At 37.3% G+C, this 53210-nt stretch carries 50 protein-coding genes, 1 tRNA gene and 2 riboswitches (1 of these 53 cut by a window edge); of the genes, 43 read left to right on the top strand and 8 right to left on the bottom strand.

From position 1 onward, the window contains the following. The first annotated feature begins 528 nt into the window (after positions 1 to 528). The 17 genes from DWZ63_RS11935 to DWZ63_RS11860 all read left to right on the top strand — a co-directional run bounded on the left by DWZ63_RS11935 (position 529) and on the right by DWZ63_RS11860 (position 16422). Complete coding sequence (locus DWZ63_RS11935; protein WP_118500016.1) at positions 529 to 3168, top strand: valine--tRNA ligase; 2640 nt, start codon at positions 529 to 531, stop codon at positions 3166 to 3168. Between the two features lie 199 nt (positions 3169 to 3367). Next, positions 3368 to 4771, top strand: coding sequence for a FapA family protein (locus tag DWZ63_RS11930; RefSeq protein ID WP_118500015.1), 1404 nt, complete (start codon positions 3368 to 3370; stop codon positions 4769 to 4771). A 143-nt stretch (positions 4772 to 4914) separates the two neighbouring features. Then, positions 4915 to 5094 (top strand): hypothetical protein, encoded by a 180-nt coding sequence (locus DWZ63_RS11925; protein ID WP_022013315.1) that lies wholly within the window; start codon positions 4915 to 4917, stop codon positions 5092 to 5094. Beyond that, positions 5094 to 6524 (top strand): tetratricopeptide repeat protein, encoded by a 1431-nt coding sequence (locus DWZ63_RS11920; RefSeq protein WP_182431514.1) that lies wholly within the window; start codon positions 5094 to 5096, stop codon positions 6522 to 6524. Before DWZ63_RS11925 ends, DWZ63_RS11920 begins: the two co-directional genes overlap by 1 nt. Before the next feature lie 254 nt (positions 6525 to 6778). Next, entirely contained in the window at positions 6779 to 7117 is a 339-nt protein-coding gene (gene spoIIAA / locus DWZ63_RS11915; protein WP_022013317.1) for an anti-sigma F factor antagonist, read from the top strand. Continuing rightward, positions 7101 to 7511 carry an anti-sigma F factor gene (spoIIAB, locus tag DWZ63_RS11910; protein ID WP_022013318.1) on the top strand — a complete coding sequence of 137 codons (411 nt, stop codon included), beginning with the start codon at positions 7101 to 7103 and terminating at the stop codon, positions 7509 to 7511. The genes spoIIAA and spoIIAB overlap by 17 nt, the downstream gene beginning before the upstream one ends. 1 nt (position 7512) lies before the next feature. Beyond that, positions 7513 to 8247, top strand: a complete 735-nt coding sequence (locus tag DWZ63_RS11905; protein ID WP_022013319.1) for a SigF/SigG family RNA polymerase sporulation sigma factor — start codon at positions 7513 to 7515, stop codon at positions 8245 to 8247. A gap of 230 nt (positions 8248 to 8477) precedes the next feature. Beyond that, a complete protein-coding gene (locus DWZ63_RS16145; RefSeq protein WP_022013320.1) occupies positions 8478 to 8600 on the top strand; it encodes a hypothetical protein in 123 nt (40 codons plus the stop codon). A 96-nt stretch (positions 8601 to 8696) separates the two neighbouring features. Next, a complete protein-coding gene (locus tag DWZ63_RS11900; protein WP_055944271.1) occupies positions 8697 to 9329 on the top strand; it encodes a stage V sporulation protein AA in 633 nt (210 codons plus the stop codon). A gap of 10 nt (positions 9330 to 9339) precedes the next feature. After that, complete coding sequence (locus DWZ63_RS11895) at positions 9340 to 9762, top strand: stage V sporulation protein AB (protein WP_022013322.1); 423 nt, start codon at positions 9340 to 9342, stop codon at positions 9760 to 9762. 172 nt (positions 9763 to 9934) lie between these two features. Further along, on the top strand, positions 9935 to 10432 hold the full coding sequence (locus DWZ63_RS11890; RefSeq protein WP_118500021.1) for a SpoVA/SpoVAEb family sporulation membrane protein: 498 nt from the start codon (positions 9935 to 9937) through the stop codon (positions 10430 to 10432). 226 nt (positions 10433 to 10658) lie between these two features. Then, on the top strand, positions 10659 to 12368 hold the full coding sequence (locus tag DWZ63_RS11885) for an AAA family ATPase (protein WP_118500013.1): 1710 nt from the start codon (positions 10659 to 10661) through the stop codon (positions 12366 to 12368). A gap of 330 nt (positions 12369 to 12698) precedes the next feature. Continuing rightward, a complete protein-coding gene (locus DWZ63_RS11880; RefSeq protein ID WP_055944267.1) occupies positions 12699 to 13502 on the top strand; it encodes a DUF975 family protein in 804 nt (267 codons plus the stop codon). A 90-nt stretch (positions 13503 to 13592) separates the two neighbouring features. Further along, positions 13593 to 13663: transfer RNA gene (locus tag DWZ63_RS11875), tRNA-Trp, on the top strand. 93 nt (positions 13664 to 13756) lie between these two features. After that, a complete protein-coding gene (locus DWZ63_RS11870; protein WP_055944263.1) occupies positions 13757 to 14086 on the top strand; it encodes a hypothetical protein in 330 nt (109 codons plus the stop codon). 124 nt (positions 14087 to 14210) lie between these two features. Further along, a complete protein-coding gene (locus DWZ63_RS11865; RefSeq protein WP_055944261.1) occupies positions 14211 to 14444 on the top strand; it encodes a hypothetical protein in 234 nt (77 codons plus the stop codon). 154 nt (positions 14445 to 14598) lie between these two features. After that, the gene (locus tag DWZ63_RS11860) at positions 14599 to 16422 is read left to right on the top strand and encodes a B12-binding domain-containing radical SAM protein (RefSeq protein ID WP_055944258.1); all 1824 of its coding nucleotides are present in this window, start codon (positions 14599 to 14601) and stop codon (positions 16420 to 16422) included. A 39-nt stretch (positions 16423 to 16461) separates the two neighbouring features. On the opposite strand, the gene DWZ63_RS11855 is transcribed toward DWZ63_RS11860, so the two are convergent. Then, positions 16462 to 17073 carry a hypothetical protein gene (locus tag DWZ63_RS11855; RefSeq protein ID WP_118500012.1) on the bottom strand — a complete coding sequence of 204 codons (612 nt, stop codon included), beginning with the start codon at positions 17071 to 17073 and terminating at the stop codon, positions 16462 to 16464. 623 nt (positions 17074 to 17696) lie between these two features. On the opposite strand from DWZ63_RS11855, the gene DWZ63_RS11850 reads away from it, so the two are divergent. From DWZ63_RS11850 to DWZ63_RS11820, 7 genes are all read left to right on the top strand, one after another. Next, on the top strand, positions 17697 to 19160 hold the full coding sequence (locus DWZ63_RS11850; RefSeq protein WP_118500011.1) for a VanW family protein: 1464 nt from the start codon (positions 17697 to 17699) through the stop codon (positions 19158 to 19160). Between the two features lie 22 nt (positions 19161 to 19182). Continuing rightward, a complete protein-coding gene (locus DWZ63_RS11845) occupies positions 19183 to 20163 on the top strand; it encodes an AIR synthase family protein (RefSeq protein ID WP_118500010.1) in 981 nt (326 codons plus the stop codon). Positions 20164 to 20233: 70 nt separating this feature from the next. Then, positions 20234 to 20731: an Lrp/AsnC family transcriptional regulator gene (locus tag DWZ63_RS11840; protein WP_118500009.1), complete on the top strand. Its 498-nt coding sequence runs from the start codon at positions 20234 to 20236 to the stop codon at positions 20729 to 20731. Next, positions 20728 to 21885, top strand: coding sequence for an aminotransferase class I/II-fold pyridoxal phosphate-dependent enzyme (locus DWZ63_RS11835; protein ID WP_118500008.1), 1158 nt, complete (start codon positions 20728 to 20730; stop codon positions 21883 to 21885). The genes DWZ63_RS11840 and DWZ63_RS11835 overlap by 4 nt, the downstream gene beginning before the upstream one ends. 90 nt (positions 21886 to 21975) lie before the next feature. Then, the gene (trmL, locus tag DWZ63_RS11830) at positions 21976 to 22479 is read left to right on the top strand and encodes a tRNA (uridine(34)/cytosine(34)/5-carboxymethylaminomethyluridine(34)-2'-O)-methyltransferase TrmL (protein WP_055944243.1); all 504 of its coding nucleotides are present in this window, start codon (positions 21976 to 21978) and stop codon (positions 22477 to 22479) included. 348 nt (positions 22480 to 22827) lie between these two features. Next, positions 22828 to 23817, top strand: coding sequence for a 6-phosphofructokinase (pfkA, locus tag DWZ63_RS11825; protein WP_022015458.1), 990 nt, complete (start codon positions 22828 to 22830; stop codon positions 23815 to 23817). A 63-nt stretch (positions 23818 to 23880) separates the two neighbouring features. After that, positions 23881 to 24019, top strand: a riboswitch (THF riboswitch). A 187-nt stretch (positions 24020 to 24206) separates the two neighbouring features. Next, positions 24207 to 24743 carry a folate family ECF transporter S component gene (locus tag DWZ63_RS11820; protein ID WP_055944241.1) on the top strand — a complete coding sequence of 179 codons (537 nt, stop codon included), beginning with the start codon at positions 24207 to 24209 and terminating at the stop codon, positions 24741 to 24743. Between the two features lie 152 nt (positions 24744 to 24895). Here DWZ63_RS11820 and DWZ63_RS11815 read toward each other — a convergent pair whose 3' ends face one another. The 3 genes from DWZ63_RS11815 to DWZ63_RS11805 all read right to left on the bottom strand — a co-directional run bounded on the left by DWZ63_RS11815 (position 24896) and on the right by DWZ63_RS11805 (position 29528). Continuing rightward, a complete protein-coding gene (locus DWZ63_RS11815; RefSeq protein ID WP_055944238.1) occupies positions 24896 to 26317 on the bottom strand; it encodes a HAMP domain-containing sensor histidine kinase in 1422 nt (473 codons plus the stop codon). 107 nt (positions 26318 to 26424) lie between these two features. Continuing rightward, entirely contained in the window at positions 26425 to 27135 is a 711-nt protein-coding gene (locus DWZ63_RS11810) for a response regulator transcription factor (RefSeq protein WP_055944235.1), read from the bottom strand. A 14-nt stretch (positions 27136 to 27149) separates the two neighbouring features. Further along, on the bottom strand, positions 27150 to 29528 hold the full coding sequence (locus DWZ63_RS11805; protein ID WP_118500007.1) for an endonuclease MutS2: 2379 nt from the start codon (positions 29526 to 29528) through the stop codon (positions 27150 to 27152). A gap of 215 nt (positions 29529 to 29743) precedes the next feature. Here DWZ63_RS11805 and DWZ63_RS11800 point away from each other — a divergent pair, with 215 nt between their 5' ends. Next, entirely contained in the window at positions 29744 to 31024 is a 1281-nt protein-coding gene (locus tag DWZ63_RS11800; RefSeq protein ID WP_118500006.1) for a S1C family serine protease, read from the top strand. A gap of 129 nt (positions 31025 to 31153) precedes the next feature. Here the strand turns inward: DWZ63_RS11800 and DWZ63_RS11795 are convergent, their stop codons facing one another. Then, positions 31154 to 33043, bottom strand: a complete 1890-nt coding sequence (locus DWZ63_RS11795; RefSeq protein WP_118500005.1) for a hypothetical protein — start codon at positions 33041 to 33043, stop codon at positions 31154 to 31156. 439 nt (positions 33044 to 33482) lie between these two features. Between DWZ63_RS11795 and DWZ63_RS11790 the strand changes: the two genes are divergently transcribed. From DWZ63_RS11790 to DWZ63_RS11710, 17 genes are all read left to right on the top strand, one after another. Beyond that, positions 33483 to 34016 carry a YcxB family protein gene (locus tag DWZ63_RS11790; RefSeq protein ID WP_022015451.1) on the top strand — a complete coding sequence of 178 codons (534 nt, stop codon included), beginning with the start codon at positions 33483 to 33485 and terminating at the stop codon, positions 34014 to 34016. Next, positions 34009 to 34440, top strand: a complete 432-nt coding sequence (tsaE, locus tag DWZ63_RS11785) for a tRNA (adenosine(37)-N6)-threonylcarbamoyltransferase complex ATPase subunit type 1 TsaE (protein ID WP_118500004.1) — start codon at positions 34009 to 34011, stop codon at positions 34438 to 34440. Before DWZ63_RS11790 ends, tsaE begins: the two co-directional genes overlap by 8 nt. A gap of 49 nt (positions 34441 to 34489) precedes the next feature. Beyond that, a complete protein-coding gene (gene tsaB, locus DWZ63_RS11780) occupies positions 34490 to 35200 on the top strand; it encodes a tRNA (adenosine(37)-N6)-threonylcarbamoyltransferase complex dimerization subunit type 1 TsaB (RefSeq protein ID WP_118500003.1) in 711 nt (236 codons plus the stop codon). A 2-nt stretch (positions 35201 to 35202) separates the two neighbouring features. Further along, positions 35203 to 35682: a ribosomal protein S18-alanine N-acetyltransferase gene (rimI, locus tag DWZ63_RS11775; protein ID WP_118500002.1), complete on the top strand. Its 480-nt coding sequence runs from the start codon at positions 35203 to 35205 to the stop codon at positions 35680 to 35682. Between the two features lie 71 nt (positions 35683 to 35753). After that, complete coding sequence (locus DWZ63_RS11770) at positions 35754 to 35966, top strand: hypothetical protein (RefSeq protein ID WP_243020610.1); 213 nt, start codon at positions 35754 to 35756, stop codon at positions 35964 to 35966. Between the two features lie 101 nt (positions 35967 to 36067). Continuing rightward, a complete protein-coding gene (locus tag DWZ63_RS11765; protein ID WP_118500001.1) occupies positions 36068 to 36982 on the top strand; it encodes a ribonuclease Z in 915 nt (304 codons plus the stop codon). Between the two features lie 177 nt (positions 36983 to 37159). Continuing rightward, positions 37160 to 37783, top strand: a complete 624-nt coding sequence (locus DWZ63_RS11760; RefSeq protein WP_022015446.1) for a DUF6715 family protein — start codon at positions 37160 to 37162, stop codon at positions 37781 to 37783. Continuing rightward, on the top strand, positions 37784 to 38806 hold the full coding sequence (gene tsaD, locus DWZ63_RS11755; RefSeq protein ID WP_118500000.1) for a tRNA (adenosine(37)-N6)-threonylcarbamoyltransferase complex transferase subunit TsaD: 1023 nt from the start codon (positions 37784 to 37786) through the stop codon (positions 38804 to 38806). A gap of 185 nt (positions 38807 to 38991) precedes the next feature. Further along, entirely contained in the window at positions 38992 to 40554 is a 1563-nt protein-coding gene (gene rny, locus DWZ63_RS11750) for a ribonuclease Y (RefSeq protein ID WP_055944212.1), read from the top strand. A gap of 75 nt (positions 40555 to 40629) precedes the next feature. Then, entirely contained in the window at positions 40630 to 42105 is a 1476-nt protein-coding gene (locus DWZ63_RS11745) for an ASKHA domain-containing protein (RefSeq protein WP_182431513.1), read from the top strand. A gap of 125 nt (positions 42106 to 42230) precedes the next feature. Continuing rightward, positions 42231 to 43022, top strand: a complete 792-nt coding sequence (gene proC / locus DWZ63_RS11740) for a pyrroline-5-carboxylate reductase (protein WP_118499998.1) — start codon at positions 42231 to 42233, stop codon at positions 43020 to 43022. Positions 43023 to 43087: 65 nt separating this feature from the next. Continuing rightward, entirely contained in the window at positions 43088 to 43762 is a 675-nt protein-coding gene (locus tag DWZ63_RS11735) for a M23 family metallopeptidase (protein ID WP_243020608.1), read from the top strand. 134 nt (positions 43763 to 43896) lie between these two features. Then, positions 43897 to 44718, top strand: coding sequence for a GTP pyrophosphokinase family protein (locus DWZ63_RS11730; RefSeq protein ID WP_022015440.1), 822 nt, complete (start codon positions 43897 to 43899; stop codon positions 44716 to 44718). A gap of 3 nt (positions 44719 to 44721) precedes the next feature. Further along, positions 44722 to 45285: a hypothetical protein gene (locus tag DWZ63_RS11725; protein ID WP_118499997.1), complete on the top strand. Its 564-nt coding sequence runs from the start codon at positions 44722 to 44724 to the stop codon at positions 45283 to 45285. 16 nt (positions 45286 to 45301) lie between these two features. Then, positions 45302 to 46336 carry an RluA family pseudouridine synthase gene (locus DWZ63_RS11720; RefSeq protein ID WP_118499996.1) on the top strand — a complete coding sequence of 345 codons (1035 nt, stop codon included), beginning with the start codon at positions 45302 to 45304 and terminating at the stop codon, positions 46334 to 46336. Positions 46337 to 46367: 31 nt separating this feature from the next. Next, the gene (locus DWZ63_RS11715; RefSeq protein ID WP_118499995.1) at positions 46368 to 46904 is read left to right on the top strand and encodes a Holliday junction resolvase RecU; all 537 of its coding nucleotides are present in this window, start codon (positions 46368 to 46370) and stop codon (positions 46902 to 46904) included. A gap of 8 nt (positions 46905 to 46912) precedes the next feature. Further along, positions 46913 to 47269, top strand: coding sequence for an Hpt domain-containing protein (locus DWZ63_RS11710; protein WP_118499994.1), 357 nt, complete (start codon positions 46913 to 46915; stop codon positions 47267 to 47269). A 199-nt stretch (positions 47270 to 47468) separates the two neighbouring features. On the opposite strand, the gene nrdD is transcribed toward DWZ63_RS11710, so the two are convergent. Together nrdD and DWZ63_RS11700 are read right to left on the bottom strand one after the other, a co-directional pair. Beyond that, positions 47469 to 49631 carry an anaerobic ribonucleoside-triphosphate reductase gene (nrdD, locus tag DWZ63_RS11705; RefSeq protein ID WP_118499993.1) on the bottom strand — a complete coding sequence of 721 codons (2163 nt, stop codon included), beginning with the start codon at positions 49629 to 49631 and terminating at the stop codon, positions 47469 to 47471. Between the two features lie 85 nt (positions 49632 to 49716). Beyond that, the gene (locus tag DWZ63_RS11700) at positions 49717 to 50613 is read right to left on the bottom strand and encodes a hypothetical protein (RefSeq protein ID WP_118499992.1); all 897 of its coding nucleotides are present in this window, start codon (positions 50611 to 50613) and stop codon (positions 49717 to 49719) included. Positions 50614 to 50847: 234 nt separating this feature from the next. Next, positions 50848 to 50945: riboswitch (TPP riboswitch) on the top strand. 292 nt (positions 50946 to 51237) lie between these two features. Between DWZ63_RS11700 and thiC the strand changes: the two genes are divergently transcribed. Further along, positions 51238 to 52545: a phosphomethylpyrimidine synthase ThiC gene (gene thiC, locus DWZ63_RS11695; RefSeq protein ID WP_022015433.1), complete on the top strand. Its 1308-nt coding sequence runs from the start codon at positions 51238 to 51240 to the stop codon at positions 52543 to 52545. A 149-nt stretch (positions 52546 to 52694) separates the two neighbouring features. On the opposite strand, the gene DWZ63_RS11690 is transcribed toward thiC, so the two are convergent. After that, positions 52695 to 53210, bottom strand: partial view of an HAD family phosphatase gene (locus DWZ63_RS11690; protein ID WP_118499991.1) — the 3' portion only. 141 nt of this gene lie beyond the right edge of the window; only the last 516 of its 657 coding nucleotides appear in the window; the start codon falls outside the window, past its right edge; its stop codon occupies positions 52695 to 52697.

The raw sequence follows: 53210 nt of genomic DNA, 5'->3' as shown, positions 1-53210 counted from the left end.
CAAGTCATATAGGGGTGGAAATTAGTTTTGCAAATGAGGACTGTTACTTATGTATTGAAAACAATTTTTTTCTCTTGACATACCACCACGCAATTTAGTATCATGTTGAAAGATAAAGACTAGGAAAAAGAGGAGTACACATCGTAGTCCATCAGAGAGAACGGTTCACTGGCTGAAAGACTGTTCAGGCATGAAAATGTGGAATGTAGCTTTGGAGTTGTGGATATGAAAGCCGTTTTTTTGACAAGTTGTGGATATGATTGTGTGAGACAGTGGTGCACGATTATATGAGAAAAAGACAGCGGTTTAAAGTCAGAGAAAAACGGTCATTAGTTTTCATCGGGTCATTCCGTTAAAGATGCAGAGATATATTTAAACAAAGATAAGCTGCATTTATTATACTATGTATTATGTGCAGTGATGATGGTTTAAACATTAAAAAAGGTGGTACCGCGTGTATTGATTATTCGCCCTTTATCCGTATTTATACGGGTAGAGGGTCTTTTATTTTAGAAAGGAAAAATTATCATGGCAAAAGAATTAGAGAAAAACTATAACCCTGCCGACATTGAGAAAAGAACTTATGATAAGTGGCTTGAGAAAAAATATTTTCATGCAGAAGTAAACAGGGACAAGAAACCGTTTACTATCGTTATGCCGCCACCTAATATCACGGGACAGCTCCACATGGGACACGCCCTTGACAATACTTTGCAGGATATTCTCATCCGTTTTAAGCGTATGCAGGGATATGAAGCACTCTGGGTTCCTGGAACCGACCATGCTTCTATCGCAACTGAGGCAAAGGTTGTTGAAAAACTTGCTAAAGATGGAATTAAAAAAGAGGACATTGGACGAGAGAAGTTCCTTGAGCATGTATGGGACTGGAAGAAGCAGTACGGTGGTCGTATTGTTGAACAGCTTAAGAAGATTGGTTCTTCATGTGACTGGGACAGAGAGCGTTTTACGATGGACGAGGGATGTTCTAAGGCAGTTAAGGAAGTTTTCGTAAAACTTTACAATAAAGGGCTTATTTACCGTGGTGAGAGAATAATCAACTGGTGTCCTCATTGCCTTACATCTATATCAGATGCGGAGGTTGAGTATGAGGATCAGGCAGGACATTTCTGGCATCTTCGTTACAAGACAACGGACGGAACAGGCTATATAGACCTTGCAACAACAAGACCTGAGACACTTCTCGGAGATACGGCTGTAGCAGTAAATCCAAAAGATGACAGATACAAGGATATGATAGGAAAGATGCTCGACCTTCCTATTGTACACCGTCAGATTCCTATTATTGCAGACGAATATGTAGATATGGAATTTGGTACGGGTGTTGTTAAGATTACACCGGCACATGACCCTAACGACTTTGAAGTTGGACTTCGCCACAATCTTGAAGTTATAAATGTACTTACTGATGATGCAAAGATAGTTGCAGATTATCCTAAATATGCAGGAATGGACAGATATGAAGCGAGAAAAGCAATCGTAGCAGACCTTGAAGCAGAGGGAGCACTTCTTAAAGTAGAAGACCATGAGCATAATGTAGGAACCTGCTACCGCTGTCATACAACAGTAGAGCCAAGAGTCTCAAAACAGTGGTTCGTTGCAATGGAAAAACTTGCAAAACCTGCTATCGAAGCCGTAAAAAAAGGTGATACAAAGTTTGTTCCACCTCATTTTGATAAGACATATTACCATTGGTTAGAAGGAATAAGAGACTGGTGTATTTCCCGTCAGCTCTGGTGGGGACACAGAATTCCCGCATTTTACTGTGATGACTGTGGAGAACTTGTTGTTACTAAGGAAGATGGCTGCACTTGTCCAAAATGCGGCAAACCTATGCGTCAGGACCCTGATACACTTGATACATGGTTTTCATCAGCACTCTGGCCTTTCAGCACACTTGGCTGGCCTGAAAAGACAGAGGAGATGGACTATTTCTATCCTACAAGCACTCTTGTAACAGGATATGACATTATATTCTTCTGGGTTATCCGTATGATGTTCTCAGGACTTGAGCATACGGGAAAAGTACCGTTTGATACAGTTCTTATCCATGGACTTGTAAGAGACAGTCAGGGAAGAAAGATGAGTAAATCGCTCGGAAACGGAATTGACCCGCTTGAAGTTATAGATAAATACGGTGCGGATGCACTCCGCTTTACACTTGTCACAAACAACGCTCCGGGAAATGATATGCGTTTCTACTGGGAGAGAGTTGAGGCAAGCCGTAACTTTGCAAATAAGGTATGGAACGCTTCAAGATTTATCATGATGCATCTTGGAGACAACGAGATTACAACACCTGAGTATGACACTCTCAAAGTTGAGGACAAGTGGATATTGTCAGCGGTAAACACACTTGCAAAAGAAGTTACTGAGAATATGGAAAAATATGAACTTGGTGTAGCCGTTCAGAAGATAAATGACTTCGTATGGACAGAGTTCTGTGACTGGTATATTGAGTTTGTTAAGCCTAGACTTTTTGCAAAGGATGAGGATAAAGAGTCAGCCAACGCTGCATTCTGGACTCTTAAGACTGTACTTATTAACTCACTTAAATTACTTCATCCATATATGCCGTTTATCACGGAAGAAATATTCTGCACACTCCAGTCAGAGGAAGAGTCTATCATGATTTCAAACTGGCCTGAGTTTAAGGATGAGTGGGACAATAAAGCTGCTGAGAACAAAGCAGAGCTTATGAAAGCACTTACAAGAGGAATAAGAAACAGAAGAAGTGAGATGAATGTAGCACCATCAAGAAAAGCTAAGGTATATATCGTGGCAGATGATGATGCGACAAAAGAGACACTCACATCACTTGTATCTTCATATCAGCACCTTATCTCTGCGTCAGAAGTACATGTACAGTCTGACAAGACAGGCATCGAGGACAATGCAGTATCAGTAGTTATAGATAAAGCAACAATCTATATGCCACTTGCAGACCTTGTTGACCTCGCAAAAGAAAAAGAGCGTCTTGAAAAAGAAAAGAAACGCCTTGAGGGAGAGCTTAAGAGAGTAAACGGAATGCTTAACAATGAGAAATTTATGAGTAAGGCACCGGAAGCGAAGATAAACGAGGAAAAATCAAAACTTGAGAAATATCAGGCAATGATGAGCAAAGTAGAAGAGGAACTTGCTGCATTATAATAATGTGATGTAAGTATCAAAAGAAAAGCCACTATAAGATTGCAGCTTATAGGGGCTTTTTCTGACAAAAAATACTTGTCAGTGCTGCCATGAACAGCGATTCCATACTTGCATTTATAAGGCAACTAATATATAATTTTATTATAGTAGCGGTATTATAGCAAATTATCGTTGTTATTAAGGAAGGGAGGAGGGTATCATGGAAGATAAAGCAAACGCAGAGGTTCTTGGCGGAGGAGAGGTTACATTTTCAGATGACGGATCTGAGGCGTACCTTTGTATCATTACGACAGATAAGACAAAATCAGACTATACGGTTGAAAATCTTGTAAAGAGACTTAAAAATGCAGGCATAGTAAATGGTATTGACAAAGCAGAGTTACAGAAGATAATAGATGAAAGGATTTACAATGTACCTGTCAAGGTTGCTGAGGGAAAAAAGGCAGTTGACGGGATTGACGGCTGGTATGAGTTTTTATTTCAGACTGAGATAGATACGAAACCTAAGATTTTAGAAGATGGTTCTGTGGACTATTCTGAGTATGGAAATGTGCCTACTGTTGAAGAAGGTCAGAAAGTTGTTATATATCATCCGGCAATACCTTCTGAAGATGGTGTTTCCGTAAGAGGAGAGACAATCATTGCTAAAAAAGGTAAAGAACTTGCAAGACTAAATGGCAGAGGATTTATTTATGACAATGAAAAAAAGGAGTACTATGCAAAGTACGATGGAAAGATAACATATCGTGATGACAGACTTCAGATAGAGTCTGAGCTGATTGTAGAGGGCGATGTGTCTTTTACAACAGGAGATGTTATATTTCAAAATGACATTCATGTTCGTGGAAATGTTCTTACGGGAGTTAAAGTTGTATCTGAACGGGGAAACATTATCGTAGACGGTTATGTCGAGTCAGCGGTACTTAAGGCGAAAAAAGACATAGTGCTTAAAAACGGAATGCAGGGCAACGGCAAGGGATACCTTGAGGCAGGGGGGAATGTTACCGGAAAGTTTTTTGAGCAGGTGCAGATAAAAGCTGCCAATGATATAAATGCAAATGCCATTATGAATTCAGATATTGAGTGCGGTCAGGATGTCATTGTCTCAGGAAAGTATGGAATAATAATAGGCGGAAAGGTATCTGCAACCAGATACATTCATGCTACTATTATCGGAAATATGTCTGAGGTAAAGACTACGATAAGTGCAGGTGTTGACGGTGATCTTTTTGCAAAACTGACAAAGTGTGAACAGGATATGTCGGTGGTGAGTGGAGAACTTGCTAAGATTACAAATGTACTTGGTCAGATACAGATTCTTATGGAAAAGTCCGATAGAAAGGATCTTGGGGATAAGAAGATGGCACTTATGCGTACAAAGATAGAAAAAGATACGAAGTTAAGTGAACTGACAAAAAAGAAACAGGATATTGTCGAGAAGATGGGAAAAGCAAATCTTGCAAAGGTTACGATTGAAAAAGTCATTTATCCGGGAAATGTTATTGTTATAAATGGTGTGAGAGCAGTCGTGACTGAGGAAGAACACCATGTTGAGTATGCAAGGCGGGGGGCAGGAATCATAGTGTATAAGATTGGGGAATAAAATTGCACTCTGGATGTCTGTGTCATGAAAAGACATTATAAAAGTTTGTCAAAGAAAAAGAAGACAGTGAGTATGCAATACATAAAAAGATTGTCGTAAATTGCGACGGATAATAGTTGATGAATATCGGGAGGTAGTGTAATATGGATTTTGAAGCGGAATTGGCAAAATTTCAGCCTAGTTTGGAGATAGATCAGGCAGAGGATGCTATTTACGGAAATAATACAACTGATGTGACGGATTTACTTCAGAGTATTTTGAAGGATGAAAAAGCAGGAAGAAATACAAAGAAAAATAAATCAGCAGGATGGGTGGAAGAATAATGAATTGTCCAAGATGCAATGCCAATGTAGCTTTTAGCAAGAAAAGGTGTGATAATTGCGGTCATGATCTGAAGAATTACCGTAAGGTTGTCAGCCTGTCAAATACTTATTATAATAAGGGACTATCACAGGCAAAGGTCAGGGATCTGTCTGGTGCCGTGTCATCCCTGAAACTTAGTCTTCAGTATAACAAATTAAATACAAATGCAAGAAATCTTTTAGGATTGATATACTTAGAAGAGGGCGAGATAGTTGCTGCTTTGAGCGAGTGGGTCATAAGCAGGCATTATCAGGCAGAAAACAATGATGCGGAGGATTATATCAGACAGATACAGTCAAATCCGAACAGACTTGAAACATATAATCAGACTATAAGGAAATATAATTCAGCATTGAATTCGGCAAAACACGGTGACGAAGATATGGCTGTTATCCAGCTTAAGAAAGTTGTAAATCTTAATCCTAACTTTATAAGAGCACACCAGCTTTTAGCTTTACTCTATATGATGACTGGAAAGAAGGATAACAAGGTAAAGGCATTAAAACTTCTCAGACATATAAGTAAGATTGATGTTACTAATACCACTACGCTCAGGTATATGAAAGAGTTGTCGGATGTCCATTTAAGAGGAGAGAGTCAGAGAGTACAGCCGAAACCATCTAAGGAACAGCCAACGGAAAGAAGAACTTTACCAAAGGTTGATCCGGATGCATATAAGACAATAACTCCATATAAAGAGGAACGACCGTCTATAATACCTTTTATAAATGTGGTGGTAGGAATGGTCATAGGACTTGCACTTATGTATTTCCTTATAATTCCACATATGAAATCAAAAGATGCAAACAGTGCGAATAATAATTTTAAACAGTACAGTGAGCAGCAGGCAGCAGATGATAGCGATTCATCATCTTTAAAGAGTAAGAATGAGTCTTTGCAAAAGGAGATTGATGGTTTGAAAAGCCAGTTGAAGGAACTTCAGGGTGATGCAAATACCGAAGACGGAAAGACCATACTAGACATATATGATGATCTTTATAGTGCGGCAAGTTCATATCTGGCAAACGATAGCGAAAATGCTGCAAAAAAACTTTTAAAGATTGATGAAAATACACTTAAAAGTGAATATGCAAAAAAGGTGTACAAGAGAATAAAAGAAAATACATTTGCAACTATGTCGGAAAAATTATATCAGCAGGGATATACGCTCTATAGCAGTGGTGATTATGGAAATGCCATAAAGACATTGAAAGAGGCTGTTAAATATGATGAGACTAATGTTAAGGCACTTTATTTCTTAGGCAGAGGTTTCCAGAAACAGCAGAAATATGATAAGGCAAAGAAGTATTATGAGACTATTATCAATGATTTCCCTGATTCAGACAGAGTTGCTCTCTCTAAAGCGAAATTAACAGAAATGGGTTATTAGTCTTTAAAATATAAGTATATCTGTTTTGATTTGCAAAATGATTAAGAGAGATAAGTATGACAAAGACAGAGGTCTGTCGTTTATGTGACTTAAATGTTGCATACGGCAGACTTTTTATTTTTGTAAAAAATATATATTTGCGAAATTGGTTATAGATAGTGTTAGTCGCACAAATATAATAAAACGTGCTCTCGAAAGCATTCGTTCTGAGAAGATACCGAGAGTAAATTAAATAAGAAGAGAGGAGTGCGTATATGCTGCATTACGAAATTCAAGGTGATAGTCTGATTATTTATATTAAAGATGAACTTGATCACCATGCGGTTACTTACTTAAGGGAGACTTCCGACAGGCTTATAGAAGCCGGGAATGTTAAAAATATAGTTTTTGATTTTAAAGATGTAAGTTTTATGGACAGTTCCGGTATAGGACTTATTATGGGAAGATATAAAAAGGTTATGTTTATCGGCGGAAAAGCGGCAGTTACAAATGTGGGAAATGCTGTTGACCGTATATTTAAAATATCAGGATTGTATAAGATTATAGAAAAATATGATACCATACAGGAGGCTTTATATGAGAATAGAATTTGAGAGCTGTTCGAGCAATGAGGCATTTGCAAGAACTGTAGTTGCGGCATATATAACAAGGCTTAATCCCACTCTTGAGGAGTTGTCAGATGTAAAGACGGCTGTTTCGGAAGCGGTGACAAATGCCATAATACATGGCTATGAATCTGGACCGGGAAGTATTTTTATGACTTGCAATATACATAATAATGATGTGGAAATAGAGATAGAAGACTTCGGGGTCGGAATAGCTGATATTGATAAAGCTATGGAACCGTTATACACGACAAGACCTGAATGGGAGCGTTCGGGGATGGGGTTTGCTTTTATGGAAGCGTTTATGGATGAGATGAGAGTGGAATCTGAGGTATCAAAAGGAACTAAGATTTATATGAAAAAGAAAGTAGGAGCAAAATAGCATGCATGATGAAGTGAAATGTTTGCTAAAGAAAGCCAGAGCAGGAGACAGGGAGGCAAGAAATGAACTTGTAAAGAAAAACATGGGACTTGTCTGGAATGTTGTAAAAAGATTTACGGGCAGGGGATATGATGCGGAAGATATATTTCAGATAGGCTGCATAGGACTTATAAAGGCAATCGACAATTTCGATATGAGTTTTAATGTCTGTTTTTCAACATATGCAGTTCCGATGATAATGGGCGAGATAAAGAGGTTTTTGCGGGATGATGGGATGATTAAGGTCAGCAGGACATTGCGGGAAAATGGCTGGAAGATAAAAAAAGCGGCAGAAAAGATAAGCTATGAAAAAGGCAGAAATGCAAAGATAAGTGAGATTGCTGCTGCAACGGAGATAACGGAGGAGGATATTGTACTTGCACTTGATGCAAATTCGGAGATTGATTCTATTTATAAGAGCGTTTACAGGGATGATGGCAGGGAGGTTATGCTTGTAGACCAGATTGTGGCAAAAGAAACAGTAAGTGACAGAGAAAAGGAAAAAGTTATAAATCATATACTTATCGACAATCTTATAAAAAAATTAAAAGGCAGGGAGAAAAAGATAATTGAGTACAGATATTTTAAGGAAATGACGCAGACGCAGATAGCGGACAAACTTGGCATAAGTCAGGTTCAGGTCAGCAGACTTGAAAAGAAGATATTGAAGCGTATGTATATTGAATTAAATTCATAAGAGTTGATGCAGGATAATTTAAGTAAAGATTATTATAGTTTTGAAATGCCTGTTAAACTTATAATAGAAGAGACATTGTTTATGTTTGTGCAATATAAATAAATATTCAAAAAGGGGCATTTTGTGAATAAACAAAAAATAATAAGCCATACTACTGTTATCATGAAGTTAAGGTTCACATCTTTAGTGTGACAGATAACATCACAAAAATATTTTGGAGGTTTGTGAAAATGATGAGAAACAGAGGATGGCTTATTGCCGTTATTATAGGAATAGCACTTATGACAACAGTATGTTATTTTACGATACAGAGAAATACACGCACGGAATATACAAACGGACGGATTATTTAGACAGACTTATTGAAAAATATTTTACTGAGCAAAAGATAATGATGTTTTTTTATAAAAGTTCAAGAAGAAGGCTGAAAACAGAAATGAGGGATAAATATGAGTCAGGTTGAAAATAAAACGATCTATATAAAAGCGTCACAGAGCAAACAGGTTACAAATAAGAGGATAATTCTTTCTGATGTACTCGATATTATCTCGCTTGACAATGATGCGGTAAAACGTGCCGGTGATATTGTTCTCCATACGGTAAAAGGTGACAAGAACGAGAAAGTTATTTTTTCTATTACAAAAGTGATAAATATGATACAAAAGGAGTGCCCGGCATTTAGTATCGTAAACATAGGTGAACCGGATTTTGTGGTCGAATATAAGATGCCCGTGAAACCAAATCCGGCATGGGAGTACACAAAGCTTGCCATAACCTGTATAATCGTTTTTTTCGGAGCAGCATTTACTATTATGACATTTAACACGGATGTAAGTGTAGGTGATGTTTTTGATGATTTTTATAAGATAGTAAAGGGAGTGGACAAGAACTCTGGAAGCATACTTGAAATATCATATAGCATTGGAATACCGATAGGGATATTGTGTTTTTATAATCATTTTAAAAGTGACAAGGTGCATGATGACCCGACACCTGTTCATATTGAGATGCGAAAGTACGAGGAAGATATGAACAAGGCTATCATAAAAGATGCGGATAGAGAGGAAACTATAAGAAAATAAGAGGAGAGATATGGAGATAATACAGGAAGTGGCACTTGCCATTATAGGTTTTGCCGGAGGTGTTTCGGTGGCAGCGGGAACATTTGCTCTTATCACGGCACTTGGCATAGTTCCGAGACTTGCCGCAAGGATGGGAGTTGCAGGTCATGTGTATAAACTTGAGAGTGTTATAGTGCTTGGAGGGACGATAGGAAGTCTTTTATCCGTATATCATTTTCCGATGAGGATAGGAGATGTTGGGCTTGTCATATTCGGCATATTTGCGGGAATTTTTGTGGGATGCCTTTCAATGGCACTCGCTGAAGCGGTCAAGGTTTTTCCGGTGCTGTGCCAGAGAATAAATTTAAGTTATGGCATTTATCTTCTTATATTTATGATGGCAGCGGGAAAATTCCTCGGCACATTATATCAAATGTATTTTGAACGCAAGTAGCGAAAGTGGATTGTCAATGTCTGTTTTACAGGAACAGAAAGTAATATTGTGATTTTAGATAATATTTATGAGGATTTGGGTGAATGTTTGATACTATATGTCACAATATGCACTAATGAATGGTTTTGCAGGTAACATAGAATATGTCGGCAGCATAGAAACGAGGTTAAATATGAGTGAAAAAAACAGTAATGAACCCGGTATTGGGGCAGTTTTAAATGAGAAAGATAAAAACAAACAGAAAGAAATGTATAATAAATATGTGGAAAACATGACGCCAAAATCAAACGGATGGTTAAATTGTCTTAAAGCATTTATTGTAGGTGGAGCAATCTGCCTTATAGGTGAGATATTGAACCATGTATATATGTCATTTGGAAATGGTAAGGAACTTGCAGGAATGTTCACCACACTGACACTTGTTGGGGTAAGTGTAATACTTACGGGCTTTAATATTTATCAGAAACTCGGTCAGTTTGCGGGGGCGGGAAGTATTGTTCCGATAACGGGATTTGCAAACTCAGTTGTATCTCCGGCAATAGAGTATCAGGCAGAAGGGGATGTATTTGGTGTGGGATGTAAGATATTTACCATATCGGGACCGGTAATCCTCTACGGAATATTCAGCAGTTTTTTGCTGGGGGTCATATATTGGATAATGAGTATGTAAATATGCCGTAACAGTTCACCGGCAGGTTTATGAATGTAATAAATTAACGGCTGAACTGATATGGTATAACAAATAATTATAATGGCGGTTAAATGTATAGATATGCATTTGACCGCCATTTTGTTTTTTGCTAGACTATATAAAAAGGGAATTGTGAAAAGAATTATATTTGCACAATTTATTCACGAATAAAGGTGGTTTCATAAAAAATAGATGGAGATGCGATATGGGAGACAAACTTAAATTGCCGGTTGGAATAGATGATTTTGAGAAAATCCGCAGAAATACTTTTTACTACATTGACAAGACAAAATTAATTGAACAATTATTTGTTAATTGGGGTGAAGTAAATTTTTTTACGCGTCCACGCCGTTTTGGAAAGACGCTCAATATGAGTATGCTCAAATGTTTTTTTGAGATTGGAGCAGACGAAACATTATTTAATGGACTATATATATCCGGAAACAGGCAGTTATGTGAAGAACATATGGGAAAGTATCCCGTGATTTTTTTGTCTTTAAAAAATGTTGAGGGATTGACTTTTGAAAATGCAAAATATCAGATGGCTGAACTGGTAGGCAGAGAAGCAGAGAGGTTTGGATTTTTAAAACAGAGTGAAAGATTAAGTGAAAATGATAAAGAAGTTTATCTGGCATTGACAAAGAAAGTAAATGGAAAGTATGTGATTGATGATGATATATTGTATGCGTCATTGCAAGCATTATCTGAGCTGTTATATAAACATTACGGAAAGAAAACAGTAATATTGATAGATGAATATGATGTACCTTTGGATAAGGCTTTTGGACATGGATATTACAGGGAAATGGTTGCTCTGATACGTGCCGTGTTTGGAAAGGCACTTAAGACAAATTTTGCATTGGAGTTTGCAGTACTTACAGGCTGTCTGCGTGTATCAAAAGAAAGCATATTTACGGGATTAAACAACTTTAAGATATTGTCTGTCACAGATACAAGGTTTGATGAGCAGTTTGGTTTTACCGATAAAGAAGTGAAAGAACTTTTAGCTTGTTATCATATTGAAAACAGATTTGAGGAAACAAAGCGGTGGTATGACGGTTATCACTTTGGAAATGCAGATGTTTACTGCCCGTGGGATGTAATAAACCATGTGGACAGGATAAAGGACGATGCCAATGCCGGACCGGAGGCTTATTGGATAAATACCAGCGGAAATGAACTGGTGAAAAGATTTGTTGACAGGGCAGGAAAGACAACAAGAAACGAGATAGAAAGGCTTATAGCAGGCGAGTCGATAGAAAAGCATATACGCTTAGACCTTACATATGATGAGATAGACAACAGCATTGACAATCTGTGGAGCGTCTTGTTTACTACGGGTTACCTGACACAGACAGGACTGACAAAAGACGGTGCTTACAAGCTTGTGATACCAAACAGGGAAGTAAGGGAAGTATTTAAATTACAGATTAATGAGTGGTTTAAAAAGTCGATATTTTCTAACACTGACCGTCTGCAGGCTTTCTGGAAATCATTTGAGGATGGAAATACGCTAGAAATAGAAAAATACATTAACAGGGTGCTTAGCAATTCGATAAGTGTATTTGATACAAAAGCAAGAAAAGAAGAAAAAGAAAGCTCATATCACAATCTTCTGGTAGGCATACTTACCGGTAACGATGACTGGCTTGTCAAGTCAAATGCAGAAGCAGGAGAAGGCTTTGCTGACATTATAGTAGAAACGGATGACCCGGATGCAGGTATCATAGCCGAACTTAAATATACAAAAGACTTTAAAGAAATGGAAACGGCTTGCAGTAAAGCATTAGAACAGATAAAAGACAGGCGGTATCAGGAATATCTGTTAAATGATGACAGGCGGGATATTTTGCTTTATGGAATTGCATTTTGCAAAAAGAGATGCAAAGTTATCGCTGAAAAGATGAAAATATAACAGTTCAGCCCCTCATTTATTACATTCGTAAACCTGCCAGCAAGCTGTCAGTCGCTGCTATGCAGCTTGTGTTTACCTCATTTCATAAATGAAAGGCTATTCCGCCCCAAAAAACAAGTCAATAATACATTGAGCAAGCTCATGTATTATTGATTTATCTTTTTTGGGGCTGAACTGTTACATGAAAATATAAAAATTTGATTATTGTTATGGTAATCAAAGTAAAAAAATGGTAATATGATATAAAAGGGTAAAAAAGATTGCAATGCGTCAATACATTGCATCTGTAAATGAGCATCTTATCATTTTTCACAAAAAGGAGGAGAAGCTATGTGGTCAAGAGTTGAATTAAAAACACAGGCAAAAAATCTGTTAAAACTTAATTACTGGCTGTTTGTGCTTGGAGGTATCATACTTTCATTTGTCACGACCGGACATATAAGCGGTTCAGGAGGTTTGAAACTTAATTATAATGCTAACAGTAATAATATTTCTGATATTAGTAATAGTATTGGTGACGCATTTTCTTCAGACCAAAAGGATATAACATATGATTTTAAGGACTCGATAAATGAAATCACAGGAAGTATCACGCCGTCAATAGTAAAGACTATTACTGCTGTCGTGATAGGCAGTATAGTCATTGCACTTGTTGCAGCTTTGATAGGTATAGCGTTATCTGTTTTTGTGTTTAATCCAATCCAGGTAGGTACAAAAAGATTTTTCAGCAGGAGTTATGAGGCAAGATGTGATATGGGAGAAATCTCATATGGATTTAAAAGTAATTATCTGAACATTGTAAAAATAATGTTTTTCAGGTCATTATTTACCGTTTTGTGGGGACTGCTTTTTATCATACCGGGTATTATAAAGGCATATGAGTATTCGATGATTCCATATCTTTTAAGTGAAAATCCTGATATGGATATGCAGCAGGCTTTCGATGAGAGTAGAAGGATGACTTACGGTCAGAAGTGGCAGATATTTGTACTCGACCTGTCTTTTATAGGATGGAATATTTTAAGTTCGTTTACGCTGGGATTGCTTGGAATATTCTTTGTATCTCCATATATGTGTCTTACTAAGGCAGGACTTTACCGCAGACTCAGAGGGTACAATGATTATAAGTATTAAAAAAAATTTGAAAAAATTGCAAAAAACTGTTGACATAGTAAAAGGCGTATGCTATTATCTAATAGTCGCGTGTGAGCGAGCACTTAATACAGGGGTGTAGTTCATCGGTAGAATAAGAGTCTCCAAAACTCCAGAGGAGGGTTCGATTCCTTCCACCCCTGCTACCAAGAAGTCTATCCGTTTTGGATAGGCTTTTTTCGATTTATCAGCTATATATTTTGTATATATTTTTGGGGGAAAGTGAGGTATAGACTATGAATAATAGGAAGTCCTTTTATGATGTAAGTTCTTTTTACAATAAAAAGGCAATATTAAAGTGCAGTTTCAAAGGGATGAGATACCAGGTTCAGGGAGTTTCAAAAGAAGATGATGAAAAAGTGCTTCAGGCAGATGTGTGGCCGGAGCCATTCTGTTATGAAAAGACACCGCTTGACTTTCATACCGTTAAAGAATTTGAGTATAGCGAGGACGGACTTGATAAGGTTTATGGATGGATATGTGAGCAGTATGAAGCCAGAAAAGACGAGTGGGATTTTGCACTCAAAAATCCACTCGATAAAGCAAAACAGATGGGACTTATGTAGTAAAAGTTTTGGATTTTTAGTTAGACAGATAGGATTTGTGAAATAAAAGTAATATGCTCATTACAAGCGCATCATAAATGTGAACAGTAATTGATAATGTAATAAGATTGGAGATGACGGTATCGTGGATTATAAGAAATATCTGATAGAGGGATTTTGTCCGGTTGACAAGTATCATTGCCTGATGCCTGTAGAGTATGAGAGTTATGAGGAAGATGGTGCTGTTGCCGGGTATCATAAAAAAAGAATGGTGTGCAGACACGCACTCGCAGGCTCCTGTGAAAATGAGGGAGAGTGTAAGTTTTTTGAGGGCGCACCAAAGACACTTGGCAAAGATGAGAAGTGGTATGAGCAGTAATTGTGAAACTAATGATATGTTGTGCTGATTGTGAGGATATAATTATACCGCAGACATATTTGCACTATGCCGCGTTAGCGGCAGTATGGATGGCAATAAAAATATTAAATGTAAGTAAAAGACACTGAATAAATGAAATTAAGAGGTTTAAAATATGATTTTACTTGTTGGAATAAATGCCAAGTATATACATTCAAATCTTGGGATATACTGTATTCAGGCATATGCGAGGAAACATGGGATAGATGATAGTGATTTTCAGATAAAGGAATACACAATAAATCAGGAGATTGATTTTATATTGGGTGATATATTCCTTGAAAAGCCTAAAATGATAGGTTTTTCATGTTATATATGGAATATTGACATTGTTGCCGGAATTTCTAAGGAAATCCACAAAATAATGCCGGATGTGCCTATATGGCTCGGAGGTCCGGAGGTTTCATATGACTGTGATATGCAGCTAAAAAAATATCCGTGGATAAAAGGCATAATAAGCGGCGAGGGCGAGGTGAGTTTTTACGAACTTATAAATCATTATCTTGCGGAAACGGTGGGAAATATTAAGGTTGGTTTAAATATACCGGGATTGTCTGATATTAAGGGAATAGTCTACAGGGAAGATGCGGTCGCATCCGGTGTAGATAATATAGTCATAAATCCTCCGAGGGAGAATATGTCTATGGATGATATTCCGTTTCCATATACAAAAGATGCAGGATTTGACATTGACACTCTTAAAAACAGAATAATCTATTATGAGACAAGCCGTGGGTGTCCTTATGGGTGTAGTTATTGTCTTTCTTCGGTAGATAAAAAGGTAAGGTTTAGGAGTATGGCGCTTGTCGAAAACGAATTGCAATTTTTCCTCGATATGAAAGTGCCGCAGGTAAAATTTGTTGACAGGACATTTAATTGCAATCATGAACATACAATGGCAATATGGAAATATATTTATGAGCATGACAATGGAGTGACGAATTTTCATTTTGAACTGTCAGCAGATCTTCTCACGGATGAGGAGATAGAATATGTTAAAAATTTTAGACCGGGGCTTGTGCAGTTTGAAATAGGAGTGCAGACGGCTAACAGTGAGACATTAAAGGCGATTCATAGGAATCCTGATCTTACAGTCTTAAAACAGAAAGTTGCAAAGATAAGAAAACAGAGAAATATCCACCAGCATTTAGACCTTATAGTAGGTCTTCCGTATGAGGATTATGATTCTTTTAAAAATTCATACAATGTTGTTTATGAGATGAAACCGGATCAGCTGCAGCTTGGATTTTTAAAGGTCTTAAAGGGTTCGCCGATATATTATGACAGAGAAAAATTTGCTATAGTATATCAGGACAGAGCACCGTATGAAGTTCTTTTTACCGACTGGGTATCGTATATGGATGTACTTAAATTAAAGCGTGTTGAGGATATGACGGAGCGTTATTACAACAGTATGCAGTTTGAGGCATCACTGCCGTATATTATTTCATTTTTTGATACACCGTTTGATTTCTTTATGCAGATAGGAAATTTTTATAAAAAGATGGGATATGAAGGAATACACCAGTCAAGACTTCAAAATTACGAGATATTGTTAGAATTTGTACTTGATATATGTAAGCCTGATAAAAGAAAAGAGGAAGTGTTAAGGCAGCTTATAATATATGATATTTATGCGAGGGAAAATCTTAAAAACAGACCCATATTTGTGGGATATGAGTCAGAGATACCAAAAGATGAAGTCAGGACATTTTACAAAAAAGAGGAGTCAGAGCATAAGTATCTTAAAGGATATGATGGAAATGACTGGAAACAGCTTCACAGGATGACGCATCTTGAACAGTTTGATATTGATATACAGGATTATCTGAAAACCGGAATCATAAATGATAAAAAAAGCAGACTTCTATTTGATTATAAAAACAGAAATCCGCTCGACCATCAGGCATCGATATATAAAATTGCTTTTAGCCACTGACAGCAGAAAATATAAATGATATGCTATATTAGTAATATACTAATAGTTTTGGAGCATCTGATTGAGTTTATTTGTGATAGACTCTTTCAGATATGCATCGGAATACTGAATCTTGTCGATAAGTTTTTGAACTTTGTCGATATCGTCATTTTCAAGATATATTTTGGCAAGTCCAATGTAGCAGCCTGATATGTCACAGTTAAGTGTGTTTATGGCATACTCAAATATCTGTTTTGCACGGTTTTTGTCACCGTGGTTTAGCAGGTATGTGCCCCATTTATTTAACAGACTTAAAAATTTAAGATAGTTCTGGTCATAGAAGGAGAGTATTTCAAAATTTCCGCGTCCGTATGCAAATTTTATATCAGTGTTTGTCATACCGGAAAGATTTATCATTTTTTTTGACATAACATCTGATATATCTTTCTGTATCTGGATGAGCTCAATATCATTTGTCTGTTCATTAAAAGGCAGTACCTCTTTTGGAACGGATATGTATTCAAGCATTGAAATATCTTTGTTTTTTGAAAAGTCAGCTTCGTGTTCACGCTGCCAGAAATCTTTGTTTGAGGTTTCGTTTTTGTCCTGTTGTTTTAACTTGACGCGAAGCCACAATAAGAATACAATAAAGCATATAAAAAATACAGGCATATTTTTTTCCTTTCAGGTAAATTAAAAATCGGCACTGTTCACATAACAGTTGCGGAAAATAACATATTATAGTGTATGGAAAATCATACAGAATGGAGGGTCTATATGAATTTTTTCAATAAAAAAAACCAGCAGAAGATTGCAGCAGTTATATGTATAATATTGGTTATAGCAATGGTTCTGCCAATCGTATTCCAGTATTTACAGTAAATGTTTTCTGTTTATTTTAAAAAGAAAACAATGGCAATGGAATAATATTTACATGTTATATAGCTGTAAATAAAAACAGACAAAAGAGTCAAAAGGGCTAAGGAAAACATTCTTTATGCGAATATTTTGACTCTTTAGTATTATATGATGTCAGGGTCAAAAGTAGATAGCAATGCATATTTATATGCAAATTGCTATCTACTGGCTTGACCCACCAAGCACCGACATGAAGCAGATTTGCTTGCAAATAAGCGAGAATGGAGGTGTTTGCAGGATTGCGAAAATTGCGTAGCAATGAAGCAATCCGGAGCATCAGTCAGGGTCAAAAGACCTTTTGAACCCAACATCATTATATTAAGCATAATCAATAAAAAATAAAATGTCAAATTAAATGAAAAGGTTGATAGATAATTATGAAAAAAAGAGAAAAGAAATTATGTATTATATTGTCGGGGATGGTTGTTGCAGCAATTATTGTTGCAGTTCTTTTTATTGTAATGCTAAAGAAAACAGGTGGAAACACTATAATACAGGGTGCAAATATAAATGGTGTTGATATTGGCGGACTTACAAAAGTAAAAGCACAGAAAAAAATTGATAAATATATCGAAGAACTTAAAAACAGACAGGTTATTATCAAATATGGCAATGCCGGAAAAGAATCAAAGACTACTATCGATAAACTTGGATTTGAGGTAGAAGATAAAGATTATGTAGATAAGGCTTATCAGATAGGAAAAAAAGGAAGTATCTTTAAAAAATTCAAAGAAATCGTAAGCTGTTCAAAAAAAGATGTGACATATAAGCTTAAAACAAATCTGAATGAAGATAAGCTTAGAAAATTTATTAAATTAAAAAGCAAGATTCATAATAAAAAGATGAAGAATTCAAGATTAAAGATGGTAAAAGGAAAGCTTAAGGCGACAAAAGACTGCACCGGTTTAAAGGTTAATGTTGATGCTACTGTAGATAGATTTAGTGAAAAATTAAATAGTGATTTTAATGACAAAAAGCTTGTATTGGATGCTGTCGTAAGTATAAAGAAGCCTAAATATACAAGAAAGATGTATTCAAAATGTACGGATTTGCTCGGTGAATATTCTACGGATTACAGTTCATCAACGGCAGACAGGTGTAGTAATGTTCAGACGGCAGCAGAACGCATAAATGGAACTATTCTAAAGCCGGGGCAGACTTTTTCAACAGTGAAAGTCATAAAAGAAAGAACAGTTGAAAATGGTTATAAAGCCGCACCGGAATATGCAGGTGGAAAAGTGGTATCAGGTGTCGGTGGAGGTGTATGTCAGGTTTCAACAACGCTTTATAATGCTGTTATAAATGCAGAACTTGAAGTTGTTGAGCGTTCTCCACATTCAATGGTCGTACATTATGTAAATGTGTCGAGGGATGCAGCAATATCAGGAAATTATAAGGATTTGAAATTTAAGAACAATACAAAATCCCTTATATACATTGCAGCTTCGGCAAAAGGTGGTGTGCTTTCGTTTAAGATATTTGGTGAGGACACGAGAGAAAAGGACAGAAAGATTACATTTGAGTCGGAGATAGTAGAGGAAAAACAGCCTGAGGGTGAAGTTATAACGGTCGATGCGACTAAGCCGTCAGGATACAGGGAGGTAACCCAGTCAGCACATACGGGATATAATGCAAAATTATGGAAGATAATCTATATAAAAGGTGTTAAGAAAAAGAGAGTTCTTGTAAATACAAGCTCCTACAATGCAGAGCCGCCGCATGTGACGGTCGGAAAGCAGCAGGAAGTTAAAAAGGAAGAAAGTACAAAGAGCGATAAAAAACAAAGTGAACAAAAGAAAACAGAAACTAAGAGAAATACCCAAAAAACAGAGGATGATTAAGAAGAAAGGAATATAAAGACAGATGGAAATAGGAAAAGTACCAGAGAATGTTTTAAAGAGAGCGGTATTTAAACAGATAAGACATAGGAGAGAGGAAGTTATACTGCATCCGGGAGTAGGTGAGGACTGTTCGGCTGTAGCAGTCGGCGAGGATGAAGCACTTGTGTTTTCGACAGACCCGATAACGGGAACGGACAAAGGAATAGGAAATCTCGCTGTTCATATTACGGCAAATGACCTTGCATCAAGCGGTGCAGAGCCCATAGGGATAATGACGACGATAATTCTTCCTGATGGCACAAGAGAGATAAAGTTAAGGCGGATAATGGAGGAGATTGAGACAGCTTGTTCTAAACTTAAAATAGAGGTGATGGGCGGCCATACTGAAATCTCGGATGCTGTGAACAGACCGATAATAAATGTTACGGGTGTCGGCAAGGTGAAAAAGGGTAAAATTGTTTCAACAGGCGGATTAAAGCCGGGGGATGAGATAGTTATGACGAAGTGGGCAGGACTTGAGGGAACTTCGATAATAGCTGCCGAAAAAGAGGAAAAGCTTCTTGAGACACTGCCACGGGAACTTGTCGATGTGGCAAAGGAATTTAAAGAGTATCTCTCTGTAATACCTGAGTCAAAGATAGCGATGGAAGTTGGTGTCAGTGCAATGCATGATGTTACGGAGGGCGGTGTTTTTGGAGCACTTTGGGAACTCGGTGAGGCATCAGGGGTCGGAATTACGGCACATCTTGATAAAATTCCGATAAAGCAGGAAACTATCGAGGTATGCGAGGTGTTTAAAATAAATCCGTATATGCTGATATCGAGCGGAAGTATGATGATAGGCTGTGAAAAAGGCAATCTTCTGGTTGAAAAACTAGAGGAGGCAGGCATAAATGCGGCGGTCATAGGAAGAGCAACCGAGGGCAACGACAGGATAGTTGTGAGCAGGGACGAGACAAGGTATATCGGTCCTGCGGGAAGTGATGAACTTTATAAGATTTAGATGCACATACCAATTTAGTTTATTGCAATTTTACTTAATAGAGTTTGAGTATAAGAAATGGAGGGCGTATATGAATAGTGAGCTTAGAGAAAAGATTTTGAATACGATTAGCAAGAACAGCCGTTATTCTACTAAAGAGCTGGCGGCGATGCTTGGAAGTGATGAGACAGCGGTTACAAATGAGCTTAAGCAGATGGAGCAGGAGAATGTCATTTGCGGTTATCCTACACTTATAAACTGGGATAAGACTGACTGTGAGAAAGTAACGGCTCTTATCGAGGTTAAGGTCACACCTCAGCGTGATATGGGATTTAACAAGGTTGCTGAGAGGATTTACAAGTTTGACGAGGTCGAGAGTGTCTATCTTATGTCAGGTGGTTTTGACCTTACTGTTACGATTTCCGGTAAGAGTATGAAAGAAGTTGCGAGATTTGTTTCTGAGAAACTGTCAACACTTGAGTATGTAAACAGTACAGCGACATATTTTGTGCTTAAAAAATATAAGGAACATGGTGTCGAGATGACAGGTGAGCACCATGAATCAGAAAGGATGTTAATTACACCATGAGAGATGCACTATCAGGTAAGGTTAAACAGATTAAGCCGTCAGGCATAAGAAAATTTTTTGATATAGTAAGTGAGATGGATGATGCCATCTCGCTTGGTGTCGGTGAGCCGGATTTTGATACACCGTGGCATATAAGAGAGGAGGGAATATACTCTCTTGAAAAGGGCAGAACTTTTTATACTTCAAATGCGGGTCTTAGTGAGTTAAAGATTGAAATTTCAAAATATCTTGACAGGCGTTTTGATTTAAAATATGACCCGTCAGATGAGATTATGATAACGGTCGGCGGAAGTGAAGCTATTGACGGAGCACTCAGAGCCATGCTTGATGTAGGTGATGAAGTGATACTTCCACAGCCGAGTTATGTTTCTTATGAGCCTTGTATCGTACTTGCCGACGGAGTTCCGGTCATAGTGGAATTAAAAGAGGAAAATGATTTTAAACTTACAAGAGAGCAGCTTGAAAAAGCCGTGACGGACAAGACTAAAATCCTTATCATGCCGTTTCCAAATAATCCTACAGGTGCGATAATGACAAAAGAGGAATTACAGCCAATTGTTGATTTTGTCATAGAGCATGACCTTTTTGTGATTTCGGATGAGATATATTCTGAGCTTACATACAGTGGAAATCATGTGTCTATCGGTGCATTTCCGGGGATGAAAGAAAGAACCATCGTTATAAACGGATTTTCAAAATCATATGCGATGACTGGCTGGAGACTCGGCTATGCCTGCGGACCTAAAGTAATACTCAAGCAGATATTAAAGATACACCAGTTTGCCATTATGTGTGCTCCGACAACAAGTCAATATGCAGCTATAGAGGCACTTCGCCACGGTGATGATGATGTGGAGAAAATGAGAGATGAGTATGACCGGAGGAGAAGATTTCTCTTAAATGCGTTTGATGAGATGGGCATAGAGTGTTTTGAGCCATATGGTGCATTTTATATGTTTCCAAGTATAAAGAAATTTGGGATGAGTTCTGACGAGTTTGCGACAAGACTTCTCAAAGAAGAAAAGATAGCGGTAGTGCCGGGAACGGCTTTTGGTGACTGCGGCGAAGGATTTTTGAGGATTTCTTATGCATATTCGATAGATGACCTGAAAGCAGCACTTGAAAGGATAGGGAGATTTATAGAAAAACTTTAATTTTATAGTTTTCACTATCTATTGACAAATATGGAAACAGTTACGACAGATAAGATTATAGATAAGTTTTAGTTATACGGGGAGGAAAATATGTTAAATATAGTTTTACTTGAACCTGAGATGCCTGCAAATACGGGAAATATCGGAAGAACCTGCTGTGCGACAGGCACAAGGCTTCATCTTATAGAGCCTATGGGATTTAAGATAAATGACAAGATGCTTAAAAGGGCAGGTCTTGACTATTGGGACAAGCTGGACGTGACGGTTTATGACTGTTATGAAGATTTCCTTGAACAAAATCCTGATGCGGTTAAAAAGATGTATATGGCAACCACCAAGTCAAAACAGGATTATACGGATGTGCAATATGAACCTGATGCTTATATCATGTTTGGCAAGGAGAGTGCAGGGATTCCTGAGGAAATTCTTGTTGAGTCGCAGGATACGGCTATAAGAATACCGATGAACAAGAATATCAGGTCTTTAAATCTGTCAAATTCAGTTGCGATAGTGTTGTATGAGGCACTGAGACAGAATAATTTCTTTGATATGCAGCTTGAGGGAGAACTTCACAGGCTTCATTGGAAAGAATAATAGTAAATGTTTAGTAAAAATAAGAATAAATATAGTGATTTTTAACAGAAGTTTACTTGAAAATTTGTGAATATCGGAGAAAAAAACAAAAACACAAAAAAGTTATTGAAAAAAAAGTCAAATCATAATAGAATGGTTTACGATATAGAAATGAGAATTATGAAAGAAATTAATGCACATTTCGTATTTACATACAAAGCGTGCATGTAAGACGTTCCGAATTGTAAAATTATAAATATAATTCGTTGCTGTTTATATATGCAAATGGTGACAATAAATGTGCACTCAAAATTCTTCGTCTTGAGAAGATACAGAGAGTACATAGCAAATGGAATGGAGGATAATAAAATGAGTGAGACAAAGGGTAAGATTGCGGTATTGACAAGTGGAGGAGATGCTCCGGGAATGAATGCTGCAATTCGTGCGGTAGTGCGTACGGGTATTTCTAAAGGATATGAAGTATATGGGGTCAGAAGAGGATATAATGGTATCCTTAACAGAGAGATGGATCTTCTTACTTTCCATGATGTTTCAGAGAAACTTCAGCATGGTGGTACATTCCTTTTTACAGCGAGAAGTGCTGAGTTCAGAGAGGAAGAGGGAAAGAAAAAGGCAGCAGCAATCTGTAAGGAACTTGGTATAGAGACACTTATCGTTATCGGTGGTGACGGATCATTTACAGGAGCTAAGAACCTTTCAAAATATGGTGTTAATGTTATCGGTCTTCCTGGAACTATAGACCTTGACATTGCATATACAGATTATACTATCGGATTTGACACGGCAGTAAATACAGCTATGGAAGCTATCGACAGACTTCGTGAGACATCAAATTCACATGAGCGCTGCAGCGTAGTTGAGGTAATGGGACGTTCAGCCGGTTATATTGCACTCTGGTGTGGTATTGCAAACGGTGCAGAACAGATTCTTATACCTGAGAAGTTTGACAACAACTATGATAAACTTATCGAGGAGATAAAGAATAACCGTGCAAGCGGTATGACACATCAGATTATTGTAAATGCTGAGGGAATCGGTCATTCATATGGTCTTGCAAAGAAAATTGAAGAGGCAACAGGTATCGAGACGCGCGCTACTATCCTCGGACATTTACAGCGTGGAGGAAGTCCTACAGCAAGAGACAGAGTTTACGCTTCAGTTATGGGTGCATATGCCATTGACTGTATCGAAAAAGGCAAGAAGAACAGACTTATCGGTTATAAAGAAGGTCATGTCTATGATGTTGACATTGAGGAAGCATTCCAGATGACAAAGAGTATTGATGATTATGAGTATGAAGTAGCAGGTATTCTTGGAACAAGATGCGAATACAAATAAGATCGCAAATCTGATATCATATAAAGAATATCAGTAAACATAAAAATTAAATATTTAAATATGAACAGAGTAGGAAGTCATGCGTTAAGTACCAAAGGATGGGAAGTTGTCTTTGGGCGAAAAGAAAATGTCTGTTGTTGTACGCACTATAGTGTGCGGACAGGAACTGAGTTCTTGCGGTATGGCTTTCGCATCCACTGTCAGAAATGAATGAAAAACACTCATTACCTGAATAATGGTTTACTTTGAGTGTTTTTCTTTGTATAACTTACTTTAAAATAAAATACAATAGATTTGTTTGGGTGAATTATACTGGTTTCGGCTCCGTTATTACTGTTCACACCTGTGGTGTGAATTAGTAGTGCTCCGTTCATTAGAAAGGGCAAAAAATGAAGGAAAAGAAAATTAGGATTTCAGTAAGAGACATTACACTTATGGCTATGCTTATAGCTATTGAGATTGTTTTATCAAGGTTTTGTTCCATTCAGGCATGGAATGTAAAGATTGGTTTTGCATTTATAGCTCCGGTTACGGCTGCTATTCTGATGGGACCGGCACAGGCTGCTGTTGTTGCGGGAGTTGCGGACGTGCTCGGAACACTTATGTTCCCTATAGGACCATATTTTCCGGGATTTACGCTTAACTCATGCTTAAATGGTCTTGTATGGGGATTGTTTTTACATAAGAAGCCATCTATACCAAAAGCAGCGATAGCCGCAGGAATAAACCAGTTTATAATAGGTTTATTTATTACAACATTTTGGATCTCAGTGTTATATGGTTCACCATATTTATCATTATTACCTGTAAGACTTACGCAGGCGTGTATTCTTTTTGTAGCACAGTTTGTAACTATATCAGTGCTTCAGGAAGTTTTGTTTAAGAGAATAAAAGGTATATTTCAGGTTGGTGTAAGTGCACAGTAAATAAAAAATAAAAATAATGATAAAACAGATTTGCGATATAAATAAATAAAAACGGCTGTCGTGCTTATTGTTAAGCATGGCAGTCGTTTTTATTTGATAGGGAAATCGCATATTGTAGTGTTGCATCAACTTTTTAGTATGAGGGATTTTTATTATTCGGTATGTTTAGGCAGGGAGAAGATAAATTCCGTACCTACACCTTCGGTGCTTATAACATTTATGTTTTCACCATGGTTTTCAATGATTTCTTTAGTAATGGGAAGTCCGAGTCCTGTACCTTTTTTATCTTTACCGCGGGAAAGGTCAGTTTTGTAAAAGCGTTTCCATACTTTTCCAAGACTTTCTTTTGGAATGCCTATACCGTGGTCTTTTACTGATACAAATACTTTTTGATTTTTTTCTCTTGTATGTATCTCGATAGTTGAATCGTCATTGCTGAATTTTATTGCATTGTCTACGAGATTTTGTATAACCTGCTCGATTTTGCTTTGATCGGCATCTACAAGTGAAGTCTTGGCATCAAAGGTTATATCAAGAGAAATGTGCTTTTGGGTGCAGCGTTGTTCAAAGGTTGCGAGACAGCGTTTTAATTCCTTGTTTATATCAAAAGTCGATATTTCAAGGGGAACTCCCTTGTTTTCAAATTCACTGAGTGACAGTAGATTGTTTGTAAGTTTTGTTAATCGTTCAACCTCAAAAAGTATTATGTCGAGATATTTTCCCTGCATTTCCGGAGGAATAGTACCATCTGCCATAGCCTGTGTATAACCTTTGATGGATGTGAGTGGTGACCTGAAATCATGCGACACATTTGCAATAAAGTTTTTCTGATATTCATTTGTATCTTTCATTTTTGTCGCAAGATACTGTATTGCTCCGGCAAGGTCTGTATGGTCATGACCTGCATATTCAGGCATTTGGTAGTCATAGTGACCGGCTGCATATTCCTTTGCTGCCTGCTGCATACTCTTAAGAGGAATAACAGTCTGCAGATAAAGAAAGAGGAGTGCGATAAACAGCAGAGCCGATATTATGATATAGCATATAAGTATCGCATCCACATTCTGCACTGCCTGTGAATGCAGCGTGTTTACCGGCAGTGACAATATGATATAAAAGCTGATGTCAAGTCCTGATGTGACGGGATATACAACACAGAATGATTGGTCTGACAGCAGATTGTCAGCATTAGTGCTGTTTACCGTCTGCTTTGAGAGCAGAGAGGAATCATACTCATTGATATTATAGCCTTCTTTATTTTTTTGCATATCTGAATCAATGATTATTTTTCCGTCAGTTTCACTTATCCAAATGCGTATTCCGGTTGCATTGTGTATTGCACAGAGCTGTTTTCTGATAGATGTTATCGAACTTTTAACCAGATATGCATTGGCAAGATATTGTGATTTTATCTCCTCTGCTTCGTTGTATATACTTGTCTCAGCATTATCAAGTAATCTCTGGTACATAAGTTTGTGACCGTAGGTATTTAACAATCCAACGGTCAATACTACAAGCAAGAGATAACAGATTAAAAATTTAAATCGAAGTGATATTTTTATTTTAGACTGCATAAATTTCCTCCCAGGATGTAATAGGTACTCTTGAAATATTCTGAACGAAGAATTTTGGGAGTACATTAATCATTGCCGGCTGCATCATAGATTCTGCCGGTAATTTATCATTCCCTGTATTCAAATTTGTAGCCGATGCCCCATACGGTTTTTAATTCCCAACTCGGATGAGCTTCAAATTTTTCACGAAGTCGTTTGATATGGACATCGACAGTGCGGGTATCTCCAATGTAATCATAACTCCATATATGGTCGAGAAGCTGTTCTCTTGTAAATACCTGGTTTGGATGTGATGCGAGGAAGTACAAAAGTTCAAGCTCCTTAGGCGGCATTTCAATACGTTTGTTTTTGTAAGTTACAGAGTAATCAGTCTGGTTGATGACAAGGTCCGGATAAGTTACACATTCTTTTGGAAGACTGTCATCTGAAGTTTCTGAAACGGCAGGAGCAATGCTGCGCCTTAAAACGGCTTTGACTCTTGCGACCATTTCTTTTGAGTCAAACGGTTTCATGATGTAATCATCTGCACCGAGTTCAAGACCGAGTACCTTGTCAAAAGTCTCGCCTTTTGCCGAGAGCATTATAACAGGAAGTTTAGAGTCTTTTCTTATTTCCCTTAAAACTTCATAACCGTCAATGCCGGGAAGCATTATGTCCAAAAGTACAAGGTTAGGTGCGTACTCGGAAACAGCTTTTATTGCAGATTCCCCGTCGTTTACGATATGAGTATCAAAACATTCTTTTGTGAGATAAAGTCCGATAAGTTCTGCTATATTTTCGTCATCATCAACTATAAGTATTTTTTGTTTCTGTGCCATATTTTTTCTCCTTTTTATTTAAAATTAACTATTGTAACACCCATATCACCCTCTCCAAATTCGCCGAGCCTGAAAGATTTGACATATTTAGTGCGTTTGAGGTGATTGTGTGTAGCCGTCCTTAAGGCGCCGGTTCCTCTTCCGTGTATAATGGTAACTTGGCTCATATGTGCAAGGTAGGCATCATCAAGATATTTTTCAAGTACAGGCATTGCCTGGTCTACAGTCATACCGATAAGATTAATTTCACCTTTGATACCGGATGCCTTATTCATGCGGATTTTACCACTTCCATTGTGATTGCCTGTATTTTCAGACTTTTTCTGCGGAAGAAGTTCAATATCTTTTATATTTACCTTTGTCCTTAAAAGTCCTGCCTGAACAAAAAGGTCACCTTTTTCATTAGGAAGTGTGCTCACTGTGCCGTTTGCACCAAGTGAGAGTACCTTTATATCTGCACCAATAAACAGGTCAGACGGTTTAAGCTGCTTTGATTTCGGCTTATTATTTTTTACCTTTATCTTTGACTGCTTTGAATCCATCTTTTCACGCAAGGCAGCTCTTTGAGCTTCCATTTCCTTTATGTGTTTATCGCTTGATGCCCACTTTGTATATTTTCTGATGGTCTCGTCGGCATAGTCTTTGGCTTCTGCAAGGATGCGGCTTGCTTCCTCGTTTGCATGTTGCAATATTCTGTCTTTAGAATTATCTATCTTTTCATTCTTTTCTTTGAGGGATTTCTTTAATTCAGAAATCTCTTTTCGGCTTTTTGAAACCATTTCGTGTTCTTTTTCAAGTTCTACTCTTGTCTTTTCAAGTTCTGCGAGAACATCCTCAAAATGCTTTGCATCGGATGCGACATGATTTTTGGCATCTTCTATAATATCGTCGGTAAGACCGAGTTTGCTAGATATGGCAAATGCGTTACTTTTGCCCGGAACACCTATCAGAAGCTTGTAGGTAGGTCTAAGAGTAGTTACATCAAATTCACAGCAGGCATTTTCAACATCAGGTGTCTGAAGCGCATAGAGTTTTAATTCGCTGTAATGTGTTGTAGCCATGACAGTGGAATGCCTGTTGTGAAGATTTGAGAGTATCGCCGTTGCAAGAGCAGCTCCCTCGACCGGGTCAGTTCCTGCACCAAGCTCATCAAATAATACAAGGCTGTTTTCATCAGCTTTTTCAAGAATAGATACGGTGTTTACCATATGAGATGAAAATGTACTAAGACTCTGCTCGATACTTTGCTCATCTCCAATATCAGCGTAGACTTCGTTAAAAATTCTAAGGCTTGAGCCGTCAAATGCCGGGATATGAAGTCCGGCCTGTCCCATAAGTGTAAACAGACCTATCGTCTTAAGTGAAACTGTTTTACCACCGGTATTTGGTCCTGTTACGACAAGAAGTGAAAAGTCGCGTCCAAGATGCAGATTTATCGGGACAACTTTTTTGGGGTCGATAAGAGGGTGTCTGCCATCCTTAATATCTATATATTTTTCCTTTGGAAAAACAGGTCTTGTGCCTTTCATATTTTTTGAGAGCATTGCTTTGGCAAAAATGAAATCAAGTTCAGAAAGTATTCTGAAATCCTGCTCAATAAAAAAACTCTGCTCAGCAGTCTGGTTGCTTAAATTAGCAAGTATTTTTTCAATTTCTTCCTGTTCGTCGAGTTCAAGCTGTCTTATTTCATTATTTAATTTGACAACGGATGCCGGTTCAATAAAAAGTGTTGAACCGGTGGCTGACTGGTCGTGAAGCATACCGTTAAATGAAGAGCGGTATTCAGCTTTTACCGGCAGACAGTATCTGCCGTTTCTCATGGTTATGATGGCATCCTGGAGCATACTTCTGCTGCTGCCGTTTACAATGGAGTTAAGCTGGTCATGTATTTTACCGCCTGCAATCTTCATGCTGCGCCTTACATGGCTTAATCCAACACTTGCATCATCAGCAATCGTGTTTTCATCAATGATACAGCGTCGTATCTCTTTCATCAACGGGGAGAGAGGTTCTATAAGCTGGTAGCGTTCATTTAATGAATCGCCTGTCTCATTATTTTCATTAAGATTTTTCCTGAAAAAGTTTTTAACACTTCCTGCTGTTGATAAAAGACTTGATATGTTAAGTAATTCACCAATGCCAAGTATTGAACCAATCTCAAGTCTTTTAAGACTTGCCCGTATGTCCTTTACACCGCCGAAAGAAACCTCACCCTGCGTGAGTATATGCGTGAGAGCATCACTTGTTTCACGCTGTGCTTTGAGGATATATTCTTCATCATCAGTCGGAAGAAGGTTTTTACAATACTCCTTCCCAAGTGGTGATGCGGCATATGACTCAAGTTTCGCTATTATTTTATCATACTCAAGAGTATGTAATGCTTTTATATTCATGTTTGTTCTCCGTTCATCTGTTTCAAAATTACGGACAAAAATATCCATCTTTATTTTACAACATATTATAGGAAGTAATCAAGTACACAGTAATTTTTTACGATTTGTTAATATTGTATTCATAAATATATGGTAGATTTATACATAATGAGTTAAAAATAATGATTATTTTTGGTTAAAATGCAAAATTCTTATATGATAACAGAGGTATATATATGACAATTCATAAAAAGCCTGTAGAGGAGAAGGAGCATGATTCTGAAAAGTACCGTTTTATGAAAGAACAGGTACGGCCGCAACAGAAAAAAAATGCAATAAAATATGCTCAAAAAGCGGTGTCGGTAATAGTTCTTGCATTAATCTTTGGTTCGGCAGCCGGAGCCGCATTTTATTTTGTTCAAAGCAGGCTTGGTGCGGACATGGATTTTAGGGATTACCTGGTAGAAACGGTAAGACCGGAGGCAACAGGTCAGGATGATGACATAGATGGAAGTAAGATAGTGAGACGCAGTGTAAGTCAGTCAGATATTGATTCAATTACAAATTATGACCATGTTTCAAAGAAAATGGCGGCGATAGGCAGCAGTTATAAATATGCACTTGTAAAAGTTAAAGGTGTCATGGCGGATAACAACTGGAAAGATGTAAACAGTGATGATGGCGGTGTGACTTTTGGGGCAATATTTGGTATTACAAGAAATGAATATATCATAGTTACCGATTCAAGTGCTGTAAATGGCACAGACGAGGTATCTGTTGAATTTTTTGATGGTACGGAAGTTAAGGCATCCGTGATAAATATTGACAGTAATATCAATATTGCGGCATTGCGTGTAGATAAGACAAATATTCCTATAGCAACAAGAAGAAAGGCTTTTCCGATAAGTGTTGGAAGTGTGTCAGGTACAATAAATGGATCTAATGTTATAGCGGTGGGAGCACCAAATGGTATAATGTATTCCGTGATGCTTGGAAAAGTTATCAAATCAGATATCGAAGTGTCGATTATTGATAATCAGTTGTCGATGTACTCAACGGATATGGTAAGCACATCAATAAGTAACGGTATTATTTTAAATACAGATGGCAATGTGATAGGCATCATAAACAATCATTATACAAATCTTACAGGAGAAAAAAATATCAGTTTTGTATCGATAAACAGTATAAATGATATGATAGAGCTTCTGATGAGAGGAAAAAATGTCGCATATATGGGCATGGAAGGAAAGGATGTTGATTCTGCGGCTGCGGCTGAGCATAGCATATCCAGAGGGATATATGTGACGGCGGTTTATTCAAGTTCACCGGCATATGCAGGCGGTATGAGAGTTGCCGATGTGGTCGAAAAAATTGACGGCATATCAGTAAAAACAGTATATGCATTACATAATGTGCTGATGAAGCATAAGAGTGGAGATGAGATAAAGGTGGAAGTATCGCGCAAAGTGAAAAATAAAAGAAAAAATATTACATTGAGTATTACATTGAGTTAAAGAAAATGCTTTTACAAATAAGATATGTTTGTAAAAGCATTTTTGTTTTTGAAAATTTGTTTTTATGTTTAGTCTTAAACAATCTGTTTAAGCATTTTAGTTTTTTACATTTTGTTTTGCACTTTATATTTAACGGCTTATATTATCTTCTTTAATTATCTGGACAAGTTTATGACGAAATGCTTTTTCATATACATCTTCATCGTGGAATGCAAAACGGTTAAAATCAAACTGGCTTTCAAGAATCATTCTTCTTGTAAAAAGAGTAAAATGTTTTTGGGTATGTGCCGGCCAGAATATACAGATGCATCCGTCAGCATTTGCCTCAGGAATATTGAAACTTTTGGCAAATTTTGAAACAAGGGCTCTGTCTGTCATAAATACATGGGAATATTGTCCTATAACCTTTGCAAGTCTTGTTCCGTTGATTGTAAAGGTGTTCATGTCATAGCCGTCTTTATATTCTTCATTTTTTTTCTGTCCGGTATTGGTATCATCTTCAGATAGCTGCTGTGCTATAGCTATGATAGGAAGTTTTCTTTCCTGGTTTTTTATAAGGCTGTAAAAATCTGAATAATCATTATCGTCAGTTACAAATACGGCTTTATTGCCGAGACGGATAACATCTACTATACCGGTTTTATTTGAAAGATCAGACAGAAAAGACGGTTTTAAAAATGTTTCTTTCTGGCTGATGCTTCGAGGCAGATCTTTTGAGGTCATATGATAAAAATGTAGTCTGCCGTCATCAAGCTTTGCTATTGAGGTGTGGATATGCCAGAGAGTACCGATGTGTTTACTGTCGATATAGCTAATCTTCATATGAAAAGTAAGGTCATCAACATCATATTGTATCTTTAACTGATATCCGGGCAGTTTGTTTTTATATGAAATTACTTCCTCGGGCATATCTTCAAATACCGGATCCATTTTAAAACGTGCCCATTTATATACGATTGCACAGGAGTTTATAAATTCAGTTTCGAGTGTTCTTGATTCCTTGTGGAGCAGAGGAAGTTCAAGGTGAAACAAAATGTTTGACTCAAGTCTTGCGAGGGTTTCTTTTTTGTATATGCGGCTGTCACGCGGCTCATCTATCTTGTCACATACAAGTCTTATAAGCTGATTTTTGACAAGCTTATTATTAACAAGTTTGATTATAAGATTGTAATCTATAACCGGATTGTCAAGTTTTAACAGTTCACGGATAAGGATTATCCTCGGACATTTATAAAACTGTTTTGCAATCTCTTTGTCCTGATTGAATATTGCAATTATGTCAGGGTGGAGATGAGCCGAGTCCTCAAGTTTTATGCGGAAATGGCTTTTAAGCATCAATTCCCAGTTCATGTTTTTATAGTGATTGTAAGAGAGTTCTTCAAAAAGCTTGACTAAAGACCAGTCACTAAGTTCAAGATTTGCAAGTATGCAATTTAACATACGGGAGAGTTCCTCGCTGCCTTTCCAGAACTGGTCATCACTGATACGGCTTTTATAACGCATATCATGTTCTATTTCGTGCCATCCCTCGAAAAATACTGTTCTGAATTGCGTTTCAAATGTGGTATCAATAGGCAGCGACCACATTTCTTTTGTGTAGAGATTAAAATATTCGGCAGGGTATTTAAAAACACCGTTTATCTTTGTGGCGCGAAATTCATCGGACTCAAAGAAGTTACGCGACCACTCATCTATCATCTGAAAAGTTCTTTCCATAATATCGCGGCATATACTAAGGTCATCATAATAGTAAAGAATTACACGAAGCCCGATAAGATCCTGTATTTTCTTAGGATTGTTTAAAGTTCCGTATTTGCCGCGGTACAGTTTTGAAGCTATCGACTCGACCGATTTTACACGCGAAAATATGCGGAAATACAGACCACATGAAGTGAGGATTTCCGTTATTGCATTTGTGATATGTTCACACAGTTCGTTTAATTTTTCAAAATCAATCTCCTGTTCAATGATTGCTTCAAGTTCTTCTTTGCTGTTATAATTTTCCATGTTTACAGACAATAAAATGTTCCCCCTGCTCTAGATAGTTATAATTTGTAACAGTTCAGCCTTTAATTTATTACATTCATAAACCTGCCAGCGAGCTGTCAGTCGCTGGCAGGTTTTGTTTATTTACGCGAAAGCAAAGTGAGGATGGAACAAATAAATTTGTTCCATCTGAGCGTGCTCGCGAGGGCTTTGCCCTCATTTCAGAAATGAAAGGCTGTTCTACCATAAGAAGCTACTTAACAATACAATGAACAAGCTCATTGTATTGCCAAGTATCTTTTTATGGCTGAACTGTTACTATTATATCACAAAAAAACGCTTGTGTATTGTTTTTTTGACCGAAAAAACTTATAATGATATAAGAGTGGGGCAGTATGCCTAAAAAATGTTCTCTCGGAAATCTTTATTCAGAAAATACAGAGAGAACATAAAACTAATATGGAGGATTTTAATGACTGAATTTAATTTTGATGCAAAACTTAGTGCGGCTGAGCTTTACGCATTTTCGATGAGACACACCTATAAGAGTATGTCAGGAATTTTTGGACTTATCATTAGTTTTGGAAGTCTTATAATATGTGCAGTGAGATATAAATACCTTGACAAAACTGCCATTATGGCTCTTATAATAATAGGTCTTATATTTACCGTTATACAGCCGCTTATGCTTTGGAGTAAGGCAAATGCACAGGTGAAAAAGAACAAGAGTATAAATGCTAAACTACACTATAATATAAGTGATAACGGTATTACTGTTTCGCAGGGAGAACAGGAAGCAGATGTAAAGTGGTATGATATAAGAAAGACGGTTATTGTAAAGGATGCTGTCTATGTTTATATGTCACCGGTGAGGGCATTTATATTTACAAAGAAACAGTGTGGTGATGATTTTGGTTCACTTGTCGGTTTTATACAGGAAAAAGTGAAACAGTACAAAGACTATGAACCGGAAGAAACAGAGGAAAACGGAGGAACTGATGAGTAAAAAAGTTGTGGTAAGCCAGTGTGAGAAAGACACATTTGAGCTTGGAAAAAAACTTGGAGAAAATTGCAAACCGGGGGACATAATCCTTTTAAATGGTGACCTCGGTGTCGGAAAGACCGTTTTTACAAAAGGTTTTGGCAAAGGACTTGGTATAGACGAACCTATATGCAGTCCGACTTTTACCATTATGCAGATATATGAGAGCGGAAGACTTCCGCTTTATCATTTTGATGTTTACCGTATTGCCGATGTATGTGAGATGGATGAGATAGGATATGAGGATTACTTTTTCGGAAATGGAGTATGCCTTATAGAGTGGGCAGGTCTTATAAGCGAGATAATACCGGATGAGCACATCAGTGTCACCATAGAAAAAGATCTTGAAAAAGGATTTGACTATAGAAATATCACGATAGAAGAATAAGTGAAAAATGTATAAAATAATAAAAAAGAAGTGGAGATAGATTACAGAGATGAAGATATTAGGAATTGACAGTTCAGGGCTTGTGGCTTCGGCTGCTATTGCCGATGAGAAAAATATCATTGCGGAGTTTACCGTAAACAATAAACAGACACATTCGCAGACACTTCTTCCGATGATAGAAAAAGTTGTTGATATGTCAGGTATTGAACTTGAACAGATAGACGCCATAGCGATTGCAGCAGGTCCCGGTTCATTTACGGGACTCCGTATAGGTTCAGCAACGGCAAAGGGGATAGGACTTGCTCTTAAAAAACCGATAGTTTCAGTGCCTACATTGGAGGGACTTGCCTACAGGGTAAGTGTTTTTGACGGACTTATATGCCCTATAATGGATGCAAGACGAGGTCAGGTCTACACGGGTATCTATAAAGCGGATGGTGACGGACTTACCTGTCTGTCAGAGCAGAAAGCCGTTGATATACATGATATTTTAAAAGAACTTGAAGAATATGATGAAAAGGTCATATTTTTAGGTGACGGTGTAGAGGTTCACAGGGAGACAATAGAAAATGAGTTAAAAAATGAGTTTGTTTTTGCACCGGTACATCTTTCAAAACAGAGTGCGGCAGCAGTAGCAGTTCTTGGCAGCATATATTTTGAGCAGGGAAAGGCAGAAAGTGCAGACGAGCACAAACCTATTTATCTTAGAAAGTCACAGGCTGAGAGAGAAAGAGAAGAAAGGTTAAAAAATCAGGGTTAAAATTGAGAGATTGTTTTAATATAGATGAAATGTCTGTTAAAGATATTGATGAGACGGTTCATTTAGAAGAGATTATTTTTTCTCATCCGTGGAGTAAAAAAAGCATAGAGAGTACATTGTTGTCATCAGATAATATCTGCCTTGTGGTATATGACAGCGAAAAAAACATACAGGCAGGTTATTGTATTTTTACGACATCATTCGAGGATGCCGACCTTTGCAGGATAGCAGTCCTTAATGACTACAGAAGAAATCATCTTGCAGACAGAATGTTAAAAAAGGCATTTGAAAAACTTGAAACAAATGGAGTTAAGAGAGTTCTTCTTGAAGTCAGAGAGGGCAATAATGCCGCAATAACTCTTTATAAAAAATATGGATTTGAACAGATAGGTAAAAGAAAAAATTATTATAGTGAACCGGCAGAAGACGGTCTGGTGTTTGAGGCTACGCTGCCTGCCAGCTATTACCACTGTACATTATAAAATTCCTGGCGTATTATAAATGCAGATATAGTGATACAAATAACGCATCAGATGAAATGTCAGGAGGAAACATGAAGGATATATATTGTAATGTATGTGGAAAAAAATTATTTGTAGAAAAAGGAATATTAAAAGAGGACGCATTTGAAGCGAAAAAACAGTGGGGATATTTTTCAAAAAAAGATGGTATGCTCCACTCGTTTGTCATATGTGAAAAATGTTATGATGATATGATTGAGAAATTTGTGATACCGCCTGAGATTACGGAGGTTCATGAATTGTAAAGTGATAAGACGGTTCATTCTCAAAAAGAAATTGATTTTTTATAAAAATCATTGCAAATAATTGTATCGTTATATAAAAGTTCTCTGGAATGTGAGGAAAAATGTTAGATTTATGTTTACTTGGGACAAGCGGGATGATGCCGCTGCCGGGAAGATGGCTTACGGCACTCATGGTGAGATTTTCAGGGAGCAGTCTTTTGATAGACTGCGGAGAGGGAACGCAGATAGCCATGAAAGAGATGGGATGGAGTGCAAATCCCATCGATACGATATGTTTTACACATTATCATGGGGATCATATAAGCGGGCTGCCGGGTCTTCTGCTGTCTATGGGAAATTCAGACAGAAAGGAGCCGGTAACGCTTATTGGTCCAAAAGGTCTTGAAAAAGTTGTAAATTCTTTGAGGATAATAGCTCCGGGACTTCCGTTTAAATTGAATTTTATTGAACTTTCTGAGGACTGCCAGACGATAGAGATAAACGGGTACCATCTTACAGCATTTAAAGTAAACCATAATGTAACGTGTTATGGATATACGATAGATATAAAAAGAGGTGGAAGATTTTTCCCTGAGCTTGCAAAAGAAAATGAGGTTCCGATGAAATTGTGGAGCAGACTTCAAAAAGGTGAGATTATAGAGTTTGAGGGAAAGGTCTATACACCGGATATGGTTATAGGTCCTGAGCGAAAAGGAATAAAAGTTACATATTGCACTGATACAAGACCGGTGAAAAGTCTTGTGGAAAATGCAAAAGAAGCAGACCTTCTCATATGTGAGGGAATGTATGGCGAGAGTGACAAAAAACAAAAAGCAGTAGAGAAAAAGCACATGATGTTTAGCGAAGCGGCAAAAGTGGCGAGAGAAGCAAATGTTAATGAGATGTGGCTTACACATTACAGTCCTTCACTGATACATCCGGAAAATTATATGGGACCGGTAAGAAAGATATTTAAAAATTCTTATCCGGGAAAGGACGGAAAGAGTGTTACACTGTCATACCCCGAAGATGAATAAAACAAAAGTTATTCAAAATGTGCAAAATGTAAAATTCTCAAAAATTAATGTAATTATCTAAATAATCCGAATATATTATATATAAAGTGCATAAGTGTGCAAGAATTATAATACAAATGGCAAGATAACAAAATACATCAGCACATTGTATAAAAAGGTGCGGAAAAGAGGGAGAATATGGATAAAAATAAAAAAAAGATTACGAGTGCATTTTTTATTATGCTTATTATCGTTGTGTTAGCTGTTACCGGATATTATGTGATAAACAAAAAGATAACACAGGATGCGGCAGATGAAGTAAAACTTCCAAATACAGAGTACGGAAAGCTGCTCGCAAAGGATCTTGATACTGCTTATCCAAAAACACCGACAGAGGTTGTAAAATTGTACTGGCGTTTTAATCAATGTATGTATAATGAGGATGATTTAAGTAACAGTGAATTTGAGGGACTTTTAAAACAGCTTAGAAGGCTCTATGATGATGAATTTTTAAGTCATTCAGACAATTCATGGGATAAAATGCTTAAAAATTTTAAATTAGATAAAAAGAAATATAAGAGCAACAAACAAAAGATTTCCTCATATATAGTACAGGACAATGATGATGTAAAGTTTGGAGAGGAAAAAGGAAAAGAGTGTGCCATACTTTACACGAATACACTTGTAAAAAAAGGGTCGGACAGAGTAAGACTTTATGAGAAATTTATGTGTCGTAAGGATTCATCAGGAAATTGGAAAATATTAGGATGGAGTAATGCGGCAAAGGAAGGAAAAAAATATTTTGACAATTCGGAGGAATAAATGAAAGACGATATATTGATATTAGGAATAGAAAGTTCCTGTGATGAAACTGCAGCAGCAGTGGTTAAAAACGGCAGAGAGGTTCTTTCAAATGTGATTTCTTCTCAGATAGCGATACATACTCTGTATGGCGGTGTTGTACCGGAAATTGCATCGAGAAAGCATATTGAAAAGATAAATCAGGTTATAGAGCAGGCACTTGAGGATGCAAATGTAACACTTGATGATATAGATGCCATAAGTGTTACATATGGTCCGGGACTTGTCGGAGCTCTGCTTGTCGGTGTCGGTGCAGCGAAAGCTATCGCATATGCGGCAAAGAAACCACTTGTCGGTGTTCATCATATAGAGGGACATATAGCAGCAAACTACATAGAACACAAAGACTTAGAGCCGCCATTTCTTTGTCTTGTGGTATCAGGAGGACATACACATCTTGTGCGTGTACTCGAATATGGTAAATTTGAGATAATCGGATGCACACATGATGATGCAGCAGGGGAAGCCTTTGATAAAGTCGCAAGGGCGATAGGTCTTGGTTATCCGGGTGGTCCTAAGATAGATAAACTTGCAAAAGAGGGAAATCCTCATGCAATAGAATTTCCGAGAGCAAAGATAGATGGAAGTAAATATGATTTCAGCTTTTCGGGAGTAAAGTCAGCCGTTTTAAATTATCTTAACGGATGTGAGATGAAAAACATAGAAGTAAACAGAGCAGATGTGGCAGCGTCTTTCCAACAGGCAGTGGTTGATGTGCTTGTTGAGAGAGCGATAGATGCAGCAAAGCGTCTCGGAGAGGATAAGATAGCCGTCGCGGGAGGAGTTGCATCAAACTCAGCACTAAGAGCAGCAATGAAAAGTGGATGTGAAAAAAATAACATTACATTATATTATCCGTCGCCGGTATTCTGTACTGACAATGCGGCTATGATAGCGGTGCAGGGCTATTATGAATATATGGCAGGTACAAGAAGTGGTCTTGACTTAAATGCCGTTCCAAATTTAAAGATTGGTGAGAGATGATATGATTCTCTTTTTATGGCTGAACTGTTACATTTTATATGACTTTCTGGCAGTTCATATCTTGACAGCTTAATGCAAAAAGTATAAAATTATATTGTTGTGGTATGTAATATGGATAAGATTTTTTTGATTATATGTATATTATTTACAACACAATGAATATTTATAAGGAGGGCTCCTGTTCGATGGAAGTGGTTATTATAATAATAGCCATTGTGCTTCTATTGGTTGGGATTATCGTTACAGCGCTTATTACAAAAAATGTCGCTATTGAACAATATAAAAAGAGCGAAGAAGTAAAAGTTGGCAATGCGGAAGAAAAAGCACGCGGAATCATAGATGATGCTTTGAAAACTGCTGAGACTAAAAAGCGTGAAGCACTTCTTGAAGCAAAGGAAGAAGCGATCAAGACGAAAAATGAGATTGAGCGTGAATCCAAAGAGAGAAGAGCAGAATTGCAACGATATGAAAAACGCGTATTATCGAAGGAGGAAACTCTGGATAAGAAGTCAGATGCACTTGAAAAGAAAGAAAATAAGCTGAATGCAAAAAATGCTGACCTTGACAGGCAGAAAAAAGAGCTTGAAGAAATCAAGGCAAGTCATTTGCAGGAACTTGAAAAAATTTCGGGACTGACTACTGAACAAGCTAAGGAATATCTGTTAAAATCTGTTGAAGAAGATGTGAAACATGAGACTGCCGTTCTTGTTAAAGAACTTAACAAGAAGGCAAAGGAAGAAGCTGACAAAAAAGCAAAAGATTATGTGGTTACAGCTATACAGAGATGTGCCGCAGACCATGTTGCAGAGACGACTATATCAGTCGTACAGCTTCCTAATGATGAAATGAAAGGCAGGATAATAGGTCGAGAGGGAAGAAATATCCGTACTATCGAAACTCTTACCGGAGTAAATCTTATTATAGATGATACACCGGAAGCAGTAGTATTATCAGGCTTTGATGGTGCAAGGAGAGAAGTAGCAAGAATTGCACTTGAAAAACTTATTGTTGATGGAAGAATACATCCGGCACGCATTGAGGAGATGGTCGAAAAGGCTAAGAAAGAAGTCGAATCAATGATGCGTGAAGAAGGTGAAGCAGCTACATTAGAAGTTGGAGTGCATGGTATTCATCCTGAACTTATCCGTCTTTTAGGAAAGATGAAATTCAGGACAAGTTATGGACAGAATGCACTTAATCATTCGATAGAGGTTGCTCATCTGGCAGGGCTTCTTGCAGGCGAGATTGGTGTGGATGTCCGTACAGCAAAGAGAGCAGGTTTATTACATGATATTGGAAAGAGTGTTGACCAGGAGATGGAGGGTACTCATGTTCAGATAGGTGCAGATCTTTGTCGCAAGTATAAAGAATCTCAGGTTGTAATAAATGCAGTTGAGGCACATCATGGTGATGTTGAGCCTGAAACTCTAATTGCGTGTATCGTACAGGCCGCAGATACTATTTCAGCAGCTCGTCCGGGTGCAAGAAGAGAGACATTAGAAACATATACAAACAGATTGAAACAGTTAGAAGATATTTCAAACAGCTTTAAGGGTGTTGAAAAATCATTTGCAATCCAGGCAGGCAGGGAAGTACGTGTTATGGTTGTACCTGACAAGATCAGTGATGACGATATGGTATTGCTTGCAAGAGACATTTCAAAGCAGATTGAGGAAGAATTAAAATATCCGGGTCAGATTAAGGTTAATGTAATCAGAGAATCCAGAGTTACAGATTATGCTAAATAGACACAGTGGACTGTAAAATTAAGGAATCGTCTTATGGACGGTTCCTTTTTCAAGCTAACACAAAACGGAGACAGAATGGTAATAATTAAAAAAGAAAAATTTACTTCGGAGAAATCTGTTCTGTATGTAAAGAATAAACAGACAGAAGAAAAAAAAGTTGTATCTGAGGGTACTGATACAGATGTTTTAAATAATGATATAAATTTGGAAGTTGGAATAGCTGTCGATATTGGAACGACGAGTATCGCAATAGGAATATTTGACATAAAGAGCGGGTCACTTATAGGAAATCAGACACGGACGAATTGTCAGACAATGTACGGCAGTGATGTTATGATGAGGATAATGCATTGCATAAACGGAAAAGAGCAGTTGTTACATGATATTCTCATAGAGCAGATAGAGGATATAATAGGGAGTATCTTAGATAACAACATTAGCGGACATAAAAGCAATATACAGTCTAAGATAAGCAGCAAGATTGTAAGTAAGGAAAGTGATAAAATACCGGATATTGTGATTAAGAAAATGGTTGTTGTGGGAAATACAACAATGTGCCACATATATTTAAATAAGGATGTGACAGGTCTTAAGGGGGCCCCATTTAGCGTTGCATATGAGGGAGTGTACAGGACTAATTCATACGATATAGGTTTTAAGATATATGATATTGATGAGGTTATCGTGCTTCCTAATATTATGGCTCATGTCGGTGCAGATGCGGCAGCAGTGCTTTGCAAAGAAAAAATGTATAAAACGGGTATAAATGAAATTGCGATAGATATAGGTACAAATGCCGAGATTTTGTTAAATTGTTCAGGAAAAGTATTTGTAACTTCGACAGCGGCCGGTCCGGCATTTGAGGGGAAAGGCATCCATTCAGGTATGCGTGCAGCACCGGGAGCAATAAATTCAGTGAAGATAAGCAGGGTAAACGGAAATATCATACTTGGTATGCTTGATGATGGAAAAGTAGAAAATCCGAGAGGACTATGTGGTTCGGGGCTCATAGACGCAATTTCAGAGCTTATGAAAGCAAGACTTCTTAAAAAAGACGGATATTTGTTGACAAGAGAGGAAGCCTTAAGGCAGAATGTTAATATAAATCTTTGTGAACATTTAAAAAGTGATGATAAGGATGGAAACTGTTTCATATTATCAAAAGAAAATAATATAGTCATAACACAGAAAGACATACGAAATGTCCAGCTTGCTAAGGGTGCGATACAGGCAGGCTGCGAGATACTGCTTGAAAAGGCAGGTATCGGGTTAAATGATATAAACAGCATAAAGATAGCAGGCGTGTTCGGAAAATATATCCATGTATCGCAGGCAATGAACTTCGGACTTTTTCCAAAATATCCTGAAAAGCTTGAGAATGTTGGAAATGCGGCAGGAGATGGAGCAGCAATGGCACTGTTTGAGGATGGATTTATTGATGAGATGGAAAAACAGGTTAAAAAAGTTCATCATGTTGAGCTTGCCGGTGAAAAAGAATTTCAGAAAAAATTTATGAATGCAATGGAATTAAAAGAGTGGTATTATAATTAGTGAAACAAATATTACTAAGAAAGATAGTGGGGCAAAAGCTATTTTGTCCTTGTATCGCATGAATTATAAAATAGATAAAGAAAGGCAGCATATTGCAAAAGTGCTGTGGGAAATGGAGGGCAAACATGAGATTAGGATTTATTGGTGCAGGAAACATGGCACAGGCTATGATAGGAGGAATACTTGCAAAGGAAATTGTAAAAAAAGAGGATATTATTGCGTCAGCCGCTACACAAAAGACTATCGATAAAGTTGCCAAAGAATTTGGAATAAATGTAACACTTGATAATAGAGAGGTTGCAAAAGCGGATATAGTATTTCTTGCCGTAAAACCGTTTTATTATGAGGAAGTCATAGACGGGATAAAAGATGTTGTAGATGAAAAACAGCTTATAATAAGCGTTGCGGCAGGAAAAAGTGTTGAATGGGTTGAAAACGCATTTGGCGGAAAGAAAAAAATAGTCAGGATAATGCCTAATACTCCGGCACTTGTCGGAGAAGCGGTGACGGCTATATGCCCAAATGCGAACATAACAGATGATGAGAAACAGGAAATAGTAGAACTTATAGCTTCATTCGGGCTTGCCCAGATAGTGAGTGAAAAGATAATGGATGCGGTTATTGCCGTAAGCGGAAGTTCACCGGCATATGTATTTATGTTTATCGAAGCAATGGCAGATGCGGCGGTAGCAGAAGGGATGCCAAGAGTACAGGCATATCAGTTTGCGGCACAGTCTGTACTTGGCAGTGCGAAGATGGTACTCGAGACAGGAAAGCATCCCGGAGAGCTTAAGGATATGGTATGTTCACCGTCAGGGACGACGATAGAAGCAGTAAAAGTTTTGGAAGAAAAAGGTTTTAGAAGCAGCATTATCGAAGCAATGAGTGCCTGTGCCGACAAGTCTAGAAATATGTGATTGCGTCATAGATATAAAGTTTGAGCATATGATTTATCTATAGGTATGTCAGGAGACGGACTTCAGTGGATAAATTAAAAAATAGAAATATCAGGTTCAGATATAAAAAAGAAATTTTTGCGGTAGTTTTATGTATCATATTGTGCGTAAGTCTGCATTATATATGCACATGGGAATGTGTAATGAAAACAGAGTGCAGATTTATGGCACAATTTGAGAATAATAAGAGCAGAAAAGTGGCAGCTGACATTATAAAGGAATGTAGTGTTTTTCCAGCGGCAAAGAATGAGAATGTCAATAGAGAAGATAAAGTGAATTGTTATTATGAAAACGGATATGGTGACGGCAGAAGCTTTGGCGGAAAAAGAAAACACGAAGGCATAGATATAATGTCCTCAGTAGACAAAAAATGTTTGTTTAAGATAAGGTCTGTTTCAGATGGGACCGTAGAGAAAAAGGGCTGGCTTAAACTTGGAGGTTACAGGCTGGGAATAAGAAGTGACAGTGGGATATATTATTATTATGCACATCTTGCTTCGTATGCAGATAACATAAAATGCGGGGACAGGGTGAAAGCCGGTCAATTTATAGGATATATGGGAAATACAGGATATGGAGATGAGGGGACAAGTGGAAAATTTCCGGTGCATCTTCATTTTGGAATATATATAAAGGATGGAATAGGAGAAAGCAGCATAAATCCGTTTTATCTGTTAAAAAAACTAGAGAAATGCCGGTGATAATAGTGTGAAAAGTCATATACAAAATATTATTCACACATGGGATTTTTATCTGTGCACACTGGATATAAATCTTATTTGTGAAATATATTTCACATTATGCACAAAAAATGTGTGCAGAAATGGAGATTAAGATGGAAATACAGCTTTGGAAAGAAATATTAGAGCCATATGGTCAGGCAGTGGATGAGCTTGTGGTAAAGTTTAATCATATAAAGAGAGAATATCAGAATGGAAGGATGTATTCACCGATAGAGTCGGTTTCAGGACGAGTAAAAAGCATATCGAGTATTATGGAAAAAGCTCAGAGAAAGAATGTTAAGATAGAAGAAATCGAGGAGAAGATAGAGGATATAGCGGGAATCAGGATAATATGCCAGTTTGTCGAAGATATAAATACAGTTGTAAAAATAATAAAAAAGCGTGGTGACCTTGAGGTCAAACAGGAAAAGGATTATATCACAAACAGTAAACCGAGCGGTTACAGGAGTTATCATGTTATCGCATATTATACGGTTCAGACTATATACGGTCCTAAAAAGCTTGAAGTGGAAATTCAGATAAGAACGCTTGCGATGAATTTCTGGTCTACAATAGAACATTCACTCCAATACAAATATAAAGAACATATGCCACAGGAATTAAGGAAAAGACTTTTAAGCGCGGCAAATGCAGTTGAGGTTCTTGATAATGAGATGGCTTCTGTTCGTGAGGAGATAATGGATGCACAAAATCACAACAGACAGAAAGCAAATATTATAGCGGACATAGTCAGAAGTATAGAAGAACTTTATTATGTCGCAAATAAGAGAGAAGTCGAAAAAATTCAGGATGAATTTTATAAGATATATAAACAAAATGACATGACAATGTTGAAGCGTTTCAACAAGCAGCTTGATATAATAGCAGAGACATACAGGGCACAGAGCCTTGAAATTTTAGGGAAAGGATATTAAAAGATGAAGATTTCAAGAGGTGAACTTGGATATTTAGAGTACAAAAAAAAGAAAGCGGTTTTGGGAACGGTGGCAATGGCAGTTATCGGTCTTGCTATATTTATAATAGGATTGTTTTTAAATAAAATGTCAAATAAAAACATATTTACGGTCGTTGCTGTACTTTTTGCACTTCCGGCTGCAAAATTTCTTGTAGCTTATATAGTTGCATTTCCGTATCACACTGTCGGAAAAGAGAGATTTGATAAGATAAAAGCTCATGTTACAGAGGGGATGACACTATACACAGACCTTGTCATAACATCATCCGAAAAGGTTATGAGTCTTGACTTTGTGGTTGTTGGAAATAAGCAGGTAATAGGTATTACAAGTGACAAAAAAGTTGATATTTCCTATATAAGAAAATATCTCACGGACGGTGTTGCAAACTGGGGCGATGATTACAAAGTCAAGATAGTTGAGAGCGAGAAATTGTTCATAAATGAGCTTGATAATGTCAAGAGTGTTGATGTGGATGAGGAACAGGAAGATAATGTGAAGTCTTATATTGTTTCACTTATTGTGTAAAAGAGAGGAAAGAAATATGAGAGAGATTAGCATCACTTCGGTTGATGAGGGACAAAGACTTGATAAGTATCTTGCAAAGTTTATGCCGGAGGCTCCTAAAAGTTTTTTTTACAAGATGATGCGAAAGAAGAATATTGTGTTAAACGGGAAGAAAGCGGCAGGTATGGAGAAACTTGCAGCAGGTGATGTTGTGAAACTTTTTCTTGCGGATGATACGATTGATAAATTCAGGGGCATTGCCGGTGCAGAAAAACAGTATATATCAAAGGCTGATACTACATCAAAGAAGCAGAGAGTTAAGCTTGATATTATCTTTGAGGATGAGGATATTCTTGTTGTAAATAAGCCTGTTGATATGCTGTCACAGAAAGCAGATAAGAATGATATTTCACTTGTAGAGCACATCACATGGTATCTTGAAAGTCAGAAAGACAATGAAGATAAGGCATTTCAGGGTTTTAAGCCTGGAATTTGCAATCGCCTTGACAGAAATACGAGCGGTCTTATCGTTGCGGGAAAATCAATAAAAGGTCTTCAGAGCATGAACGAACTTTTCAGGGAGAGAAAACTTAAAAAGTATTATCTCTGTATCGTAAAAGGAAAAATTACCAAGTTTAAGCGTATTGACGGTTATCTCACAAAAAATGAAAATCACAATACGGTTACTATCTCAGATAAAATGTCAGAGGGGGCACACCGCATTATAACAGAGTATGAGCCTCTAGGACAAGGTATGTTTCAGGATGGATATTACACATTGCTTAAAGTTCATCTTGTGACCGGAAAGTCGCATCAGATACGAGCACATTTAAAGAGCATAGGTCATCCTATTATTGGAGACTCAAAATATGGCTACAAGGATGTTTACAAGATTTTTAGAAAAGAGTTTGGACTTAGACACCAGCTTTTGCACGCATGGAGACTAAAACTTGGAAATGATGAAAAAGTACCTAAAAAATACAGGGATAAGGTTTTTGAAGCGGCACTGCCTGATGAATTTTTGAATATTCTTAAAGGTATCGGGATAGACAACAGGGATTTTTGCAAGTAAAAAGGTAAGGTATTTAAGAAAGGAAATATAAATGGGATCGTGGAATTCGAGAGGACTCAGAGGTTCTATGCTGGAGGAGGCGGTAAATTTCACAAATGAAAAGTACAGTCAGGAAAATCTTGCACTTGTGCAGAAAATACCGACTCCGATAACACCGATAGAGATAGACAAGCAGAGCCGCCATATCACACTTGCATATTTTGAGCAGAAAAGTACAGTCGATTATATAGGTGCTGTTCAGGGCATACCGGTGTGTTTTGATGCGAAAGAGTGCAGGACAAAAACATTTCCGCTTCAAAATATACATAGTCATCAGATGGAATTTATGGCTAAGTTTGAAAAGCAGGATGGAGTTGCTTTTTTTCTTGTTATGTTTACAGGTGAGAACAGGTGCTTTTATGTGCCGTATCGTGATATGAAAGTATTTTGGGACAGAGCAGGGAATGGTGGCAGAAAGAGTTTTAAAATGGAAGAACTTAGAGAAGAATATGAGATAGAGATTACAAATCAGGTGTATATTCATTATCTCACACAGATAAATATGGATCTTGCAAAGAGGGAGGAATAGTATTAAAAATGAGTAAAGATATGAAAGAGGGACTGATTTCTCAGGGAGTAGATTATAATACGGCACTTGAGAGATTTATGGGAAAAGATGATTTGTATGAGAGATTTCTTGTAAAATTTCTTGACGATGAAAATTTCAGTAAACTTGGAGAAAATATTAAGGCGGGAAATGTTGGGGAGGCATTTAAATGTGCTCATACCTTAAAAGGCTTGTCAGGAAACTTAGGATTTGACAATTTATTGGAGGAAGATGTCCGGATTGTTGAGATTTTAAGAAGTGGTTCTTTGGACGGTGTTGAAGAATTATATGAGATACTTAGAGAAAAGTATCAAAAATTATGTGATACGATAAAAAAGTGTGAGTAGGATTTTGAAAATATCATATAATCAATATTAGATACACTGTTATAAATTAAATATATTATATATAAAAGCTGTATATCATTAGAAATATATGATATACAGCTTTTTGAGCCTATCAGGAAAATAGTAAAACAAGCCTGCGAATATATGCTTGGTATTTACGGAGGCAGAATTGTTTTGTTTATTATGACTTCATATCTGTTTAAAGATGAAGTACACGCTCTTTTATCTCCTGTGTTCTGCCCTGATTCCAGAATTGGGTGCCGATATATCCACAGGTTCGTCTTGCGACATTCATCTTATTCTGGTCGGTATTGCCGCAATTAGGGCATTGCCATATAAGTTTGCCGCTTTCATCTTCGACAATTTCTATCTGACCATTATAACCACAGCACTGGCAGTAATCACTTTTAGTGTTAAGTTCGGCATACATAATATTGTCGTAAATATATTTGACTACTTCAAGTACGGCATCAATGTTGTTTTCAAGGTTTGGAACTTCAACATAGCTTACTGCTCCACCCGGAGAGAGTTTTTGGAACCGGGCTTCAAATTTTAATTTATCAAAAGCGTTTATAGGTTCGGTTACATGAACATGGTAGCTGTTTGTGATATAATTTTTGTCAGTGACACCCTCAATTATGCCAAATCTTTTTTGTAAACATTTGGCAAATTTATATGTTGTCGATTCAAGCGGAGTTCCGTATATACTGAAATCAATATTTTCCTCAGCTTTCCATTTAGTGCAATAATCATTAAGTTTCTGCATGACTTCGAGTGCAAAAGGGGTTGCATCGGGCGAAGTGTGCGATTTTCCGGTCATATAGCGTACGCACTCGCAAAGTCCGGCATAGCCAAGCGATATTGTTGAATAGCCATTATATAAAAGTTTGTCTATTTTTTCGCCCTTTTTAAGTCTTGCTAAGGCACCGTTTTGCCAAAGGATAGGTGCAACATCTGATAGTGTGCCTTTGAGTCTGTTGTGGCGGTACATAAGTGCTTTCTTGCAAAGTTTCATGCGTTTATCAAATATCTGCCAGAATTTATCCATATCTTTTTCTGATGAACAGGCTATATCTACAAGATTTACGGTAACGACACCCTGATTGAACCTGCCGTAAAATTTAGGTTTACCATTCTCGTCATGATAGACCGTAAGGAAAGAGCGGCAGCCCATACACGGATAACAGTTGCCGTCTTTAAGGTCAAGCATGACTTTTTCAGAGATATAGTCGGGAACCATTCTTTTTGCGGTACATTTTGCGGCAAGTTTTGTCAGATACCAGTATTTTGAGCCCTCTGTGATATTATCTTCTTCAAGCACATAGAGAAGTTTTGGAAAAGCGGGTGTGATGTAGATGCCTTTTTCGTTTTTCACACCGAGGATACGCTGGTTCAATATCTCCTCTATGACCATTGCAAGGTCTGTCTTTGTTCTCTCGTCTTTTGCTTCATTGAGATACATAAATATAGTAACAAAAGGAGCCTGTCCATTTGTAGTCATAAGCGTGATAACCTGGTATTGTATCATCTGTACGCCACGCTTTATCTCGTCTTTAACTCTTATCTCGACAACTTTTTCAACCTGTTCATGAGTATAATTTATTCCTGCGGTCTCAAATTCAGCAGTTACCTGTTTAAAATATTTTTTGCGGCTCACATCGACAAACGGAGCGAGATGTGCAAGTGAAAAACTCTGACCGCCATACTGTGAACTTGCTATTTGTGCGATACTCTGTGTTGCAATATTGCACGCAGTGGCAAAACTTTTTGGTGTGTCTATCATAGTCTCGCTTATGACAGTGCCGTTCTGGAGCATATCCTCAAGGTTTACAAGGCAGCAGTTGTGCATATGCTGTGCAAAATAATCTGAGTCGTGAAAGTGGATTATTCCCTGTTCGTGTGCTCTGACAATATCCTCAGGAAGTAAAAATCTTTTAGTTATATCCTTGCTTACTTCACCAGCCATATAGTCACGCTGGACGCTGTTTACAGTAGGGTTTTTGTTGGAATTTTCCTGCATGACTTCCTCATTGTCACATTCGATAAGACTTAAGATCTGTTTGTCAGTTGAATTTGATTTTCTTACAAGTGCCCTGTTGTAGCGGTAGGTTATATACTTTCTGGCAAGGGCAAATGCACGCTTGTTCATTATCTGGTCTTCGACAAGATCCTGTATCTCTTCAACATTTAAGGCACGGTGCATTTCTTCGCATATACTTTCAACATTTGATGCTATTTCAGCTATCTGTTCTTCTGAAAGGCGTTCCATAGTCGGAACTTCTGTATTTGCTTTGCTTATTGCGGCGATTATCTTATCTGCATCAAACTCGTTTTCTGAACCGCTTCTTTTAATGATCTTCATAATATTCCTGCTTTCTTTAATGGATTTCATGTGCTCTGAATGTTACATGATGTAATACATATACCGGTGAAAATCAAACCGGCAGTCAGTCTTTATTATTTTTTTTGACTTTTGTATTTATATATCCAATCATCTCCTTTACTGATATTGATGATTTATTTTTAGGAATAAATCGCATAGTTGGGAATGCATCCACAATACGCCTGTTTCCCATGAAAAAGTGTTTGTTTTTTAACAGAGAACGGCTTTTTTCACGATAATCACTTAATTTTTCTTCAATAAGGCGTAGCTTAGGTTCTTCAATAACAGTTTCTTTTAAGGATGCAAGTTTTTCACGGATATTTTCTATTTTTTCACTTAGACCGATTTTTGCCAAGAGGTCATCTTTCAATGAGTTAAGCTGTAATTCCTGAAACTGCTGTTCAAGTTCCTGTCTGAATGTATAAAGTGTTTCCAACTGTTTTCTGAAATTAACAGTTTCAATAATTGTGTATGTCAGATCGGCAAGTGAAATCAAGATAAGAACTGCAAGTATTTTTAGCCCTGTTGCCTCGGGTATAAGACCGATAAGCCATATTGCAAACGGTTCAAGGACATCAAACAAAAATAAAGTCAGAAATCCCCAGAACATAGAGGGGATAATGGCAATCCTGCCGTTTAAATTGTAAGGGGCTTTTGAGTAATCCCACCATTTAGCATGAAAAAGTTTTTCAAGCACATAAGATGTGATGTATTCTATAACAGTAGCAATAAGCATACCGAGAGCGTAAAGCAGTGACGGGTGACTGGAAACAGGTCGTAAAAGTACATAAACAAGAGTAGCACCCGTACCGTATAAAGGAAGCATCGGACCGACGAGAAAGCCTCTGTTGACAGGCTTTCCGGTTCTTATCGAAACAAAAGTGCTCTCATAAACCCAGCCTAAAATGCTAAAAACATAGAAATTCATCAGAATAAAGTAAATGGAAAGCCCCAGTATCATAAATAACCTCCAAATATATTTTAGAAAAATACAATTTAAGACAGATTTTTCCTTAAAATCTTAATAAAAAGTTTTAATATAATGGTAGCTTTTTTGTGGGTGATAGTCAATACTTGACATTTGGTGATAAAGGTGTTATCGGGCAGGAAATTTCGTAGTAACAGTTCAGCCTTTCATTTTCGTATGTTAAAATGTAAAAAATATCTTGACATTAGTATTGAAAGTAAATATAATCAAATACATCTGGGGAGCTTAATGCTGAGAGGGATTTTATCCGACCCATATGACCTGATACAGTTAGTACTGTCGTAGGCAGATATTGTTTATGTGGATTACGGTTTGAAATTTTTAATATTTATATATAGATAGTTATAAATATTAAAGATTTAAAACTTCTGTTTAAATGGTTCACATATGTTTTAAATATTTTGCATGGTCACTCCGGAGACTGGTGTATTACATCAGTTATCCGGAGTTTTTTATGTATAGGGAAATGCTCATAACATAGCGTGATGCCAACAAGAATTGTTTCACAATTCTTGTTGCAAAACGCTGGTTTTGCCATGTTTTAGGTCAACAGAAAAATAATTACGCACAAAAGATGTGTGCAGAAATGAGGTAAAAATGGAATACGCTACACAGATGGATGCCGCTAGAAAAGGTATTTACACAAAGGAACTTCTTGCAGTTGCTGAGGATGAAAAGATTGATAAGGATGAGCTTATAAAGCTTGTTGCAAAGGGACAGGTTATTATTCCTGCCAATAAAAACCACAAGTGTTTAAAGCCGAGTGGAATAGGAACAAAACTTAGAACAAAGATAAATGTCAATCTCGGAACATCGAGAGACTGGACTGATCTTGACATGGAGATGGAAAAAGTTAAGAGTGCCGTTGATATGGGTGCAGAAGCTATTATGGATTTAAGTTCATGCGGCGATACACAGGTATTCAGACGCAAACTCACAAGTGAATGTCCTGCCGTTATCGGAACTGTTCCGATTTATGATGCCGTTGTTTATTATAAGAAAGCACTTAAGGATATTACTGCAAAAGAGTGGATTGATGTTGTAAGAATGCACGCTGAGGACGGTGTTGACTTTATGACTATTCATTGTGGAATAAACAAAGAGACAGCAAGAAAATTTAAGAGAAATAAAAGACTCATGAATATAGTTTCAAGAGGTGGCTCTATCATTTATGCATGGATGGAGATGACAGGAAATGAAAATCCGTTCTATGAGTATTATGATGAGGTACTCGATATATGCAGGCAGTATGATGTTACAATGAGTCTTGGTGATGCCTGCCGTCCGGGATGTCTTAAGGATGCCACTGATGCGGCACAGATAGAGGAACTTATAGCACTTTCTGAGCTTACAAACAGAGCATGGGAAAAAGATGTTCAGGTAATGATAGAGGGACCGGGACATATGCCGCTTAACCAGATTAAGGCAAATATGGAAGTACAGCAGGCAATGTGCAAGGGAGCACCATTCTATGTACTTGGACCGCTTGTTACTGATATAGCACCGGGATATGATCATATAACAGCAGCGATAGGTGGAGCGATAGCAGCTACATATGGGGCATCATTCTTATGCTATGTAACACCTGCTGAGCATCTTAGACTTCCTGATGTAAATGATGTAAAAGAGGGAATAATCGCATCAAAGATAGCGGCCCATGCTGCCGATATAGCAAAAGGAGTTCCGGGAGCAAGAGACTGGGATGACAATATGGGACAGGCAAGAAAAGAACTTGACTGGGAAAAGACATTTGAGTATTCGATAGACCCTGAAAAAGCAAGAAATTATCGTGCATCAGCAAAGCCTGAAAAGGAAGATACCTGCTCAATGTGCGGAAACTTCTGTGCAGTAAAGAACATGAATAAGATTCTTGACGGAGAAATTGTTTCTATATTTGATGAATGATTTTTTGGGATTGTGAAACTTAATCTAAGTTGTAATGATTATGAGGATATAACAGTTGTTATATCCTCATAATTTTATATGAGCAAGTAATGAAACAAATTGCGAATATCTGCTTTACTAAGATTACAAAAGTTTCGCTATTATATTATTTACATTTTTGTTATATTTTTATGCATATCAGGTGTTATAAATATCTCATCTGCTGTTTTTAAAATTTCGTCCCATTCATTTCTGGCGAAGTCATCATATATTGCGACTGTTTTGCAGCCTGCGGCTTTTGCCGAGCGTATTGAATATAGTGCATCTTCATATACGATTGCATCTTCGGGTTTAAAGCCTAGAGAAGCAGCTACATTTATAAAAGTTTCAGGAACAGTCTTATCTGTCTCAAAATCCTGACATGAAAAAAGTTTATCAAAATATTCCAGGATGTTAAGCCGTTTAAAGGCAGCCACGGCACATTGTACAGGTGATGCCGATAAAAGGATAATTGTCTCACCGGTTTCATGAAGTTTTTTCAAAAGTTCTGCCATATCCGGTTTTGCCGGTATTTCATTTTTATATTTATTAAAAGAAAAATCATAAATATCTTTGATTATATCGTCTATCGTTTTATCAAGTCCGAGTTCTATAAAATATTTTGCGGCATTTTCAAGTGTGTATGC

The organism is Clostridium sp. AF34-13 (assembly GCF_003477845.1).
GTDB lineage: Bacteria > Bacillota > Clostridia > Lachnospirales > Lachnospiraceae > Butyribacter > Butyribacter intestini.
The sequence above is the reverse complement of the archived record's forward strand: the minus strand, read 5'-3'. Positions and strand labels throughout refer to the sequence as shown.

Bases quoted from the DNA above. Each gene is read 5' to 3' on its own strand.
- DWZ63_RS11935 (WP_118500016.1), top strand. From the start codon at position 529: ATGGCAAAAGAATTAGAGAAAAACTATAACCCTGCCGACATTGAGAAA.
- DWZ63_RS11930 (WP_118500015.1), top strand. From the start codon at position 3,368: ATGGAAGATAAAGCAAACGCAGAGGTTCTTGGCGGAGGAGAGGTTACA.
- DWZ63_RS11925 (WP_022013315.1), top strand. From the start codon at position 4,915: ATGGATTTTGAAGCGGAATTGGCAAAATTTCAGCCTAGTTTGGAGATA.
- DWZ63_RS11920 (WP_182431514.1), top strand. From the start codon at position 5,094: ATGAATTGTCCAAGATGCAATGCCAATGTAGCTTTTAGCAAGAAAAGG.
- spoIIAA (WP_022013317.1), top strand. From the start codon at position 6,779: ATGCTGCATTACGAAATTCAAGGTGATAGTCTGATTATTTATATTAAA.
- spoIIAB (WP_022013318.1), top strand. From the start codon at position 7,101: ATGAGAATAGAATTTGAGAGCTGTTCGAGCAATGAGGCATTTGCAAGA.
- DWZ63_RS11905 (WP_022013319.1), top strand. From the start codon at position 7,513: ATGCATGATGAAGTGAAATGTTTGCTAAAGAAAGCCAGAGCAGGAGAC.
- DWZ63_RS16145 (WP_022013320.1), top strand. From the start codon at position 8,478: ATGATGAGAAACAGAGGATGGCTTATTGCCGTTATTATAGGAATAGCA.
- DWZ63_RS11900 (WP_055944271.1), top strand. From the start codon at position 8,697: ATGAGTCAGGTTGAAAATAAAACGATCTATATAAAAGCGTCACAGAGC.
- DWZ63_RS11895 (WP_022013322.1), top strand. From the start codon at position 9,340: ATGGAGATAATACAGGAAGTGGCACTTGCCATTATAGGTTTTGCCGGA.
- DWZ63_RS11890 (WP_118500021.1), top strand. From the start codon at position 9,935: ATGAGTGAAAAAAACAGTAATGAACCCGGTATTGGGGCAGTTTTAAAT.
- DWZ63_RS11885 (WP_118500013.1), top strand. From the start codon at position 10,659: ATGGGAGACAAACTTAAATTGCCGGTTGGAATAGATGATTTTGAGAAA.
- DWZ63_RS11880 (WP_055944267.1), top strand. From the start codon at position 12,699: ATGTGGTCAAGAGTTGAATTAAAAACACAGGCAAAAAATCTGTTAAAA.
- DWZ63_RS11870 (WP_055944263.1), top strand. From the start codon at position 13,757: ATGAATAATAGGAAGTCCTTTTATGATGTAAGTTCTTTTTACAATAAA.
- DWZ63_RS11860 (WP_055944258.1), top strand. From the start codon at position 14,599: ATGATTTTACTTGTTGGAATAAATGCCAAGTATATACATTCAAATCTT.
- DWZ63_RS11855 (WP_118500012.1), bottom strand. From the start codon at position 17,073: ATGCCTGTATTTTTTATATGCTTTATTGTATTCTTATTGTGGCTTCGC.
- DWZ63_RS11850 (WP_118500011.1), top strand. From the start codon at position 17,697: ATGAAAAAAAGAGAAAAGAAATTATGTATTATATTGTCGGGGATGGTT.
- DWZ63_RS11845 (WP_118500010.1), top strand. From the start codon at position 19,183: ATGGAAATAGGAAAAGTACCAGAGAATGTTTTAAAGAGAGCGGTATTT.
- DWZ63_RS11840 (WP_118500009.1), top strand. From the start codon at position 20,234: ATGAATAGTGAGCTTAGAGAAAAGATTTTGAATACGATTAGCAAGAAC.
- DWZ63_RS11835 (WP_118500008.1), top strand. From the start codon at position 20,728: ATGAGAGATGCACTATCAGGTAAGGTTAAACAGATTAAGCCGTCAGGC.
- trmL (WP_055944243.1), top strand. From the start codon at position 21,976: ATGTTAAATATAGTTTTACTTGAACCTGAGATGCCTGCAAATACGGGA.
- pfkA (WP_022015458.1), top strand. From the start codon at position 22,828: ATGAGTGAGACAAAGGGTAAGATTGCGGTATTGACAAGTGGAGGAGAT.
- DWZ63_RS11820 (WP_055944241.1), top strand. From the start codon at position 24,207: ATGAAGGAAAAGAAAATTAGGATTTCAGTAAGAGACATTACACTTATG.
- DWZ63_RS11815 (WP_055944238.1), bottom strand. From the start codon at position 26,317: ATGCAGTCTAAAATAAAAATATCACTTCGATTTAAATTTTTAATCTGT.
- DWZ63_RS11810 (WP_055944235.1), bottom strand. From the start codon at position 27,135: ATGGCACAGAAACAAAAAATACTTATAGTTGATGATGACGAAAATATA.
- DWZ63_RS11805 (WP_118500007.1), bottom strand. From the start codon at position 29,528: ATGAATATAAAAGCATTACATACTCTTGAGTATGATAAAATAATAGCG.
- DWZ63_RS11800 (WP_118500006.1), top strand. From the start codon at position 29,744: ATGACAATTCATAAAAAGCCTGTAGAGGAGAAGGAGCATGATTCTGAA.
- DWZ63_RS11790 (WP_022015451.1), top strand. From the start codon at position 33,483: ATGACTGAATTTAATTTTGATGCAAAACTTAGTGCGGCTGAGCTTTAC.
- tsaE (WP_118500004.1), top strand. From the start codon at position 34,009: ATGAGTAAAAAAGTTGTGGTAAGCCAGTGTGAGAAAGACACATTTGAG.
- tsaB (WP_118500003.1), top strand. From the start codon at position 34,490: ATGAAGATATTAGGAATTGACAGTTCAGGGCTTGTGGCTTCGGCTGCT.
- DWZ63_RS11770 (WP_243020610.1), top strand. From the start codon at position 35,754: ATGAAGGATATATATTGTAATGTATGTGGAAAAAAATTATTTGTAGAA.
- DWZ63_RS11765 (WP_118500001.1), top strand. From the start codon at position 36,068: ATGTTAGATTTATGTTTACTTGGGACAAGCGGGATGATGCCGCTGCCG.
- DWZ63_RS11760 (WP_022015446.1), top strand. From the start codon at position 37,160: ATGGATAAAAATAAAAAAAAGATTACGAGTGCATTTTTTATTATGCTT.
- tsaD (WP_118500000.1), top strand. From the start codon at position 37,784: ATGAAAGACGATATATTGATATTAGGAATAGAAAGTTCCTGTGATGAA.
- rny (WP_055944212.1), top strand. From the start codon at position 38,992: ATGGAAGTGGTTATTATAATAATAGCCATTGTGCTTCTATTGGTTGGG.
- DWZ63_RS11745 (WP_182431513.1), top strand. From the start codon at position 40,630: ATGGTAATAATTAAAAAAGAAAAATTTACTTCGGAGAAATCTGTTCTG.
- proC (WP_118499998.1), top strand. From the start codon at position 42,231: ATGAGATTAGGATTTATTGGTGCAGGAAACATGGCACAGGCTATGATA.
- DWZ63_RS11730 (WP_022015440.1), top strand. From the start codon at position 43,897: ATGGAAATACAGCTTTGGAAAGAAATATTAGAGCCATATGGTCAGGCA.
- DWZ63_RS11725 (WP_118499997.1), top strand. From the start codon at position 44,722: ATGAAGATTTCAAGAGGTGAACTTGGATATTTAGAGTACAAAAAAAAG.
- DWZ63_RS11720 (WP_118499996.1), top strand. From the start codon at position 45,302: ATGAGAGAGATTAGCATCACTTCGGTTGATGAGGGACAAAGACTTGAT.
- DWZ63_RS11715 (WP_118499995.1), top strand. From the start codon at position 46,368: ATGGGATCGTGGAATTCGAGAGGACTCAGAGGTTCTATGCTGGAGGAG.
- DWZ63_RS11710 (WP_118499994.1), top strand. From the start codon at position 46,913: ATGAGTAAAGATATGAAAGAGGGACTGATTTCTCAGGGAGTAGATTAT.
- nrdD (WP_118499993.1), bottom strand. From the start codon at position 49,631: ATGAAGATCATTAAAAGAAGCGGTTCAGAAAACGAGTTTGATGCAGAT.
- DWZ63_RS11700 (WP_118499992.1), bottom strand. From the start codon at position 50,613: ATGATACTGGGGCTTTCCATTTACTTTATTCTGATGAATTTCTATGTT.
- thiC (WP_022015433.1), top strand. From the start codon at position 51,238: ATGGAATACGCTACACAGATGGATGCCGCTAGAAAAGGTATTTACACA.